This is a genomic window from Rhodoferax sp., assembly GCF_014859475.1.
Taxonomy (GTDB): Bacteria; Pseudomonadota; Gammaproteobacteria; order Burkholderiales; family Burkholderiaceae_C; genus Rhodoferax.
Genome location: NZ_JACUUE010000001.1, coordinates 1 through 50,188 on the forward strand (window position 1 = coordinate 1; position 50,188 = coordinate 50,188).

Genomic DNA, 50,188 nt, shown 5'->3' on the forward strand with positions numbered 1-50,188 from the left:
CTTCCGGGGTCATGGATTGCGTCACTGCGTTCGCAATGACGGGGCTGGGGTTCGCGATGACGGAGCTGTTCATGGAAAGAAGCGTAGCGACGCGACAATCGCAGTGACGGCCTCCTTGTTCGAGGTCCGTGTGCGGTATCGGGCCGATGCGGCTGGCTCGCGATGACGGAAAAATGGCACTACGGGCGATGCGCTTGTTCATGAGGTTCTGGCTTCGCCGTTGGGCAACTGTTCGTTGCATTCAGTGAAAATGCGTGCCTTGCAGCTGCGGCAGACCTCTGGATCGAGCGTGGCATAGATCGGCTTGATCCAGTTCGACATGGCCGGGAAGAAGGCACCCACCCCGATGTCGTCGAGTTTATCGGCCTTGCGCAGGAACTGGTAGATACTTTTGTTGCACCGATAAAAATACAGGCCACCGCCGAGTTTGCGGCGACGCCTGGCCTCCTGTTCCAGCATTTCGGCACCTGCCACATCGACGAAATTGATGCCGCGCGCCAGGACCATCACCGTTTTCTGGCGCGGGTTGCCCTCGTCAATCTGCAGCAGGGCGTTGCGCACAAAGTCCACCGCACCAAAAAATATGGAGCCATTGATGCGCACGATGCGGAACTGCGGACATTCCGGGCGCCCCAATGCATTGACAAAGTGGTACGCGCCTTTATCAATGGCGGGGACATAAGGCACCACAGAGGGCCTTGACACGCGATACAGGTAAAGCGCCAACGAGAGCAGGATGCCAAAGAAGATGCCCTTTTCCAGATCAACCAGCGTCCCCAGCAGGGTGACCCACAGGATGACCGCCTCGGCACGGCTGATTTTGCTGATGGCGCCGATGTGGTGAAAATCAATCAGGCCCCATGCCACCAAAAACAGGATGCCAGCCATCGCCGCCGTGGGCAAATACGACGCCAGGGGCGCAACCAGCAACAAAACGAGCAGCAGAAAAAACGAGGCAAACACCGTGGCGAGCGGGGTTTGGGCGCCCGCTTCGAAGTTGACGCCGCTGCGGTTGAATGAGCCGCTGGAGGCATAACCGGAAAAGAAACTGCCGACCAGATTGGACAAGCCTTGCCCGATGAATTCCTGATTGCCGTCAATGTGCTGTTCGGATTTGACCGCGATGGCGCGCGAAATGGAAACTGCTTCGGTGAGTGCCAGCATGGTGACGATCAAGGCCGGAAACAGCACATTGTGCAGCGTCGCGTAAGAAAAATCAGGCATCGACAAGGGTGGCAGGCCAACCGACAGCGCACCCACGGTCTTGATCTGGGTGACTGATGAGCCGAATTCGGCGTTGATGAGATGGGCGGCCAAACTGCCAACGACCATGGCGACGATCATGTACGGCAGTTTTGGCACGAATTTCTTGGCAGCGATACCCACCGCCAGCGTGATCGCCCCGACCGCGCAGACATAGGGGTTGATGTTGCCCATTTGCAGAAAGAACTGCTCGATCACCACATGAAACGGCACGCCGCGCGCAATGTCCAGGCCAAAGAAATTCTTGACCTGGCTGGCGGCGATGAGCACTGCCGCACCGGCCGTGAACCCGATCACCACCGTGTGCGAAATGAAATTGACCAGCACGCCCATGCGCGCCAGGCCCAGAATCAACTGGAATAAACCCGCAAGGAACGTGAGCGTGAGCACCATGCTGATGAATTGCGGTGAGCCGGGCTCGGCCAGCGGGCTGATGGCGGCAAACACCGCGATCGAGATGGCGGTGGTGGGGCCCGACACCAGATGCCAACTCGAGCCGAACAGGGCGGCGACGATGGCTGGCAACATGGCCGCGTACAAACCGTACTCAGGCGGCATGCCGGCAATGGTGGCAAAGGCAACCCCCTGTGGCAACACGACCAGCGCGCCGGTAAGGCCGGCCATCAGGTCGGCACGGGTGGAATCGCGATTCACCAGATGCTTCCATTGCATGAACGGAAGCAGGTGGTAGAGCAGGTATTTGCGCGAGCGGTGAAGCATGCAGGTGTTGCCTCAGGCCGCCGTCTGGCAGCAGCCATTTTTGCAGCTGCCTGATCGGAAAGAAAGATTTTGCAAGGGGAAGGCCTGATTCAGGAAGAGCGTGCCTTACAAGCTCTTGCGAATCGTGATGGCACCGCGAATCTGGCCTACTGAATAGCCCACACCCAGATCAGCGGGGTACAGCGTTTTCAATTTCGAGATCACCGCCGGTTCGAGCTGGTCCGGTGCCCCATGACACGCCAGGCACATCTGTTGCACCGGCAAAGCCTTCATGTAGCGATATTCCTTGCGGCTGCCTTCGCTCACAAGCTCGCCCTTTTCCAGGCTTGCCGGGCTTTCCCCGGCAGCGGCGCGGCGGTCGAAGTCTTCCAGTGCGGCACGCTCCCAGGCATCGGGAACGGCTTTGGGGTTGCGGTTGCGCAGACTGACCCGCCGGATCGCCCAGCCGCTCTGCTCCGACGCCGCCTTGGCCATTTGCGGCGCTTTGTCGCGGCAGACCTCAATGGCGGACGCTGGTCCACCTTTGGCAATTTCCTCGCTGAGCACCTGGAGCAGCTTCGGCGGTACCGAACCGGCAACCTTGCGTGCTTCGGTCAGGGTCGCAGCATCGTCGGCGAGTGCATTCAGACTGGCGAGCAGGATGACAGACGGCAGGATTTTGTGTGAAAAAATCGACTTCAGGGCGGGCAACATTGGTAACCTTTACATTAATCAGTGTGTAAGAAACCTTAAAAAAGGTTGCGGTCCTGCCAGCTCTGCAGGACAACAACACAGTCTCAATTCCGTACCTGCATGGCTTTGTCAGTGGCCAAAGAGGGTTCGGCTCAAGAAGACCCGCATGCTGCGTTTGATTACAGAACATAACATCTGATCAAGCCATACTCCAAACGGATAGCCCGTGTGATAGTCCAAGTGGGTAGGTGACTTATGGTCTGGCATCGCTAACAATAAATCACATCACGCACCCTTCAATTGAAGGGTCTTTTTTTAAAAAAACGAGACCACCGTGGACATCACTGTTTCGGATTTCACAGGGCAAGAACTTGAGCTGGTGGCCGAGCTTTTGCAACAACGCTACAACAAGCAAATCACCCCCGAACTGGCCGATAGTGAGTTGAAACTTGACCCTGTCAGCGATGCTCTGACGGTTTGTCCAACGCTCTACTGGAGCGAACGCGGCGCCCATTTTGTCGTGTGCAAGATCGCCCAGGGACGTTACAAATGCCAGTTCTTTTATGCCGATGCTGACCAGTATGGCACCGGCCATGACGAGTACACCGACCTGCGGCGCTGTGTTCTGACCCTGTTGCGCGTCCAAGCGGACCATGAAAGCCAGAGTGTCGGCGTATCGAGTGGGGCCACGGCGATTGAACTGGCCAACCGTTCGGCGAATGATGACTACCACGGCCCGCTGGTGATATGACGACGCAAACACCATGAAAATTTGCATTGTCTCGGACAGCCATGATCGCGCCCCCATGCTGGCATCGGCGGTCATGTCTGCCAAAGAGTCCGGGGCCGAGGCAGTCATCCACTGCGGCGACCTGATCGGAGCCATGACCTTGTGTCCGCTCCTTGAAATCGGTTTGCCGGTCCACGTGGTGCATGGCAACAACCTGGGCGACCTGATGGCGTTATCGAAACTGTGCGCTGCGTCTAGCGGGCTGATCACCTACCACGGCGCCGATCTTGACATCCGGTTTGGCGCTCGCAAGTTGTTTGCGACGCATTACCCGCACTACGGGCGCGCCATGGCCTGCACCGGTGACTACGACATTGTTTGCTGTGGTCATTCGCATGTTGCCAGCGTGGCGCAGCAGCCAAACATCGCCGGGGGCAAGACCTGGCTGGTGAATCCGGGCAGCGTGGGCGGGCTCGGTGCGCCGGCAACCTGGCTGCTGGCTGACCTTGACCGTTTCGATTTCGAGGTCCGGAGCCTGCCATGACCTGCCCCGCCCCGCTGAATCGGCCAGTTCGCCAGGACTTTTTATTTTGTAACGGAGTGGAGATTTCATGACAGCACCTATCGCAACCAGTCAAACCATTCTTGTGGTTGGCGGTGGCATCAGCGGCATGACGGCGGCGCTCGAAGCGGCCGAATGCGGACGGGACGTCGTCCTGGTCGAACGCAGCCCTGCTTTGGGCGGACGTACCGCGCTGCTTTACCGCTATTTTCCCAAGATGTGCCACCCGACCTGCGGGCTCGAGATCAATCTGAGACGGCTCAAGGCCAACCGCCATGTGCGCGTGATGACGATGACCGAGGTGGTTCGCATTGACGGCAAACGCGGTGCCTACACCGCCACCCTGAAGATACGTCCACGCTACGTTAACGAGAACTGCACCGCCTGCGGCGAATGTGCCTCGGTGGTTGGTACCGAGATTCCCGATCCGTACAACTATGACCAGGGCAAAATCAAGGCGGCGTACCTGCCGTTTGCCCTGGCCCATCCGCAGCGCTATGTGCTCGATCCGGTGCTCATCGGCACCGAAGATGCCGACAAGGCAAAAGCGGCCTGCAAGGTCGACGCCATCGATCTGGCGATGCAGGAAGAAACCGTCGAGCTTGCGGTGGGCGCTGTGGTCTGGGCAACCGGCTGGAAACCCTACGATGCAGCAAAGATTCAACCCTATGGCTACGGGCGCTTTCCCAATGTCGTCACCAGCGTCGAGTTTGAGCGCATGGCTGACCCGGCCGGCCCGACCGCTGGCAAGCTGCTGCGCCCCTCAGACGGCCAGGAAGCCAAAAACATTGCCTTCATCCAGTGCGCCGGTTCGCGTGACGAAAACCATTTGCGGCATTGCTCGCGCATCTGTTGCATGGCCACGCTGAAGCAGACGCAGTATGTGCGCGAAGCCCAGGGCGATGCCGCCAAATCGACGGTGTACTACATCGATATTCGTGCGATAGACCGCTTTGAAGATTTTTATCAAATGGTCCAAAAAGATCCATCGGTTGCTTTTGTCAAATCCAAAGTGGCCAGCATCGATCAGGCCAAAAATCAGGACCTGGTGCTGCACGGCGTCGATACCGAGGGTTATCACCGCTATGCCAGCACACATGACCTGGTGGTGCTGGCGATCGGCATGGAGCCGGAATCCAACGGACTCACCTTGCCGGAAGATCTGGTCACGGATTCATCAGGATTCATCGAGGGCACGGCCGATGGCGGCATGGTCGGTGCCGGCGCCGCTGCCAGTCCGCTTGATGTGAATCGTTCAGTGCAAAGCGCCACCGGCGCGGCGCTGCGCGCCATCAAGGTTATTCATCAGACCGTTGGGGAGGAAGCTTAAAGTGGCTGACAACAAATTTGCCGCGTACCTGTGCGCTGGCTGTGGCTTGGGTGACGTGCTCGATATCGACGGGCTGGAGAAAATTGCCAAGAAGGAAGGCAAGATGCAGGTGGTCAAGCACCACGACTTTCTTTGCAGCGCCGCTGGCGTGCAAATGATCCGCGACGATATTGCCAACGAGGGCATCAGCCATCTCATGATCGGTGCCTGCTCGCGTCGGGCCAAGACCGAGGCTTTCAATTTTCCCGACGTTTCAGTGGCTCGTGCCAATTTGCGCGAGGGCGTGATCTGGATCGTCGCCGAAGGCGCGACCCATGATGAAGTGCGCCAGGAAATGGCCGATGATTACGTGCGCATGGGCTGCGCCGAACTGAAAAAAATGCTGCTGCCCGCTGGCAGCACGGGGCGCGGCACCAACAAGCGCATTCTCGTCGTGGGTGGCGGTGTGTCGGGCCTGACGGCGGCCATCGAAGCCGCAGAAACCGGCTATGAAGTGGTGCTGGTTGAAAAAGCGCCGGCGCTGGGGGGTTGGGCGGCCAGCTTGTGGAAGCGGGTGCCGTATCAGGACCCCTATGCCGAGCCACAAGCCACCGGCATCGAGGAACTCATTGCCAGGGTGAGCTTGCATCCGGGCATCACCGTTCACCTCGGTGCCACGCTGGCCGAAACCGCCGGTGCACCGGGCCGTTTTGCGGTCAAAATTGCGCAGGAGAGCGGCGCCGTGGTGCAGGAGATGGTTGGCGCGATCATTCAGGCCAGCGGTTTTTCGACCTATGACATGGCACGCCTGCCTGAACTCGGCGCCGGCTTGCCCGGCGTGGTCGATCAGGCCGGGCTCGAAGCACTCGCGCAGGCCGCCCGTGGCGGAGCCATCGAGCGCGCCGATGGCCAGGTGGTGCAAAGCGTGGTGTTTGTCCAGTGCGCGGGGCAGCGCGATGCCACCGGAACGCACTTGCCGTATTGCTCCGGCCATTGCTGTGCCACCAGTGTCAAGCAGGCCATGTACTTCAAGGATGCCAATCCTGACATCGACACCGTGGTGCTCTATACCGACTTGCGTTTGCCCGGCATGAGTGAGGATTTTTACCGCAGTGCGCAGCGCAAGGGCGTGACCTTCACCAAGGGCAAGGTGAGCCAGGTCAAGGCACAAGGTGCTGGCTGCACGGTGAGCTTCCGCGATCTGATTCTTGACGAAGACGCAACCGTTGACGCTGATCTGGTCGTGCTCGCCACCGGCCAGGTGCCCAACTCCGGGGTCAACATCGACATTCCTGAAGATCAACAGCCCGAGGTCAAGCCGGTTTCGATCCTGAATCTGACCTATCGCCAGGGCAAGGATTTGCCGCAACTCAAAGCCGGGTTGACTGATTCGCACTTTATTTGCTTTCCGTATGAAACACGCCGTACCGGCATCTATGCGGCCGGCCCGGTGCGGCGTCCCATGGACATGCAGCAAGCCACCGATGACGCCACCGGCGCCGCACTCAAAGCCATTCAGGCGGTGGAAAACGCGATGCTGGGTCGGGCCGCGCATCCACGCTCGGGCGACTTGTCGTACCCGATTGTCCGGCTCGAGGGTTGTACCCAGTGCAAGCGCTGCACGGTCGAATGCCCGTTTGGTGCCATCGACGAGGACGAGCGGCGCTTTCCGGTGTTCAATGAATCGCGTTGCCGGCGCTGCGGCACCTGCATGGGCGCCTGTCCGGTGCGGGTGATCTCGTTCGAGAACTATTCGACGGACACGGTGGGCAGTCAGATCAAGTCGCTTGACATGCCCGACGAGTTTTCCGAGCGGCCACGCATTTTGTTGCTGGCTTGTGAGAACGACGCCTACCCGGCGCTCGACATGGCGGGTCTGTCGCGCACTGTTTACTCCGCTTTTGTGCGCGCCATTCCGGTGCGCTGCCTCGGCTCGGTCAACACGATCTGGATCACCGATGCGCTCAACAGCGGCTGGGACGGTGTGATGATGATGGGTTGCAAGAAGGGTGATGACTACCAGTGTCACTTTGTCAAGGGCTCCGAACTGGCCCATTACCGCATGAGCAAGATCGACGACACGCTCAAGGGCATGGGGCTGGAGCCCGAGCGCGTGGCCAGCTACGAGGTTGCCATTACCGACCATCAACGTGTGGCGGCATTGATCAACGACTATGCGGAAAAAATCAAGGAATTGGGAATGTCGCCCATGAAGGGGTTCAACTAATGGAAAAGCTGCAAACAACCACCATGTCAACGGCCACTGGCAACACGGCAGTCAGCGCGCGCTATCACAACAACTTTCTCAAGGAAGTCGAGGCCAACGTCGAAGACGGCGAATGGGTCAAGATGTGCATGCAGTGCGGCGTTTGTGCGGGCTCCTGTCCGCTCGGACCGCACTGGGAACACACGCCGCAAAAATTGTTCATGATGATCCGTGCCGGCAAGCGCGAGGAAGTGCTCAAGTCTGACTCGATGTGGATGTGCACCTCATGCTACAACTGCATGGCGCGCTGCCCACGCAAGCTCCCGATCACGCACATCGTGCACGGGCTGGCCGCCTACGCACACCAGGTCGGGCTGGCACGCAAGAAGCAGTCAACCCGGTTTTTTTCTGTCCTGTTCTGGAACAACTGCGTCAAGACCGGCCGCCTCAACGAGCTGAAACTGACCATGGGCCTGTACTTCAAGGACGGTTTTATGGCAGGACTCAAACAAGCCTGGATCATGCGCGATTCCGGTCGCCAGTTGATGATGGCCAAGCGGCTCAACCCGTTTGAACTGTTCGGCGGGCACCGTTGCAAGGATGCGAAGGGCATCACAGCGATGCTCAAAACCGCCCGCCAGATTGAAGAGCAGCAACAATCGTGAAATCTTGCTCACCTGATTAGGAACCATCATGTCCAAAAAAGAATACGCGTTCTACCCTGGCTGTTCATCACAGAAAAAAGCCTCCGCTGCCAACTACATCGTCTCGGTCGATTCAATGTGCAAGTCGCTCGATATCGAGCTGACGCCGATCCCCGACTGGAACTGTTGCAGCGCGTCCATCAGTTATGCCGGTGGCAGAGTGCTTGAACGCATGGCCTTGAATGCACGCAACCTGGTGCTGGCCGAACAACACCTGCCGGGCAAGGACATCGTCGCCACTTGCGCCGGTTGCTGGCTGAATGCGCGCGAGTGCAAGGAAAAAATCGACGGTAATGAGCAACTGCGCACTGACACCAACAGGGCGTTAAAAGAGGCCGGGCTCAACTACAAGGGCAGTGCGCCGGTGCGCCACATGGTTGAAGTCCTGATTGAAGACCTTGGCTACGATACCCTGAAGAAGCCGGTCGTCAAATCGCTTGAGGGGCTCAAGTTTGCCGGCTACGTCGGTTGTCAGACCAATCGCCCGTTCGGCATTGCCGGTGAGTCGTTCGAAAACCCCCTGTACCTGGACAAACTGATCGAGTCAGTCGGTGGTGAACCGATCGAGAAATGGGAACACAAAGTGAGTTGCTGTGGTGGGGCGCTGGCCTTTCCGGAGCCTGAAAAGAGTCAGAAGCTCATTCGTGAGATTGTCGAATCAGCCTACGACAACGGGGCCGACATGATCGTCACGCCCTGCCCCTTGTGCCAGGCCAATGTCGAGGTCTATCAGTCCGAGATCAACCGCACCCAGGGCACCAAACTCAACATGCCGGTGATGTACTACTCGCAAGTCATGAGCGTGGCGTACGGCAGTTCGGTGAAAGAGGCGGGGCTGGACGGTCACATCATCAAACCGACCAAACTGCAAGAGATTGCCAGCAAGGCAGGGGCCGGGAAAAAGTAAGTTTTCCCGGGCTAACACGCGGCCAACGCGCAACTAGAGGAACGTCACGATGCAATTTGGTCCGCGTGAAATCTATACGCCATTCCGGCCGATCCCGCTCGAAGTTCCGCAGGGGATGGTGCACAACGAGTTTTTCAACAGCACGGAAAACCTCAATGACCTGATGAACAACAACGGGTTGCTGACCAATTCAGAAAACCTTCTGCTTTACCGCAAGGCGCTGGGTCACAGCAACGAGTTTGATTGTTCGATCATTTACAACACCTCCAAGACCATCCTCAACCCGCTGGGGCGGCCGGTGCGGCGCACGCAGGTGAGCGACGATGTCAAGCATGTGTGGAACCGGATGAATCAAATCATCATCGACTACATGCTGGAGCAATATCCCGATCCGGATGAAGCGCTGATTCTGGCGGGCGAAGCCAGTCTGGATGCCACCTGGCCTTTGACCTCGCCAGGGGTCCCCAGCATCCGCATGCTGCATAACCACTTTATCGTTTTTCCCAAGGACGAGCTGCGCCGAGCCAAACTGGCCGATGACAAAAATCCGAACTTGACCGACGGTGGCCAAAACAGCCTGTTCCAGGCCTACATGCGCGAGGTTTATCGCGAGTTTTTCGACCAGGCGCTGCATTTGAAATTGCTCAAACCGGCCCCCGAGAGCGCCGCCCGCATCGAGCTTACCGGTTATCCCCAGGGCTTGCCAAGCTGGGAAATACAGGGCGGAGCAGCGGCCCTCAAGGACGTTCATTTCTGGCGGGAATACGATGAACTCCTGAAAGGTTTTATCGACTTTTACCGCACCTTCTTCTCCCAGGTTTCTTCGCGCAATGCGCCCATGCTGAAAGACGTCTATTTTCCGGATGAGGTGGAAAGCGTGCTGCTGTTCAACAATGATTTCATGAAAACAGCCAAGAAAGTCCGCGACCACTGCATCGTCGATGCCAAATATGCCAACGCGATCCGCTGGCAACCCGCCTTCAAACAGCTGATCTACCGCAATGATGCAGGCCAGCTGATTGTCACGATCAGCCAGAATTCCATTGGCAATGCGATCACCGAGTTGCTCGGCGTGGTGGTCAATCGCATTCCCGATGCACAGGCTTACGCCGACCGCGAAGGCGCGCTGGTCGGGCACCTGCTTGAAGTACGGCGGCGCCTGATCGAGTCCGATCTGGGCGAACCAATCGCCACGCCCTACTGGAGCGCGTAGGATTTTCCTGCCAGCGCAGGTCGGCCAGGCGCTGGCAAGACCGCTGGCACACGGAATATGGTTATGACAAAGATGTCTTTTGTGGCCCTGTTTTATTGCGGCACAATCGGCCCAAGGAGACATTCATGGAACATATTCATCCCAAACAGGCAGTTGAAATCCTCAGTGCCAACCCCGATACGCTGTTTATCGATTGCCGTACCGAGGCCGAGTTTTATTACGTGGGCCACCCCACAGATGCCGTCAACATCGAGTGGAATACCGAACCTGATTTCGAGCTCAATCCGCATTTTTGCGATGCTGTCTTGTCCATCGCCGGGCGCAAGGAACGGCCTGTCATTTTGATTTGCCGCAGTGGCAATCGATCAGTCGATGCCGGGCTGGCACTTGAAAAATTCGGCTTCACGAACGTCAGCAACGTGCTCGAAGGTTTTGAGGGGCCGCTGGACCCGGAACACCACCGAGGCACCAAAGGGGGTTGGCGCTTTCATGGTTTGTCCTGGCGCCAGCTCTGACCCCTGATTCACTCTTCCGGATCGCCGTACATTTCATCCTGCTCCTGCGCGCGCTTCGCGGCAGCTTCGGTCTCAAGGCGCAAGCGCCTCTCCTGTTGTCGTAGTCGGCGCTCATCCGCTGCTTCCTTGCGCAGCGGGATCGACTCCTCGCCAAACAGGACCTGGCGCAGAAAGCGAAAGCCGAACTGCATCAGTTCAAGATCGTCGCAAAGAATGTTTTTCAGCTCTTGCGCCGGTAAATCGTAGATGTCGCCAAACCCTTCGCTGGCCACAAACTGGCTGAAGCGATCAATGTCATAGCAGACCATGAAAAAGAGCTCCAGGCTGCGTTTGGATGGTTTACCAATACTCGGTCCGGATGATTTTTTCTTCAGGATCAGTTGGCGCCAGCCACGTGCCTGATCGTCGTATTCCTCCAGGCCCTGCTCCTTGCGGTAGTCGCCGACGCTGATTGAGCGCGGCTCCTGGTGACCCAGGCAATGTGGTTCTTCGACCAGGGCGTAGGAAGTGTGGTCGGTGCTTTCATCCTGGCGTCGCAGCGACAGCAGCGCAACAGGGTAGTAGCGGCACGCGGTCGGGCGATCTTCATAGACGCTGCAACCCTCGGGTGTCATGAACTGGCACGCTGTGCCATTCGCAACCGGGCGCAGCTTGACGCCAGCGATGCTGTTTTGTTCGAATTCAAAGGGGACGGTATATTTTTTCAGGAACTCGCCGGAACTGATCTCGAAACGGCGTTTGAGTCGCAGGATGTCATAAGGTGTCAGTGAAATGTCGATGTTGCTGCAGCAGGCGTTCCAGCAGGAAATGCCTTTGCGGCATTGAAACTGGATCACCTTGTTGGCATCAAAGGTCCGCGGCAACACCGGACTGGTGGGAAAGGGCATATCTTGTGTTTTGTGGTCTTCCATCGTTGCTACCTTGTGTTCCTAAAAAATAGGCCGAACACCCTGCGGTGCCCGGCCTTCGCTATCTTACACGGCTCAAAGTGAGCCAAGCATCAGTGAGGTGCAGCGGTCTTGAACAACTTGGACTTGTCCACCAGATCAATGTGCTTGCGTTTGAAGCAAGTCCACTGCTTGGTGTTTTTGTCATAGATTGAGTTCACGAAGCAGTGCCAGTTTTCCTCATCGACAAAGTTCTTGTCGGTGCGATAGTAGAAACCGGGGTAACGGCTTTCTTCGCGGAACTGGATGTGCTTCATGTGCGCTTCAGCGGTGATGATGCGGTGATAATTTTCCCAGGCACGCAGCAACTCATGCAGATCCTTGGCGCGCATTTTCAGCGAGTCTTCCTTGAGCAATGCCAGCTTCTCTTCGGCCACTGCCAGCATTTTGTCGTTGGTGTTGTAGTAAGTGCTGCAACCGGCGACATACTCGTCCATGATTTTCTGCAAACGGAACTGCAGCATCCTGGGCGTGATGTAGTTCGGGTTGATATCAATGGCCGTACTGAAATCCTTGAACTCCAGGAAAGTACGCACGGGCTGGTAAATTTCCGCTGCCAGTTGCTCAACCGAGGTATCGAGCTCAACCGTCCAGGCCTTGTTGTCCACGGCATACTTGACCATGGCCTTGGCGGCAATGCGCCCTTCGGCATGCGAGCCTGAAGAGAATTTGTGGCCCGACGCGCCCACGCCGTCGCCAGCAGTGAACAGCCCCTTGACCGTGGTCATGGAGCGATAGCCCCAGTTCCAGCCCTTGGGCAGGTGTGCAGGGACGCCGTCGTACTCTTCGGTCGCCGGTGCGCCCAGATCTTCCGGACCTGACACCCAGATGCCGCAGCAGCCTGAATGCGAACCGAGCAGGTAGGGCTCGGTGGGCATGAGTTCGGACATTTTTTTCTCGGGCTCGATGTTCTCGCCGACCCAGATGCCGCACTGGCCGATGCACATGTCAAGAAAGTCTTCCCAGGCTTCGGCTTCGAGGTGCTTGACTTCCTTGGGCGAGAGTGCCTCGCGCAGTTTGGCCAGCGCCGTGACGGTGTCCATGTAGATCGGGCCGTGGCCGTCCTTCATTTCCTTGAGCATCAGGTGGTTACGCAGGCAGGAGGCGGGAACAGCGGCCTGGCCATAAGGCGGATAGTCGTTGAGCATTTCCTTGTTCTTGACCATGTAGTCTTCGCCGTAGGCATTGACCGCCTTGGCCTTGAACAACAGGAACCAAGCGCCGACCGGGCCATAGCCGTCTTTAAAACGGGTCGGTACGAAGCGGTTTTCCATCATGGTCATTTCGGCGCCGGCTTCAGCCGCCATCGCGTAGGTGCTGCCCGCATTCCAGACCGGATACCAGGCACGGCCCTGACCTTCGCCCACCGAACGCGGACGAAACAGGTTGACACAACCACCGGCAGCCAGCAGGACTGACTTGGCCTTGTAGATATGGATTGAGTTGTCACGCACCGAGAAGCCCACGGCACCGGCAATGCGCGAAGGATCGTTCTTGTCATTGATCAGCTTGACAATGAAGATACGTTCTTCGACACGCGCCAGACCAAGCGCTTTTTTGGCTGCTTCGGCCACGATCCATTTGTAGGACTCGCCGTTGATCATGATCTGCCACTTGCCCGAACGCACCGGTTTGCCACCGTCCTTGAGCGGAGGTATGCCTTCTTTCTGTGCCTCGGCACCGTCGTGACGGACACCCTCGGCATCGGTTTTCCAGATCGGCAGGCCCCACTCTTCGAACAAATGCACGGAGTCATCGACGATACGGCCCATGTCATAGGTCAGGTCGTCACGGGTGATGCCCATCAGGTCGTTGGAGACCATGCGGGCGTAGTCGGCCGGGTCAAGGTCGGGGCCGATGTAGGTGTTGATCGCCGACAGACCCTGCGCGACAGCGCCGGAGCGATCCATGGCGGCTTTGTCCACCAGTTTGATTTTGAGCTCGGTGCCGGTTTCGGCCTTGACGGCGTCAGCCCAGCGCATCACTTCATAGGCAGCACCGCAGCTTGCCATGCCGCCGCCGATGATCAGGATGTCCAGGTCTTCCTGGACGATTTTGGGATTTTCAAAGCTAGCTTGAGACATTCGATTCACCTTTTGAATGAGTTGGTTTATTTGACACGGATCAGTTCTGCCGCCTGGCCAGTGCGGTAGCCGCCCATCGTGTTCTGGGTAAACATGGCTGGCGTGCCGAGGTCTGCCATGGTTGGTATCGGCTTGTTGCCGTAGGGATCAATCGAGCCTTCGGCGGTGGTGCGAATCGGAAACTTGAAGCGTTTGAGCGTGCCGTTGCGGAACTTGATGGTCCACATGATGGAATCGGAGCCGCGCATCGGCTGCACCGAACCACCCAAAGGCACGATGTCGGCGTAGTGCCGTACTTCGATCGCGTTCTGCGGGCAAATCTTGACACAGGAATAGCATTCCCAGCACTGGTCAGGCTCCTGGTTCCATGCCTTCATCGGATGGCCGGTTTGCGAGCCGTCCTTGTCCAGCGCCATCAGATCGTGGGGGCAGATGTACATGCAGGCAGTCTTGTCCTGCCCTTTGCATCCATCACACTTTTCGGTTCTCACATAGGTAGGCATTTCACTTCTCCTTCTTGGGGTTGAGGTTGGGGTTAACGGGAATCATTGGCCAGCCAGGTCGGCGTAGTACTCGCGCAGGATGGCAAGGACCTCGGGACGGCTGAATTCGGGCGGTACATCCGAGCCTTCGGACAGCGACTTGCGTAACTGGGTGCCCGAGACCTGCAGACGGTCGGCATCGGTGTGCGGGCAGGTTCGCCCTGAGGCCATGCCACCGCATTTGTAGCACCAGAAGGCGATATCGATTTTGAGTGGCTTGGTCTGCAGCGCATCTTCAGGAATGGTATCAAAGATGTGATGCGCGTCGAACGGGCCGTAATAACTGCCGACGCCAGCGTGATCGCGTCCGACAATCTGGTGCGAGCAACCATAGTTTTGCCGGAACAGCGCGTGCAGCAAAGCTTCGCGTGGGCCGGCATAGCGCATGTCCAGCGGATAGCCGGCCTGGATGACGGTTTTCTTGACGAAGTAATTTTCGGTCAGCGTGCCAATCGCCTTGGCCCGCACTTCCGCCGGAATATCGCCCGGTTTGAGATGGCCAAGCAGCGAGTGAATCAGCACACCATCGCAGGTTTCGATGGCAATCTTGGCCAGATATTCATGCGACCGGTGCATTGGATTGCGGGTCTGAAAGGCCGCCACCCTGCTCCATCCGAGCGCCTCGAACTGCTCGCGCGTCTGTCTGGGCGACAAGAAAAGATCACCGTATTTTTCCGGAAAATCCCCCCGGGACAACACTTTGATCGGCCCCGCCAGGTTGATGTCGCCCTGCTCCATGACGAGTTTGACGCCGGGGTGCTTGGCATCGGTGGTCTTGAACACGGTGGCACATTCGTGCGCCTTGTCGATCGCGTATTTTTCTGTCACGCGCATGGTCGCGAGAAATTCACCATTGTCCGGGTCGGTCAGAGCGATATCACCACCGATCTTGATGGTCTCGGCAGTCGCCGGGTCAGTCGACAGGGTGATGGGAATGGGCCAGAACAGGCCATTGGCCAATTTCATGCCGTCACAGATGCCGATCCAGTCGGCGTGCGACATGAATCCCTCCAACGGTGTGAAACCACCGATGCCCAACATGATGATGTCGCCCTTTTCGCGCGAACTGACGCGCACCTTGGGCAGGCTGGCAGCGCGTGCCAGCTCGGCGGCAAGCGCATCGCCTTCAAGCAGTAATTCCAGCAGGCCGTGCCCGCCGTGGGGTTCAACTAAAGACATCGTGGTAGCTCCTCTTGGTTTGGGTATATCAGGGCGTGTGATTGATGACAATCGCGTCGAAGATATGCGGGTTGAGTAAATTGGAATGCATGACCATATTCAACTGATCGCCTCGTAATAGAGGTTCTGCGGATGGTTCACCTGGGCAAAAAAGAACCACCGTTCGGCCAGCAAGCCCAGATACTGGACGGCGAAAGCCAATGCCAGCGCGCCGGGGAAATCCATCCAGAGACCGGCCATCAAAAGCAGCACCGGCGCCAAAAACACGGTTCCGAGAAACACCCACTTGACCGAGCGCAAGGTCGACAGTGAGCTGCCGTGGAAGAACTCCCTGGTATTGAACGAGCCGCCCAGAAACCCTGCCGATCTTTGCACGATGCGCGGATGCTTGATGCCAATGGCGGTTTGCAGCGTCGACTTTGGACGCAGGCGACTGTTGCGAATCAGCGAGGCGCCGCGACTGGCAAAAGCAAGCAGCGTGATGATCAGGGCCCAACCCGCGAAAAATCCGGCCAGTTCAGGTGCCTGACTCGTGGCAAAGGCGGCTGCCAGCGTGAACCCCGATGCGCCGCCCAACATGATGTAGTTGATGACCGTCAGCGGGCTGTGCCATTCCTGCATGAAACGCATGCAGGAATAGACCATGCCGGTGGCGATAAACAGCGCAAATGCGAGCACGGTCCCGATAACCCCTAGAACCACGCTGACATCGATCTCAACGCCATCCGGCAATGTCACTAAAACCGGGCTCCAGCCGGTGTAATGCGCCAGACCGTAGAGCAGCATCACACCCATGAAGACCGGCAGCACGATCACCTCGCGCGACAACCAGGAGGTGCGCCACATGGCGGCTGATCGCCAGGCGCGCTCGGGACGCCCGAGGTGCAAGAAAGAACTTGCCAGCCCGAGGGCGCTGATGATGAACACCAGCAACGTGCCCAAGGCGTAGAAAGACCGGCTGTCCTGGTTCGGCAGCAGACCGAACAACGCATAAGATTGCGCCGTGAACAAGGCAAGAAAAAGGCCTTGCGCAGCGCCGATCAGGGTGGTCAAGAAAATAACGGAGAAAGCGGGTTTCATGTTGGTGCTTACCAGGACATCACATCGTCGAGTGAGGGTTCAGACATGTCCGGCTTGGGCAGGAGGCCGTCGATCTTCAATGGGTTATCGGCACGAATGAGTTCATCCTTGTGCAGGTTCAGTTCGTTTTTGCGCCTTGGCAAGTAGTGGTTCGACGGATAGGTGCCCCATTCGGGCATCAGCGTGTAACCCGCCTTCTCGCGAATCGCCAGCGACACCGCCGACTCCGAATCGTGGATGTCGCCAAACAGGCGCGCACTGGTCGGGCAGGCCAGCACACAGGCGGGTTTGCGTTCGCGCTCAGGCAGGGCGGTGTCGTAAATGCGATCCACGCAAAGCGTGCACTTGGTCATGACCTTGCGGCTTTCATCGAGCTCGCGCGCGCCGTAGGGACAGGCCCAGGAGCAGTACTTGCAGCCAATGCATTTGTCGGAATCAACGAGGACGATACCGTCTTCGGCGCGCTTGTAACTGGCCCCCGTGGGGCACACCGGCACGCACGGCGGGTCTTCACAATGCAGGCAGGATTTGGGGAAGTGCACCGTTTGCGTGTTCGGGAACTCACCGACCTCGAAGGTCTGCACCCGGTTGAAAAAGGTACCCGTGGGCTCGGCGCCGTAGGGATTGAAGTCAGCCAGCGGGCCGGCCGTGCCCGAGGTGTTCCACTGCTTGCAACTGGTCACGCAGGCCTGGCAACCCACACACACATTCAGATCGATCACCAGCGCGAGCTGCGTCATTTGCGCGCTCCCTTGCCGGCAAAATAGGCTTGCCAGCCCGGATTGGCGCCCCCGGTACCGGGCGCCGCGGGCACCGCCTTGAATTGCGGCCAACTGCTCGCCGGCTCTTCGGGTCCGGCCTTGTAGATGCGCACCTGAACGTCAAACCACGCGGCCTGCCCGGTGATCGGGTCGGAATTGGAGATCGTTGTGCCGGATGAGGCCCCCGGCAACTCGTCGGAAATCAGGTGGTTGAGCAAAAAGCCGCGCTGCGACTCGTTGGCATCGGGCTCAAGATGCCATGCGCCGGCCGCCTTGCCGATGGCGTTCCAGGTCCAGACCGTGCCAGGCTCGACCGCTTCGGAGTACTTGGCCAGGCAGCGCACCTTACCCCACTGCGACTCGGCCCACATCCAGCCGCCATCTTCAATGCCCTGCGCGCGCGCTGTTTGCGGGTTGACGTACAGGTGGTTGTGCGCATGAATCTGGCGCAGCCAAGCGTTTTGCGAATCCCACGAGTGGTACATCGCCATGGGGCGCTGCGTGATCGCACTGAGCGGATATTTGGTGCGGTCAGTTTTTTGCGCTTCAAGCGGCTCGTAGTAGAAAGGCAGCGGGTCGAAGTATTCCGCAATGTTCTTCTTGAGATGCTCCGGCGGCTTGCGCGATATGCCCTTGCCCTGCGCCGCCAAGCGGAATTTTTGCAACACTTCCGAATAGATGTGAATCAGGATGGGCTCGGCGTAACGCGTGATCCGGGTACGTTGCGACCACTCCAGATAACCCTTGTTCCAGTTGCGCATGTACTGGTACGAAGGCGGCAGTTTGTGGTGATAAACGCAGTTGTTCTGCGCGTACATTTCCAACTGGCGTGAATTGGGTTCACCACGCATGAATTTTTCTCCGCCCTTGCCGCGCCAACCGGCCAGAAAACCGATACCGGAGCCGGGTTCGGTTTCGTAGTTGACAATGAAATCAGGGTAGTCGCGGAATTTCCGTGTGCCGTCGGGTCGCACGAAGGCCGGAAACTTCAGGCGGCTGGCCAGTTCGATCAGCACTTCCTGAAATGGCTTGCACTGGCCTTTGGGCGGCAGCACCGGAATGCGCACCGAATCGACCGGACCGTCGAACTCCGAAATGGGCCGGTCCAGCATCGACATCACATCGTGGCGCTCAAGGTAGCTGGTGTCGGGCAGCACCAGGTCGGCAAACGCGGTGGTCTCGGACTGGAAAGCGTCGCAGACGACCAGGAACGGAATCTTGTATTCGCCGTCCTCGCGCTTGTCATTGAGCATCTTGCGCACTTGCGCCGTGTTCATGGTCGAGTTCCAGGCCATATTCGCCATGAACAGCATCAGCGTGTCGATTGGGTACGGGTCGCCGCGCCAGGCATTGGTGATGACGTTGTGCATCATGCCATGCACCGACAGCGGGTACTCCCACGAGAACGCCTTGTCGATGCGCACCGGCTTGCCGTCGTCGTCCACGAACAGGTCATCGGGTTCGGAGGGCCAGCCCAGCCCGAGGCCGTCGAGCGGCGTGTTGGGCTTGACGGCAAGCGGCGTGTTCGGCGTCTTGGCGCAGGGCGGAATCGGACGCGGGAAAGGCGCCTTGTGGCGGAATCCGCCCGGGCGATCAATGGTGCCGAGCAGCGACATCAAAATGGCCAGCGACCGCACGGTGTGAAAGCCGTTGGAGTGCGCGGCCAGCCCGCGCATGGCGTGAAAAGCAACCGGATTGCCGGTCACCGTGTCGTGTTCCTTGCCCCAGGAGTCGGTCCAGGAGATCGGCAGTTCAATTTTCTGGTCGCGGGCGGTCACACCCATCTCGTGGGCGAGGCGACGAATCACCTCGACCGAAATACCCGTGATGCCGGCCGCCCACTCGGGGGTGTAGGCCGCAACGCGCTCCTTGAGGAGCTGGAACGCGGGCTTGACCGCGGTGCCATCCGACAGCTTGAACTCGCCAAACAAAAACGGGTCGCAGCCCTCGGTGTGCGTCACGACGGCACGGTTGCTCACACGATCCCACCAGAGCTTGTTTTGCGGGTCAAAGCAGCCTTCTTCTTCGGGCACCTCAGTGCGCACGAACATGCCGAACTCGTCGTTGGCGCTGTCTATGTTGATCAACTGGCCCGAATTGGTGCAGCGCACCAGGAATTCCCGGTCGTATAGGCCCATTTCAATGAGTTCGTGGATCAGCGCCAGCAGCAGCGCACCATCGGTGCCGGGCTTGATCGGCACCCACTCGTCAGCAATGGCCGAGTAACCGGTGCGCACCGGATTGATCGAAATAAAACGCCCGCCATCGCGCTTGAATTTCGAGATCGCGATTTTCATCGGATTGGAGTGGTGGTCTTCGGCGGTGCCCATCATCACAAACAGCTTGGCACGATCGAGGTCGGGGCCACCGAATTCCCAGAATGAACCGCCAATGGTGTAAATCATGCCGGCGGCCATGTTGACCGAGCAAAAACCGCCGTGCGCGGCGTAGTTGGGCGTGCCGAACTGGCGTGCAAACAGGCCGGTGAGCGCCTGCATCTGGTCGCGTCCGGTAAACAGGGCAAATAGCTTGGGGTCAGTGGCGCGCAGCTTTTTAAGCCGCTCCTCCAACATTGAAAACGCTGCGTCCCATTCGATCTCTTCGAACTGGCCATCGCCGCGCTCGCTGCCCGGCTTGCGCAGCAACGGCTTGGTCAACCGCGCTGGCGAATACTGTTTCATAATGCCCGAAGACCCTTTGGCGCAGATCACGCCTTGGTTCAAGGGGTGGTCGGGATTACCCTCGATGTAGCGCACCTCACCATTGCGCAGATGCACCCGAATACCGCACCGGCATGCACACATATAACAAGTGGTGTTGCGCGTCTCGGTGGTGGCACCGGGCAAAGGCGGGCTGAGAGGGTTGTGAAGCGGTGGACCAGACATGCGAAGGACGCGTTTTTTTCACTGAAAATTCAACAAACGAGGCTTGCAAACTGTGGCGACCCCATGGACATCCAGAACAATGCAAAGTGACCCTATTAAAAACAAGGTCACCCAGCACGTCTATCACCGACAAGGGTGGTTGGAAGTAACCCAAATGGGTAGCATAAAAACAATTCTTATAAGGCTATGGTTTTCCTCAATACATAAGTTGTCAATAATGCCCTACGATCCAGCAACATCATTCGCGTCATGACGGCAACTACGATCCCTATCATCCAACCCGCTGCAGCGGATTCGGCAAGCTTTGCCAATTTGTTGACGACCGATGCAAGCAAGCCCGAAGACCTGGAGATTTTGCTGGAGCGTTTTTTGAGCGCCATCATTGCTTTGGCTGGCGCGCAGGCGGGTGCGATGCGGGTCTTGACCGATGATGATAAATTCTTGCGATTGGTGGCACATCAGGGTTTGCCGCCAGACGTGGTGCAGAACGAGCGACTGGTTGACCGCCAATGCGGCGTGTGCGGCAGGGCCTCCAGTGCCGATGTGCTGATTTGGGTGGACGACCTGACGGCCTGCGACAAGCAGGGTCTCAAGCTGTATTTTGGTTCCCGCTGCAAAAGCATGCTGGCCATCTCGCTGCTGCACAATCAGCAGATTCTCGGCATTTACAACCTGTTCTTCGAGAGCTCCTGCAGGATCGATGCCTCGGTGCAAACACTGCTGCGCCTGCTGGGTCAACTGCTGGGATTGACCCTGCACAACGCGCGCATCGAGCGTGAGCGTCTGCGGCTCACCGTAATGAAAGAGCGCCAGGACATGGTCAATGAAGTGCATGACGCGCTGGCGCAAACCCTGGCCTACGCCCGCATGCGGCTGCCGCTGCTGAACGATGCCATCGTGGCGCATGATGAGACGCAGGCGCTGAAATATTTTTCGAATTTAAAAACAGCGGTCACCGAAGTGCATGACAACCTGCGTGAGGTCATGACCTACTTCAGAACCCGCATGGACCCGCTCGGGCTCATGCACGCGCTCACCACCATTGCCGACAGCTTTTACCTGCGCAACGCCATCACGCTGGAAATACGCAACACCGTGCCCAACCTGAACCTCAATGACCATCAGGAAGTACAGGTGTTCTACATCATCCAGGAGGCACTGGCCAATATTGCCAAACATTCCATGGCCCGCCATGCGCAAGTGCGGATCAGTCAAACGTCCGAATACCTTGAATTTTTGATTGAGGACGACGGACTGGGCATGGATGAGCCCAACGTTTCAACCATCATCACATCGGCCCGCCCCCTGGTGCCATCGACGCATTTTGGCATGGACATCATGCAAAGCCGAGCCAAACGGCTGGGTGGCCGACTCGAGGTCGGCAACATGGATGGCATCGGCACCCGGGTTCGGCTGTCAATTCCGATCGAGACCGAAAGGAGGAGCAAAGCATCATGACAGACAAAATTCGCCTTATGCTGGTGGATGACCATTCGCTCTGTCGCAGCGGCCTGAAGGAACTGCTGGAGCACCGCGGCGGCATGTCGGTGGTATGCGCCACGGGGGATCCGGATCAGGTGGTTCCCCTGCTGCAAGAGCATCAACCCGATATGCTGATACTCGATTTGCGTCTGGCGCAAACCGATGGCTTGAGTGTGCTGCGCATGATTCGTGCCGAAGGTTTCGACGTGCCGACGGTCATTCTCACGATGAGCGACAGCGAAGACGACATGTCAGCGGCGCTGCGTGCCGGCGTCAAGGGCTATCTGCTCAAGGACATGGACCCGGAAGAGGTGATTGTTTCCATTGGCCGGGCCGCCCGCGGCGAGATGGTGGTGGCATCGGCCATGATGCTCAAATTTGCCCAAATACTGCAGACCGGCCCCAAGGGCTCGGCCATGGGCGACCTGGTGGCCACCCTGACTGAACGCGAACGCCAGGTACTTGACCACGTGGCCAGCGGCCAAAGCAACAAGGTGATTGCGCGAGCGCTCGACATCAGCCACAACACGGTCAAATTGCATGTGCGCCACATCATGGACAAGCTCAACTTGCGCTCACGCGTGGAGGCGGCGGTATTTTCATTCGAATACCACAACTCGCCCGATGGCACCAAGGCGGTGTCCGACGCCAGCACCAAACCCAGGGCACCGACGCACTGAACAAGCGCAGCCGGGCAACGACCGGACTGCCAGTCCGGATCGCGCCACTTGGAGTGGTCATCCGGTTTTGGGGCCGGCCAGCAGCGATGATTCCGCTACCATCGCCCCATGCCCTTGATTCACCCAACCCAAACCCCAGGCACGCCACCCACCACCCCGTCGCGGAGCCAGCCATGACACGCGCTCGCCGCTGGCTGTTGGCCCTGCTGTTGGTGACTGTCGCCGTGGTGCTGGTGTGGCTGGCGCGGCGCGCCCCGCAAGTCGAGGCCGTGGTGTTGCAGGCGGCGCCATTGGTACGCAGCATTCAGTTCTCAGCCCGGGTGGCCACGTTGACGCGAGTCGATGTGGGCAGCACACTCACCGCCCGGGTAGCGCAAGTGTTGGTGCGCGAAGGCGATGCGGTGCGTGCGGGAGACGTGCTGGTACAGCTCGAAACCGACGAACTGCGCGCCGCACTGGCGCAACAGCAAGCCAGCCTGGCGCAGGCGCAGGCGCGTCTGCAGGGCTTGCGTTCCACCGGTCGCAGCCAGGCGCAAGCCGCGCTGGCGCAGGCGCAGGCCACATTGCAGGCGACCCGCCTGGATGTCGAGCGCACCCGGCAGCTTGTCGCGCAGGGTTTCCTGAGCCCGGCGCGGCTCGACGACGCCGATCGCACGCTCGCCGTGGCACAGGCCGCGCAAGAGGCCGCTGCCGCCCAGGTGCGGGCCAATGCCGATCACGGCACCGATCTGGCGCAGGCGCAGGCGCAGTCGGACCTGGCACATGCGGCAGTGCAGGCGGCGCAAGCGCGGCTGGCGCAAACCGCCGTGCGCGCCCCGACCGATGCCAGGGTGCTCTCGCGCAGCGTCGAGCCGGGTCAGATCGTGCAGCCCGGACGCGCCCTGCTGGCGCTGGCGCTGGCCGGGCCGACGCAGCTCAAGGCGCAGGTGGACGAGCGCTTTCTGGCACAACTTGCACCCGGGCAGGTGGCCACCCTGGTGGCCGACGCGTATGCCGACCAGCGCCTGGCGGCCAAGGTTCTGACAATTTCCCCCGCGATCGACCCCCAGCGCGGCGCCGTCGAAGTCACGCTGGCGCTGGACCAGACCGCCCCGACTTTCCTGCGTGAAGACATGACGTTGTCGGTGGAGGTGGAAACCGCACGGCGCGCCAACGCGTTGGCATTGCCGCTGGCGGCGTTACGCGGTGCGACCGCAACCACCACGGGCAGCAATTCGGCGGCCACCAGCGCCGCCAACGACGACAGCGCCGAGGTGCTGGTGGCGGTGGACGGGTACGCGCAAGCGCGGCGCATTCGCCTTGGCGTGCGCAATTTGCAGTCCGCCGAGGTGCTGCAAGGCTTGCGGGCGGGCGACGTGGTGCTGCTGGGCACCAACGTGCAGCCGGGCCAGCGCGTGCGCCCGCGCGGAGTTGCCTCCGCAAGTGTTGGAAAGACCAGTTCAGGCAATCAGGCCGGTTCCGCCGCTGCGGCGCTTGGCAACGCCATGGGTCGCTGAGCGGGGCGCTGTCATGGGCAAGACGCTGGGGTTTGAATGGCTGGTGGCGCTGCGCTTCTTGCGCGAAGGGCGCATGCAGACATTACTCATCATCGTCGGCGTGGCCGCTGGTGTGGCCGTGGTGGCTTACATCTCGGCTTTGATCACCGGCTTGCAGGCCAGCACACTGGAAAAAACACTTGGCGCGCAGGGCCACATCACGTTGCGATCACCACAAGATGTGGTGCTCAGCGCGCGCCTGCCTGCCACAGGTGAGGTGGTTCTGAGCGAGGCGCAACCGCGTGCACAAGGCCTGCGCTCGGTGGTCAACTGGCAAAGCCTGGTGCCGGTGTTGGAGGCCATGCCCGAGGTGTCGAGCGTGTCGCCGATGGTCTCGGGCTCCGGGCTGGCGCTGCGCGGGCAGGCGCAGCAATCCATCGCCCTGCTGGGCGTGGAGCTTGACCGCTATGACCGCATCGTCGGCCTGCGCGCCAAGGTAGTGGCGGGCACGGCGCGGCTGGCACCGGGCGAGGCCATCATCGGCCGCGAGCTGGCCGACGACCTGGGTGTGCGCGTGGGCGACCGCCTGACGCTACAGACCGCCACCGCTGACGGTGTGATCAACGAGTCGGTGCGCGCCACTGCCCTGGTGGACCTGGGCGTGCGCGACCTCAACCGGCGCACCGTCATCGTGCCGCTACGCGCCGCGCAAAGCCTGCTCGGGCTGCCCGGCGGTGCCACCAACATCGACCTCAAACTGCATGACGTGTGGTCGGCGCAGCAGCTCGCGCAAGACCTGCGCGCGCGCTACCCCTACAAGATCGAGAGCTGGCAAGAGAACAACGCGCAACTGGTGTCGGCGCTGAACGCGCAGTCGGTCAGCACCAGCATCATCCGCAGCGTGGTGATGATCGTGGTGGTGCTGGGCATTGCCAGTGTGCTGGTGGTGTCGGTGGTGCAAAAGCAGCGCGAGATCGGCATCCTGCGCGCCATGGGCACCACGCGCGCACAGATTTTGCGCGTGTTTTTGCTGCAAGGCGCGGTGGTGGGCGTGCTGGGCTCGGCGCTGGGCATCGTGATTGCCGTGGGGCTGATCTGGGCCTTTACCCATTTCGTCAAAGGCTCGGACGGACTGCCGCTGTTCAACATCACGCTGCCCTGGCGCGTGGGGCTGAACGTGGCGCTCATGGCCAGCGTCTGCGGCGTGCTCGCCGCCATTGCCCCGGCGCGGCGTGCGGCCGCCATGGACCCGGCGCAAGCCATCCGTCTGTAAGGCGTTCAGGCGTTATTCGTGATGAATCAAGAACCAACCGCCGTGCCATTGATCGCGTTGCGAGGCGTTCATAAAAGCTACAACCTGGATTTGCCGAGCCAGACCGAGGTGCTGCACGGTATCGACTTGCAGGTCGGGCGCGGCGAGTTTGTCGCGCTGATGGGGCCGTCGGGCTCGGGCAAGAGCACACTGCTCAACATTCTGGGGCTGCTGGAGCGCATGACGGCGGGCTCGTACCTGCTGCAAGGCCAGGAGGTCAGCGGCTTGGACGACGCTGGCCTGACACTGCGTCGGCGCCAGACGCTGGGTTTCGTGTTCCAGTTTCACCACCTGTTGCCGGCCTTCACCGCGCTGGAAAACGTGACACTGCCACTGATGATGATCCACGGCAGCGTCAGCACCGCGCAGCGCCGGCACGCGCTGGACCTGCTGGCGCAGGTGGGCCTGACGGGTGCCGAACACAAGCGTCCGGCCGAGCTGTCGGGAGGCATGCAGCAGCGCGTGGCCATTGCCCGCGCCGTGGTGCTGGACCCGCCGCTGGTGCTGGCCGACGAGCCCACCGGCAATTTAGACCAGGCATCCTCCAACGAAGTGTTTGCGCTGCTGCGGCGCCTGCACGCTCAGCAGGGCACGTCGATCGTGGTGGTCACGCACGACGCACACCTGGCGCAGCGCTGCGACCGCCTGCTGGAGTTGGTGGACGGCCAGATTGACCGCGACGAGCGCGTCGCAGCCCTGCCCCAAGTCTGAAGGCAGTGCGCCAGGCGGACTGTGCGGTGACTACCCCGCCGTGGTGCGTACAGAGCCATCCATGATGGCTGAATCCACCGGGTCGACTCCGGTCGCAGCGCCCCATGAAATCGTCGCCACATTGCCGACCGTCCATGGCATATCTGAACAGCCGGTTTCGAGTGATTAACGTGAAAGAATATCGTCATTGCGAACGCAGTGAATATCCATGACCCCAAAGTACACGGATTGCCACGTCGCTGCGCGACTCGCAATGACAACTGTGTTTCATCATTTGGGGCGGCTGAGTTGCCATGACAGTTAGACTGGCTAAACGTACTTCGCCCCCCGGGTCTTCTGAAGTCAGCCACTTTTCCCCGAAGCTGACTTTCAAATTGAGCGTCAGCAATAGAGAAAAACGTGAACCCGCAATGCAGCGAAATGTTGGTGCCTTAAGCGGCCTCGCACGGGCATGCAACCCGTGATATTCGCCACTACACGGTCAACTTACAGCCCCATTTTTGCCTACCCGGGCAACTGAGTGACCCAGACAGAAACAGAGAGTCAGACCGGCACCGTCCTCGTGGCCGGCTCGAACCAGGCCAGTTCCCGGTGCAGTTTGACCACCTCGCCGATGATCGTCAGGCACGGTGATTTGAGGCCGGCCTGCGCCACCCGCTCGGCCATATCGGCCAGCGTGCCAGTCACCACTTTTTGGGTCGGCTGGCTGCCGTCCTGTACCACCGCAATAGGCAATTCGGGCGATGATCCGTGCGCCACCATCTGCTTGCAGATTTCCGGCAAGCCGCCCAGGCCCATGTAGATGACCACGGTCTGGTTCAGGCGCACCAGGCTGGGCCAGTCGAGGTCGGCTGTGCCGTCCTTGAGGTGGCCGGTGACAAACAGGCAGCACTGTGCGTGGTCGCGGTGCGTCAGTGGAATGCCCGCATAGCTCGACACGCCTGAGGCCGCCGTCACCCCTGGCACCACCTCGAACGCCACACCCGAGGCCGCCAGCGCTTGCAGCTCTTCGCCGCCACGGCCGAAGATGAAGGGGTCGCCGCCTTTGAGGCGCACCACCTGTTTGCCCTGGCTGGCCAGCTTGACCAACAGCGTGTTGATCTGCTCCTGGCGCAGGGTGTGCTCGTTGCGCCGCTTGCCGGCGTAAATGCGTTCGGCACTCGGTGACACAAACGCCAGCACACCATCAGATACCAGGTTGTCATAGACGATCACGTCGGCTTGCTGCAGCAGGCGCACGGCGCGCAGCGTCAGCAGTTCGGGGTCACCCGGACCGGCACCGACCAGATAAACGCGTCCAGAATCAGGTTTGAAGTTTTTCACATCGGCTTTCAATGGGTGGCTCCCTTGCTGCCACAGCCGCCACAGCCGCCACTACCGCAGCCACCGGTGGTTACCGAGCCGCCGCCGCAGGATGGGTGGCTGGTGGGGATGAAGATGAAGTTGAATTCACCCGGGTTGAGCTCGACAAAGTCGAGCACGGTATCAAACAACAACTCCTGGGATTCGCCGTTGATGACCACCGCAACGCCTTCAAGCTCAAGCTTCATGTCCTCGTCTTTCGGGTCGTCAAAGCCCATGCCGTACTGCATTTCACCGTCGGCGTCTCTTTTGGCGGCAACCCGCAAGGCCAGCTCCAAAGCACCGCTGGCCTGCGCGGCTTGCTGGATTTGCTGGGCGGCGGCAGGGGTCAAGTTAAACATGCGTTGTGCTCCTATTGAAAAATTAATGTTCGCCTTTGGTCTTTAACAAACCGGCCAATCGGTTACCTTGCTTCTGTGGCCCGCCGATCGGAAAAAGTTCATGCAAATGGTGATTGTTGCCCAACTCCGGGCCCCATACTTTGGCAAAGTGCTTGATCATGACGCGCACTTGGGCCTGCACCCGGTGTTCCTCAAAATAAGCGCGCAAATAGTGAATCACCTGCCAATGGGCATCGGTCAGTTCCAGCTGCTCTGACTCGGCCTGGGCGCGGGCAAAGTCTTCCGACCATTCGCCCAGATTCTTCAAATAGCCTTCCACGTCGGTCGTTACCAGCTGGCCTTTGACCAACAGGGTGCGAGCGGCGCCGGGCAATTGCGTTTCATTTGCTATTTTTCTCCTCCGCACAAAGTTGACAAACTGGTGTGCCCAGTCCGAGCCGGCACCCGTGCGCAGGTGCGCATAAGAGGCCAGCACGTTGCGATGGACCAAGCCGTCGCGTTCACCGTCAATGCCATGACCGCGCAACACCCGGTAGGCGAACTTGAGGTCCGACGGCATATTTTCAAGGCTGGAATAATGAAATTCGTGGCCACGCAGGGTTTGCCCGGCGGGCTCGGTTGCCGTCAGCCACGGCGCATCGGCGGTGGTCTGCAAAGTGACATAGCCGCGGCCCACCGGGCGCTCGTGCATCAGCACATCCACCGGCAGCGCGCCCACCATGTCCACCTGTGTGTCTTTCCAGCGCAGTGTGCGGGCCAGGTACATCAGGCCGCCGCATTCGGCATAAACCGGCAGACCGGCCTCGATGGCGCTGCGGATGCTGCTACGCAAAGCGGCGTTGGCCTGCAGTTCAGGCATGAAGACCTCGGGGAATCCGCCACCAATGAACAAGCCATCCAGGGGCGGCAACACGCTGTCCTGCAAGGCGTTCACCGGCACCAGTTCGGCACCCGCTGCTTGCAATGCCAGCAGGTCGTCGGGGTAATAAAAGCCAAACGCCTTGTCGCGCATAATGCCCAAACGCAGGGGCTGGTCGGGTTTTGCGGCCACCGCCTCGGCGGCCACTGATGTACTGACTGGTGACGCGCGCAAAGCCGATGCGCTTTTGGCCAAGTCGATGATCTGGCCCAGATCGACCTGCTCGGCAATGCGCTGACCAATGGTCTGCACATGCTGCGTGGCATCGTCGCATTCCTGATTCGGCATCAGCCCCAGATGGCGCTCGACCAGTGCCAGTTGCGGGTCATGGGCGATGGCGCCCAACACGGTGACGTCGGTGTAATGCTCGATCACGGCGCGCAATTTGGCCTCGTGACGGCTGCCACCGAGTTGGTTCAGGATGACACCGGCAATGCGGATATTGGCATCAAAAGCCTGGTAACCCAGAATCAGCGGCGCAATACCGCGCGTCATGCCGCGCACGTCCAGCACCAGCACCACCGGCAGGCCCAGCAGATGTGCCAGCGCAGCATTGCTGTTGCTGCCATCCAGCGCCAGGCCGTCGTACAAGCCCTTATTGCCTTCGACGATACTGATGTCGGCGCCAGCCGCTTGGTGCGTGAAACAGCCGATGATCTGGTCAGGCGTCATCAGGTACGGATCAAGGTTGAAGCAATCGTGCCCGCTGGCCTGGCTCAGCCACATCGGGTCAATGTAGTCCGGACCTTTCTTGAATGGCTGCACCTTCAGGCCCCGCGCAGACAGGGCGGCGCACAGGCCGATCGTGACGGTGGTCTTGCCGGACGATTTATGCGCCGCCGAAACCAGTAAACGAGACATGCACTGCACTGCTTCAGGTCGTCACAGCAACTGGCTTGGCCAGACTCAGCTCGATCGCAGCATCATCGAGTCGATTCGGCAGGAAGCCGAGCAATTTGAGCCCAATCATCACGATCAGCCCGGCAATGGCCAAGCCACCAAAGCCAAGCAGCCACTCCAGCAGGGAGGGAGTGTAGGGGTTGATCACGCCGTCGTAAAAAGTACTGGTCACTTGCCGTCCGGGGAACAGCACCAATGGGAAAGCCTGAGCCCCGATGATGGTGACATACAGCTGCGCAAAAGCGCCAACGATGACCAGCGACGTCGCTGCGACGATACGTTGACGCATTTGACCGATCTTCGGGTGCAGCAGCAACAGCAACGGCACGATGCCGCCAAGCAGAACCGCACCCAACCAGAACAAGAGAGGGTAAACGCCACCATTGAACAAAATGAAATCTTCGAAAGCGTGGTGTCTGGTGAAGTAACGATTGGTCAGGTGATACACCAGCACAAAGTACAGCCCGACACCGATAAAGATCGCTTGAAGACGCGCCAGGCGAGTCATCATGGCGTCCCCTATCTGGCAATCATTACTGCGGCAGGCCTGCATCAACACCAGCACGAACACAGCCAGCCCGTAGCTCAGCGACAACGCTATGAACATGGGCGCCACCAAGGCCGAGTCGAAGGCCTGACGGGCAACCTGAAAACCATAAATGGAACCGGTTCCAGTCGTCAAGCCAATGCGCCAGACAAAGGCAAGGGTAATCGCCAGCAGGGTGAAGCGCTGCATGCCACGCGCCATCAGGGTCCATAGATAGAAGGCGGTAAAACCCGCAAAACCCGAATAGAGAAAAAGGTTCCAGGCCAAAACGGACTTGAAGTTGAAATTCATCATGGCCAGATTTGCCCGGTCGGGTCGTCCCAGGTCAAACATGAGCATCAACACGCCCGCGAGCAGCATCGCGATGGCCAGCAACCCCGACAGCGGCGCCACAGGCCGGTACTCCGCTTTGCCAAAAAACGAAGTCAGCAATGCAATGCTGAGCGCCCCGGCGGCGGACAGCAGCAGAAACACGGCAAACACATCGGGCAGACCCCAGACAATCTGATTGTTCATACTCGTGACGATATGGCCATGGTGTTCTATGTACAACACAGTGGCCCCGAACAGCAGGATGATCGCCACCAAAAAAGCCAGCAACTGGTAATAGCCGCGCTTGGTGGCTTGTAATTCGCGCAAAACGATTTTCATGCGTCGTTCTTTCTTCAAATACCGAGGTAGCGCACACCGGTGTTCAGATTGAGGTTTTCACGAATCTGGCGGCTGGGGTAGCTGGCAACCCGCTTGGAGATTTCGCTCTCGGGATCATTGAGGTTGCCAAAGATGATCGCACCGTGCCCCGCGTCCGCGCAGGCGCTCACACAAGCAGGTTGCTCACCCCGGTCGACCTTGTGAACACACAAGGTGCAGGCTTCTGCCGTGCCCATGCCCCGGGGTACATCCGGTTTTTGCCGGGTCAAGGGTTCATGGACAAAAGAACGGGCTTTGTAGGGGCAGGCCATGATGCAATAGCGACAGCCAATGCAGATGTGCTTGTCCACCAGCACAATGCCATCGGCGCGTTTGAATGAGGCCCCCGTCGGGCAGACATCGACACAAGGCGGCTCGGCGCAATGCTGGCACATCATCGGCAGAGACTGCGTAGCTCCAGTGTGCGTGTCCTTGATTTCAAGCTTGCGGATCCATTGTGAATCGGTGGGAAGCGTGCCGCCAGACAGGCCGTTTTCAGTGTTGCAGGCGGTGACGCAATCGGTGCAGCCACTGGCGCATTTGCCGCTGTCGATCAGCATGCCCCAGCGAACCTTGCTGCTGGCGCCTGGGCTGGCGCTACCCGCGGCCGGTGCGGCTTGGGCCACTTCGAACAGGCGAACGCCAGGCGCCAGCAAGATACCGGCCATCCCGGCTGCGGCAACGCCCAGGAAGCCACGACGACTTGAAGGTGTTGTGGCAGGTTCAGGCAGCGGGATGTTGTGATCGTGCTTCATGGTTTGACCTGTTGCTGTGCCACGATGCCTGCGGGTTGGCTGGCATGACACTGAAAGCAGTCAATTTTGACCGCTACATAGTTGTGGCAACTCTGACAAAAATTGCCTGGTTCGTCATTGACGCTTTGGCTGGTCTGGCTGGCATGACAGGCAATGCACGCTTTCAGTGAGTACTTGCCAGTGCGTATGCCGCCGCGAAGCGTGTCATCGCGCTGATGGGTGAGAAGCTTCATGTGGTTGCGTCGCATGAAGGCGGGTTCTTCCACACATTGACCCCCTTGGGCTTTCTCAATCATGGGTTGCAAACTTTGGCTGGCGGCAGCTGTCGTTTGCGCTGCCGCAGGTAGAGAAGCGGCCAGTAGCAGACCTACAAAGAGTGCCAGCAGGCGAATAAGACCCTGGACACTCAGGACACCGCGTGGGGAGCCACCAAAGGCGACACAGGGGGCAACCATCATTCCCCCAGTCCCATCTGGATGTAACCCGTGGGGCAGACGTCGGCACAAATGTGGCAGCCAATGCACCTGCTGTAGTCGGTATCAACGTAACGGCCGATGGTGGCCTTGGCTTTGGGCACCTTGAACACCGCCACCTGCGGGCAATAGACCACGCAGTTGTCGCACTCAAAACACTGGCCACAGCTCATGCAACGCTTGGCCTCGGCCACCGCCTGCGCTTCCAGCAGCGGTTGCAGGCGTTCCTCGAAGTTGTCCAACGCTTCTTCGGCGGTGAGCGACACGATGCCCCGCTTGTTGCGCGGCGCAAAGCCGAAATGCCCCAGGAACAGCTCTTTGTGCGAGATCACATAGCGGTCCGAGCGGTTGTCAAAATTATGGATGGCCGCGGTGCTCTTGTCGGTACCACGGGTGGGTTCATGAACCTCGGTCAGGGACAGCCCCTTTTCGATCAGCTTGCGCGTCAAGTCAAAGGTGTGCACATCGATCTTGGGGCGTTTTTCCATCGCCTCGTTTTGCAGGAAGCGGTCAATACCATCGGCGGCAATGGCGCCATGGCCAATCGCTGTGGTCAGCAAGTGAGGGCGAACCACGTCGCCGCCGACAAAGAAACCGGGCTGACCCTGCACCTGGTAGTTCTTGTCGGAATTGATGGCACCCTTGCCGTTGTTGAATTCCTCCAGGCCAGTAAAGTCCACCGCCTGGCCGATCGCCGACACGATCAGATCGGCCGGGATGTCTTCTTCGGTGCCCTCGATGTTCTTGATGTCGAGCCGACCGCCGATGATCTTGGCTTCGCAGCGCATGATGCGCAGTGCCACGGCACGGCCGTCTTCGTCACGGATCACGGCCACTGGCGCCATGCCGCCGCGGATGGTGATGCCTTCGGACAAGGCGTGCTCAACCTCGTGTTTGGAGGCCTGCATTTTGTCGATGTCAAAAATGGTGGTCAGCGTGACCTCTGCACCGTGGCGCACCGATGCAGCGGCCACGTCGTGGGCCACATGGCCGGCAATGGCGCGCTCGGGACGGTCCGACTCATGGACCTTTTCGATGTGACCCAGGCGACGCGCCACCGTGGCAACGTCGATCGAGGTGTCGCCGCCGCCAATCACGACCACGCGCTTGCCCACATGGCGCAGGCGGCCGTCGTTGAAGGCCTTCAGGAACGAGGTGGCGGTGACACAGTTGGGCGCGTCCGCTCCCTCGACCGGCAAGGCACGGCCCGCCTGCGCACCCAAACCCAGGAACACGGCATCGAACTGCTCACGAATCTGCGTCATGGTGATGTCGGTGCCAATGCGGCAATTCATGCGCACGTTGATCCCCAGGTCAAGGATGCGCTGAATCTCGGCGTCAAGCACATCGCGCGGCGTGCGGAAACCCGGAATACCGTAACGCATCATGCCACCGAGCTCGGCGCGCTCGTCAAAAATGGTGACCGAATGGCCTTTGAGGGCGAGTTGGTAAGCGGTTGACAGACCGGCCGGGCCGCCGCCGATCACGGCAACCGTTTTGCCGGTGAGTTGCGCAGGCTTGTTGTAGGCCAGGTTGTTCTTGATGGCATAGTCGCCCAGAAAATGCTCGACCGAGTTGATTCCAACAAAATCCTCGAGCTGGTTGCGGTTGCAGCCTGACTCGCAGGGTGCCGGGCAAACCCGCCCCATCACAGAAGGAAACGGATTGGCTTCGGTCAAACGGCGAAACGCATACTCCTGCCAGACCATGCCGGCCGGCGGCTTCTCGATGCCGCGCACGATGTTGAGATAGCTTCGGATGTCTTCGCCAGCCGGGCAACTGCCTTGGCAGGGAGGCGTGCTCTGAATGTAGGTGGGGCATTTGTGCGAATGACCGGCATCAAAAATTTGCGTTTGCCAGCTCTTGACCTTGGCGTCGCCGTCCTTGAAGCGGCGGAAGCTCAACGTTTTGACTTCAATGGTTTCGGGGTTCGCAGACATGTCGGAGTCTCCTGGTTTTATGCTTGAAAGTGTGGATACAGAGTGTGGGACGGCAGCGTTATTTGTCACCCAGGCGAATCGCCTTGCTGACCAACTGGTGAACACCGCCGACCATACCCATGTTGAAGCCGTAATACGGCAACACCTTGGTGAATTGGGATTTGCAAATGGCGCAGATCATGACCATGAAATTGACGCCATGGTCATCCACCACCTGTTTAAGGGCTTCTGATCGGGGCAGCGCGCCCTTGACCCGAAGTTCCATCAGGTCATCGGTCAGCAAGCCGCCACCGCCACCACAACAGAAAGTGCTTTCCTGGATGGTCTCGGGCGCCATGTCGTAGAAGTTATTGGCGACCGAGGTGATGATGCGCCTGGGAATGATGAACTGGCCGCCCGGGATGTTGCCCATGCGGGAACCGCGCGCCACATTGCACGAGTCATGGAAGGTGATGATGCGGCTGTCATTGGCCTCTTTGTCGAACTGCAGCGCACCGCGCTGAATCAGGTCATCGGTGAACTCGCAAATGTGCTGTGGTACCGGATAGCGCGGATCGAGGTAGTCGAACGGCCCGATCAGGGTATTCCAGAAGCTGTAAGCGACGCGCCAGGCATGGCCGCACTCGCCCACCACAATGCGCTTGACGCCCAGTTCAAGGGCAGCCTCACGCACCCGCAGGGCAATGTTGCGCATCTGCTCGTAACTGCCAATGAACATACCAAAGTTGCCGGCTTCGGAGGCGTGCGAACTCAAGGTCCAGCTGATGCCTGCGGCATGGAATACCTTGGCGTAACCAATCATGCTTTCGATGTGAGGTTCGGCAAAAAAATCAGCTGAAGGCGTGATGAACAAAACCTCGGCCCCTTTGACATCCAGCGGGAACTTGATGTCCAGACCCGTCTCATCCTTGGTGTCTTCTTCCAACCCTTCCAGCGTATTTTTCAGTGCCGGCCCGGGCATGCCCAGGTTGTTGCCGATGGTGTGCACCTTGCCAATGATCTCGTTGGTGTATTTTTGCCCCAAGCCGATCGAGTCCATGATCTCGCGGGCAGCCATGGTCACTTCGGCGGTGTCGATGCCGTAGGGGCAAAACACCGAGCAACGACGGCACTCGGAACATTGGTAGTAATAGCTATACCACTCGTCGAGAACCTCGCGCGTCAGGTCCACCGCGCCAACCAGCTTGGGGAAATGCTTGCCGGCAAAGGTGAAGTAGCGGCGATAGACCTTGCGCATCAGATCCTGACGCGCCACCGGCATGTTTTTCGGATCGCCCGTGCCCAGAAAATAATGGCATTTGTCGGAGCATGCACCACAATGCACGCAGGCATCCATGTACACCTGCAACGAGCGGTACTTGCCAAGCATTTCGCCCATCTTGGCAATTGCCTTGTCTTGCCAGTCGTCCACCAAGGACTCGGGAAAACCAAGACCTTTCTGGATCGGACCGGCTGCAGGGAACGACTTGATGTGCGACATCGCCCCGACCTGCACCAGGGGAATGACCGGGTAGCTCTTGAGCTCGGGGGTTTCAAACTTAGCAGTGGCCATGGTGTGTGCTCAGGCTTTTTTGTCTAGCGCGGCTGCCCAAGCCGAAATATGGCGAACTTCGCGGGCGTTGTCAGCCTGGTTGCGCGTCGGGCTGAAAAACACCCCGGGTGCATGCAGCAGTTTGCTGATCGGGAAAATGATCATGAGCAGTGCCACCAGCGCCAGATGCACCAGCAGCACCGGGTCGGCCGGTAGCGGTTGCCAATTGAAACGCATCAGCCCCAGAATAAAAGCCTTGAGAGCAATGATGTCGGTGTGCGCCACAAAGCGCATGGTCAAACCGCTGAGCCCGATGGCCAGCAGCAGTAACAGCATCAGGTGGTCTGAAGGCGTGGAGATGTAACGCACCCGGTCCACCAGCCAGCGTCGCGCCCACAGACCACCCAGGGCCGCGACCATGGCAAAACCCGCCATGATGCCAAACGGCTGCACCAATTGCACCGGCAGCCAGACAGGCTCCTGAAAGTAGCGCAAATGGCGCAAGGTGACCAGCAGCAGCGTCACATGGAAAAGCCAGCCAAAGATCCAGGTCCACTTGCTGGACTTGAACAGACTCTCAAAAAAGACCACCTCACGCGCCATGCGCCAACGCACACCAGAAGCCGTGAGAGGTGCCGGTGTAGAGGGAATCTTCAGGGGAGCCGGGGATTTTGCATAGGTACGAATCTTGTTAGCGACACCCAGCACAAACACCGCAGTAGCGACATAAAACAGCAGTGCATAAATGACTGTCAAAGTGGACATGGGCGAGCCTGCAAGTTCGTTAAGTGGTCAAGTCAAGAATCAGATGCAACCTGTGGGCTTGGGCAGACCGGCAATCTTGCAAGCCTGTTTGGCCGGGCCGTAGGGGAACAGTTCGTACAGGTACTTGCTGTTGCCTTTTTCTTCGCCAAATTTTTTGCCGATGGCCTTGGTCAGCACACGCACAGCGGGCGCAATCTGGTACTCGTTGTAGTACTCGCGCAGAAAGTTGATCACTTCCCAGTGGTTCTCGGTAAGCGGTACTTTTTCTTCCTCGGCCAGATGCTCGGCGGCCTCGGTGGTCCATTCGGCCAGGTTCAGCAGGTAACCCTCTTCGTCGGTTTCGTAGGTTTGGCCGTTGATTTCAAAGCTCATAGTGTTCTCCAGTTAAAAATAATTGATTTGCCAGGATCGGCTCAAAGCCACGATTGCGAGGTGGGGTATTGCTCGACCAGATCGACAAAGCCGGTGTAGTCCACCGGCGTGATGCCGTCCTGCAGCTTGGCCGTCATGCCGCGGGCATCGAGGTCGGGCTGCAGCACAAACAGGCTGACTTTGGTGGCGGCTTGACGCATGCGCTCAGTCATGGCGCTGCCCTGCGTGGCGGCGTAAACGCCGTCTTCGATCAGCAGCACGGCATGACCGGCTTGCGCCATGCGCAGGCAGGTGTCGAGCGCGTTGGTGTCGAAAGGGGATTTGTTGATGATGTGCAGCATGGTTCTTGCCTTTTCTTAAAAACTCAGGATCACGTCCTGTTGCGCCATCAGTTCACCCATTTGCTGGTCATCGAGCACCTCGACCGGTACCAGCAGATCGGCCTCGGACAAGCCGCGTTGATCGAGCGATGCCTGATCAACGTACAGCTTCTCGATGTCATAGCCTTCGAGTGCGCGGTAGCTCGGTGAAAAGTTCTTGATGCCGATACCCTTGGTCTGCTGGCCCTTGACCAGTTCATAGACGCCATCGTCCATGAACACCAGACTCACGTCCTGGTCAAAGGTGGCGGTGATCAAGACCACCTCCAGGCTCTCCAGGGCGTAGATGGTGCCGTAGGGCGCTTTGCGGTTGACAAACATGAATTTCTTCACCTTGGGGCCGCTGACTGCCGTTGTTGCTTGTTCACTCATGGTGTATTTTTCTCTTTGCTGGATTAATCGCCAAACGTGACCAGGCGATCCGCCTTGATGCCACTGTCCACCAGTTGTCCCAGGCCCGAAATACGGAAGCCGGGGGCCAGCACTTCGTCCTTGATGCCGCGGCGCAAGGCAGCGGCGACGCACACCACCAAGTCGACCTTGTGCTCGGCCGCCAGCGCTGACCAGCGGTTCACAATGTGGCGGTCGTCCTGCGGCGGCTCGGTGAGCCGGGTCGCGTTGTTGACGCCATCATGGTAAAAAAATACACGCTGAATCGTGTGGCCCTTGGCCAAGGCAGCCACCACGAACTGGTAAGCGCTGTCGGACGCTTGGTGCGTGTAGGGGCCTTCGTTCACGAGGATGCCGAATTTCATTCTCTTTCCTCAACTGTTTAGAACCGGATATGGGTCGATGCGTTCAGGCTGGAACGCGAACCGCGCCAGTCGTCGATCAGGTACTTGGTGAACGGCAGGTCGCACTTTTCAAAAAATGCGGGCCAGCCGATGCGCTCGATCCAGTCCGACACCCGCTCCCAGGAGCGTGCGTCAGCCTTGTAGGTGTACAAAATCTTCTTGACCATGGCCGACACTTCGGGCCAGCGCGGCGGGTTGTTGGGCAGGCCCGAGGCCACCATCTTCATGAAGGTCGGTTTGCCGCGCGCATTGGAGTTCTTGCCGCCCACCCAGATCGCCAGCTTGCTGTGATCCGGGTCGTTGATCTGCATCGGTGGGCAGGGTGGGAAGCAGGCGCCGCAGCACATGCACTTGGACTCGTCAATTTCCAGCGAAGGCCGACCGTTGACCATGGCCGGTCGGATGGCCGCCACCGGGCAGCGCGCCACCACGGTGGGGCGTTCGCACATGTTGGCCACCAGGTCGTGGTTGATCTTGGGCGGCTTGGTGTGCTGCATGACGATGGCAATGTCGGCCTGGCCGCCGCAGTTGATCTCACAGCATGAGGTGGACAGGTGCACCCGGTTGGGCATCTCCTCTTTGATGAACTCGGCGTGCAATTCATCCATCAGGGCCTTGACGGCGCCCGAGGCGTCGGTGCCCGGAATGTCGCAGTGCAGCCAGCCCTGGGTGTGGGCAATGGAAGACACCGAGTTGCCGGTGCCGCCAACCGGGAAACCATTGTTGGTCAGCGCCTCCACCAGCGGCTCGACGCGCGCCGGGTCAGACACCATGTACTCGATGTTGGAGCGAATGGTAAAGCGCACATGGCCGTCGGCGTAAGTGTCGGCAATGTCGCACAGCTTGCGGATGGTGAACAAGTCCATTTGCCGCTGCGTGCCGGCACGAACCGTCCAGATCTGGTCGCCGCTGTGGGCCACATGGTGCAGCACGCCCGGACGCGGCCGGTCATGGTACTTCCAGTTGCCATAATTTTTGGCCATCAGGGGGTGCAGAAACGGCTTGTTATCCGGAACGCCGCTCTCAATGGGGGTGCGCATAGTTGCCATGGTGATCTTTCTTAATCAGTTGAGGACAAGTCGGCTTCAGGCCGCTTTGCGGGCATTGATCCTGGCCACTTCATCATCCCAGCCGTCGGTGCGGACGTAGGGGTTGGTGCGTGGCGTGGCGACCATGCTGGGGTCGATCTCGACGCCGATGCCTTCGAGGAAATTGATCAGGCCGATGCGCTCGATCATCTCGCCGGTGCGCTCGTGCTCCAGCGCGTTTTCGGCAAAGAAGTCAATCGACTTCTGACCCAACTCCACCAGCGCCTCGTAGTCTTCGTCGGTCTCCATGGGCATGAAGGGAATGACCACGGTGCCCATCAGGTCGCCGATCTTGAGGGTACGCTTGCCGCCCATCAGCACCGTGACGCCCTTGTCAACGCCGGTGGCCAGCGCGCCGGTCATGACGTTGATGCAATGCATGCAGCGCACGCAGTTGCCGTTGTCGATTTCCAGGCAATGGCTGTCGCTGACCTTGACGCTGGAAATCTTGTCACCGGTGGCAACATCCTTGATTTCCTTGAGCATGATGGCCTTGGTCGGGCAACGGCTGACCACGTCGTTAACGAGCTCGGTCATGCCGTGCTTGTCGAACCATTTGCGTGCCAGCGCCTCGTCGGTGCGGATGTTGTCGCGCCAGGTGCCGATAACGGCCATGTCGGCGCGCTGGATCGAGTTCATGCAGTCGTTGGGGCAGCCCGAGAACTTGAACTTGAACTTGTAAGGCAGCGCCGGGCGGTGCATGTCGTCAAGGAAAGTGTTGAGTACCTGGCGATGGGCACGCGCCTCGTCGAAGCAGGACTGCTCGCAGCGCGCCGCACCGACACACGACATGCTGGTGCGCACCGCCGGACCGGCGCCGCCGAGGTCGAAGCCGAGTTCATTGAGTTCGTCAAAAGCACCCTGCACGTTGGCCGTGCTGGTACCCTGGAACATGATGTCACCCGACTGGCCGTGAAAGGCGATCAGACCGGAGCCATGACGTTCCCAGATGTCGCACATATTTCGCAGCAAATCAGAGGTGTAGTGCATTCCCGCAGTCGGCATGATGCGCAGGGTGTGGAATTCCTTGGAAGCCGGAAACATTTCAGCGACTTCGGAAAAACGGGGAATAACGCCACCGCCGTAGCCAAACACGCCCACCGTGCCACCCTTCCAGTAGCCCTTGCGGGTTTTGTACGAGTGTTCCAGCTGACCCATCAGGTCGGTCATGTACTCGCTGTCCTTGGCCAGTCGTTTCAGACCGGTGACAAAGCTGGGCCATGGACCGCTTTCAAGCTGGTCAAGCATGGGGGTATCGTGTTGCTTAATGCTCATAGAGTGTCTCCTGTCAAGGGTGCGCAAGTCTTGCGCTGTATCGTCGAACCGGGTGTGTTACTCAGTGGCCTGCATGCCGGGCTACTACGTCAACCGTGAGGCAAATAGTACGATTGACGCTGCCCCCTCTGCTATCCCCCTCGTTGGGTATTTGGGGCTACCCATTTGGGCTATATCACCCCACCCGTCCCGGTAATAGACGACCGGGGTCCACTTTGCGCCCAATAGCGGTATGCGCGTTGTTTGGCGATGCGGGCCCATGGCCCCATGGCAACACCGCCTGCCAGTTTGTTTTTCAGTTTTCTTATTGAGCCACCACCCACACCATGACCACCCTGACACCGTTGGCTAAATTCACCATTCCCGTGAGTGCGCAGGTCATTGAGCTGCAACAACTGGACTATGAAGGTGGCAGCATGAGCCTGCTGCGCACCCGCATCCGTGAGAAAAGCCGCTTCACCGTGTTTGATATCGACCCCCAGTCGGCCCGGCAATGGGGCGAGGCCTTGCTGCGCTGGGCATCGGAACAGCCCGACAACCAAACCCCTTCGCAAGAACCTGTATGACCACCGCAGCCCCTGAACTCTGCTCCACGGTCGATCTGATTTTCCCCATCAGCGGGCGATTTCTGCCGCGCGACCATGCCCAGCCACTCAGAGACGCCTTGTGCAGCGCCTGGCCCTGGCTGGAAGGCGAGCCGCTGGCCGGTGTGCAGGGCATCAAGCTGGTGCCCGGCACCGAGCCGCAGGCCATGCTGTCGCGCCGGACCAAACTGTTGCTGCGCTTGTCACGCCCGCGCGCCAGCGAACTGCTGGACGGCCCCGGCCTTGACATCGACGTGGCGGGCCACGCCTTGCATCTGGACGCGCCGCATGTGCGTGAGCTGGTGCCGCACACCACGCTCTATGCCTACCACGTGGTGGCGGCCGACACCGACGAGGTGGCTTTCATGGCTGCCGTCACCCGGGAGCTGACTGAGCTGGGCATCGGCGGCGAGCGCGTGTGCGGCAAGCGCCAGCGCATGACGCTTGCCAGTGGTGTGGTGACCACCTTCAGCCTGATGCTGCACGGATTGGCCCCGGAGCCCTCGCTGCACCTGCAACAGCACGGCATCGGCCCGCACCGGCTGCTGGGCTGCGGCATTTTCATTCCGCACAAATCCGCCGCCGCGGTGTGACCAAATTCATTAACTGAAACAAGGAGAGATTCAATGAGCTACACCATCAATGGCACTGAATACGAAACCGACGAGCAAGGTTTTTTGTTGGAGCCACTGTATGAAGATGACGCGGTCCGCGTCATTGCCGCTGCGGAAAACATCAGCCTGACCGATGCGCATTGGGAAGTGATCAACTACCTGCGCGAGCAATACCGCGAGCACGGCCATACCCCCAACTTCCGCAACATGCTGAAAAGCTTTGCCGAAGTTCATCCGGGCGTTGACAGCAAGTACCTCTACGACCTGTTCCCCATTGGTCCCGCCAAGCAAGGCCCCAAAGTGGCGGCACTGCCGCAACCCCTGGGCAAGGGCGGTTACTGATATGCCCCTGCGTGCGCCACCTTGCAGGCACCCTTACTCAGCCCGGTGCGCCGTATGGCCAACATAAGAATCAAGAGCCAGTGGTTTCGCGATGGCGCCGCCAAGACGCCACAGCAAAATGCCAGCGCCATGGCCTTCATCACCTGGCGCGTGGCGCAAAACATGCTCAAGCAAATGCGCAGCGCGCGATTTGACATCGAGGTCGGGCCGCAGTATTTTGATTTCACCCGCGAGGTGCTGATATTTTTGACCCAGGTGCTCGACCGCATGGCGCATGCGCGCATGGAAGATGCCGAGCGCGGTGAGTTCATGACTGCGCTGGTGCAGCGCGTGGCGCAGATTTTGCAAGACAACGAAGACGGCCTGATGGGTGAGCCAGCCGCCGGACAAGTCAGCCACTACGAGCAGTTCATCGATCTGTTCAACGAATTGTCAGAGCACTATGCCGACTTTGGCTTTGATGCCAAGGGGCCGGACTTTGCCTTTGTACGCTACCTCGGGCACCGCATCGAAGCGCTGATGCCGCAAAAAGACCAGCGCTGGGTGGTTGACCAGATCATGGCCAGCGAAGTGCCAGATGCCCTCGACATGATCCAGCGCGGCATGGACGGCGTGTTGTCCACCGAGCCCCGGCCGGCGCGCGCGTCCCGCACTGCGAACACGGGTGATTGAGCTGCCATGAGTCATCCTTTTGACCTGACACAAGCCGGCGCCTACCAGCGCTGGCGCGACGCAAAATTGGCCAGTCAGCCGCGCCAGGCGGCCGACCTGATTGTCGATGTGGCCGATCCCCGGGCCTTGTCCGCCAGCGAGCGCGAGGCGCTGTTGCAGCGCTGCGCCGTGGCCAACATGGCCATCTACCGCAGCCCGGTCATCACGGAAGACAAGGCCATTCCGGTGCAACTGGCGCGCCAGCTTGGCCTGCACCAGCTCGACGGCAACTGGCTCGCTGACGAAGACGGCATTTCTCCGATTGCCGTGGCCGCGCCTACCGGCGACCGCCCAGCCTTCATCCCCTACACCAACCGCCCCATCAAGTGGCACACCGACGGTTACTACCAACCCGAGACCCGCCCCATCCGTGCCATGGTGCTGCATTGCGTGCGTCCGGCGCGCCAGGGCGGCGAGACGGCGCTGATGAATCACGAAATGGCTTACGTTGCCCTGCGCGAAGCCAACCCCGACTGGGTGCGCGCGCTGATGGCGCCGGATGCCATGACCATTCCAGAACGGATTGACGATGACGGCATAGCCCGCCCCGAGCAAGCCGGGCCGGTGTTCATGGTCGATACCACCAGCGGCCAATTGAACATGCGCTACACGGCGCGCACGCGCAGCATTGTCTGGAAGGACGATGCCGCCACGCGTGAGGCCGTGGCCTTCCTGGCTGATTTTTTGGCCAGCGACAGCCGCCATATTTTTCGCTTGACGCTTGAAGCGGGCATGGGGCTGGTGTGCAACAACGTGCTGCACGACCGCGCCGGTTTTGCAGACGACCCGCAGCAGCCCCGCTTGCTCTACCGGGCGCGTTATCTCGACCGGTTGGCCCGGTCCACTTCAGGAGCCGTCGCACCATGAGCCACCAGGTCAGCATTTGGCGTGCCGCCCAGTTGCTGGGCGTGGCACGCGGCGTGCTGCAGCAGCAAGTGCGTGACGGCACTCTGGTCTTGAACGACGGCTGGGTTTCGACCGACGTGTTGCTGCGGCTTTACCCGGATGCCAAGCTCGAAGAGTCGGGGCTGCTGGAGCGGGTCTCGCAAATTCGCGACGAGGCCTTTGGCAAACGGGTGCGTGAACGCATGTTGCCGAGCCAGGAGGTGCTGGCGCAACGCCTGTTCGCGCAAAGCCAGGAGCTTGCCGATGTGCGCAAACACCTGCAGCGCTACCACGAGCTGGTGGTGGCCCTGCAACAGGGAATCCGCCAGCAGCTGAACCAGCACCCCGGCGCCGCCAGCTGGCTGGCACTGGAACAGCAAATCACGCACGGGCTGGCCAAGGTGCTGGCCACCGAGTCGGTTGACCTTCTGGAAGTGATGGACGATATGCTCAAAGTGATGACCGCCGAGGTCACCGTGCGCCCCAGCGGACACCAGTTCGCCGTGGAAGGCCGCGCCAACCTGTTGCAGGCGGGTTTGCACGCCGGGCTCAAACTCAATTACGGCTGCGGCAACGGCAGTTGTGGCATGTGCAAGGTGCGCGTGATCGCGGGCGAAGTGGCCAAAATCCAGCACTTTGATTACCCCCTGTCAGAAGCCGAAAAAAACCAGGGCTACACGCTGATGTGCTGCCACACCGCCGCCAGCAGTGAGCTCACACTGGAGCTGCTCGAAACCAGTGACCCGCTTGATATTCCTGAGCAGTTGATTGCCAGCCAGGTGCGCGCCATCACACGGCTGGCGCCCAATACGCTGTTGCTGCACCTGCAAACGCCGCGCAGCCATCGCTTGCGCTTTCTCGCCGGCCAGTCGGTGCAGTTGGGTTGGACCCAGGTTGGCCATGAGGACGTATCAACCAGCTACCCGGTTGCCAGTTGCCCCTGTGATGAACGCAATTTGCTTTTTTTCATCACCCGCAACGAAGCCGACAGTTTTGCCCAGCGCCTGTTTGCCGGCGACATCAAGCAAGGCGCCACCGTCACGGTGCTGGGCCCGAGCGGCGAATTCGTGCTGTCAGAGGGCCATCGCCCGCTGGTCTTTGCCGCCTGCGATGCCGGCTTTGGCCCGGTCAAGAGCCTGATCGAGCACGCCATGTCGCTCGACGCCGCGCCATCGCTGACACTGTTCTGGCTGGCCACCCGGTCTGATGGCCATTTTTACAGCAACCAGTGCCGGGCCTGGTCGGAAGCACTCGATCAGTTCGAGTACGAGCTGATCACCCACCCCGATGCAGCCTTGGGGGCGTGGCAAATGGCCCAGGCCATGCGCGCCGATTTGTTTGACATCGACTGCGACTTTTACCTGGCGGGGCCGACCGAGTTCGTTATGACACTGCACGACGAACTGCGCGCCTCGGGTGTTGCCGAAGCCCAGATTTCATCGTTGGTGCTTTGATTTTTACAAGCCATTGGCTGATTTCAACATGCAAGCTCAGAATCATGAATCCACCGGAGCCAACCAAGCCGCAGCAAACCATACCGAGGCCGCGCAGGCGGCCTTCGACGCGGCTTTGCCCGATTGCGCCGGGGGTGAGTCTTTTGCACTGATGGTGCAAGGCCAGAGCATGTACCCCGAGTTTCAGGAGGGCGAAATCATCATCATCGAGCCCGAAGGCCTGGCCCGCGACGGCTCTTACGTGCTGGCCTGGCATCAGGCGCAGTGGACCTTCAGGCAACTGCTGCGCAGCGAAACTGGCTGGCTGCTGCATGCGCTGAATCCGGCCTTTGCCGATGACCCCATCGCAGATCTGTCGCCGGTTCGCGGCGTCATCATTCAAAAGGCGCTACCCGGCCGACGCCGCGCTTCCAAGCATTACATCTGACGTCGCGCTCAAGCTCACCCGATCCGCACCATGCCCTACTACATCTACCACATCAAACCTTTTGCCCAGCTTGAACAACTCAGCGTCTTCGAGAGTTTTGCCGAGGCATCCAAACAAGCCAAGGCGCTGCGGCTGTCGCTTGACTTGCCAGCCTCGGAAAAAGTCAAAGTGATTTTTGCCGACAACCCGCTGCAGGCCGAAGACCTGCTGTGCCAGGTACGCACGGCCGGCCCCAAGGGCGACGACTGAGGTGGCGCAGTGGTCGATGAAGCGGCCTTCCATGCCTCACGCGAGCAGCTCAATCCCAACCCATGCGTCTTTGCCAAAGCGATTCTGGCGGGTTGCGCCAGCTGCAGCCTGGCCCGGCACCAGGCGCTGGCCGAACGCGAGGTGGTGGCCTGCAGTCAGAAGGTCGCGCACATCAACTGCAGCACTTTGAAAGATCTTCTTTACGAGCGTGCCACTTTTGCCTTGCGGCTGCCGCGCCCGGCAAGCGAAATCCCCCACCTGAAAGCGATGAAGCTGGTCTGTGGCGGATTGCAGGGTCTGCAGGCCGCGCTGGCAGCCCCCAAGCCCGATGTGCACGCCATGGTGCAGTCGGCACAAAGCCGTCATGACAGTTTGCTCGACCTGCCCTGGCAGGCCATTGTGGTGCACATCGCCGCCTGGCAAATGCGCCGCCGGGCACCGGCGGACCAATGAAGCTAAACGCAGCCCGTGGGCTTGGGCAGACCGCCGTACTTGGTGATCGGTTTCATCGGGCCTGTCATCCACAGCTTGAAGACGCTGTTCTGGTCTTCATTGATGTACTTGGCAAATTTCCGGATCGGTGGCACGCTGCCGAACTCTTCGTAATAAGCGCGCGCCTTGAGGACGTGTGACCACTTGACATCGTCGAGCTCATAGCCGTCGGACTCGGCCATGGCACGGCCAATTTCTTCAGTCCAGTCACCCATATCGGTCAGGTAACCGTCGCCATCGCGTTCGGGCAAGTTCATGGTGTGTTCTCCATTTGGGGTGATTTGGCGTGGTATGCCAGCAATTGGTCAAGAAAGCGGCGCAGGAAACCTTCGGTCTGCATGCCATGAAAACGCTCGGTAACCAGGCCGTGGCTGTAGCCGATCACAGTCGGAAAGCCCTTGGCCTGGTGGCGTCCGGCGATGCGCATGTTTTCATCGGCATCCACACGTGTCAACACAAAGCGGCCAGCGTATTCCAGCGCCAAACGCTCCAGTAAAGGGGTCAGCACCCGACACGGGCCGCACCAGTCGGCGCCAATATCGAGCAACACCGGCACCTGGTGTGAACGCAGCACTACCGCGTCGTCGAAATCGGATTCGGTGACGTCGACAACGAAGGGGATGGGCTTCAAGCGCGCCAGTTCAGGTAGTGCATGGTGGCAGCGCCGCCGCCGATGATGCCGGCCAGCACGATGAAGGACCCGATCGCCAGCGTCGAGATGCCGCTCATGCCCTGGCCCACGGTGCAACCCAGGGCGGTGACGCCGCCAAAGCCCATCAGCACGGCACCCAGCAACTGAGTGCGCATGTCCTCCATCGAGGCAAAGCCTTCCCAGCGAAACTGGCGGCTGGCAAGGGCGTAGGCCAATGAACCCAGCACGACGCCGATAGCACTGGCAATGCCAAAGCTCACATGCAGGGATTGGTCAGTCCAGAGCATCAGCAATTCCAGACTGAGAGCTGTCGGCGCCGCGGAGCTGAACGACTCAAGCGTGCGGGTATTGGTGGCAAAGAAAACCATCTCCATGGTCTCCGGACTTTCGCCATACCCCAGGTGGCCGGTGAGGTACCAGCCGGCCACGATCAGCAAGCCCAGCACCACAGCCCCCAGCCATTGCACCGGGTTACCGCGAAAGCGCTTGTCCTTCAGGGCGAAGGCAGCCAGCCCCAGGCTCAACACCGCCACGCTCGCGAGCAAGGCAGGTTTGGCAGCCATGCCGGTCAGCTTGGCCAGAATCTGCGGCAGGGTTTGATCCGTCAGGCCCCACTGCGCCAGATCCAGAGCGATTGGGTCGAGGTAGCTGGCGCGCCAATGGCCAAACAAGCCCTTGAGGGTCATGTAGGCCGAGATCGCCACAAACACCAGCACCACCAGCGAGCGCAAGCTGCCCGCGCCCAGGCGCACCAGGTTTTTGTTGATGCAGCCAGCGGAAATCGTCATGCCAATACCAAACAACACACCGCCCAGCGCCATCGACAGCCAGGGCAGGCTGGGGCGCACATAAACCGACTTGGATAGGTCAATCAGCCCCAGATAAAACAACAAATTAGTGCCAAGCATGGCCACGGCGATGACCAGCAGCCACATGCGCATACGACCCCAGTGCGCCATGTTGACCACATCCGAGATCGCGCCCATGGTGCAAAAATTGGTCTTGTTGACCACGGCGCCAAAAATGAAGGCGAGCGCGAAGCCGCCCCACACCACTATGCCGCTCAAGTCGCTTGGCTCTGTCATCACGAACTCCTTGGCAGACTTTGGATTACTACTGAGGCGTGCTGGGCGTGGCCAGGCGTACCATGGTGGCCCGAATCGCCTCGGGGGCATTGATGATGGTCATGAACTGCCCCATGCCCAGGGCCGGCCAAGCCAACGCAATGCGGTAGCGGGCGTACAGGGCGTAAACCTTGTTGTCGACAATGAACAGTTCATAAGGCAGGGCCGCCGGAAAATCGGTGCCGATCTTGTTGACCCACCAGCCTTCGCCGTCGCTGGCGCTGTTCATGGCAACGCCGAACACGGCCATTTTTTGCTCCGGCATCACCACCTCGTAGACCCGTCGCGTGTCGCCCAGGCCTTTCGCCAGATTGCCTTGCACTGCTTTGAGCGCCTCTTCAAAACTGGCGTAGCTTGCGAGTTCGCTGTTGGCCGAGTCGAAGCGCTCCATGCCGAACATGTAGCGGTAGCCGGTCAATTTCTCCTGCGGCACATCGCCGCCAAAGCCAGTCCCTTCACCCAGCGCTTTCACCAGTCGTTGCTGCACCGACTTGACCGCCTCCTGTGCCCCGGCAAAGTTGCCGCGCAGGTAGGCCCGGTACCAGTAATCCGGATTCATGTAAGAGACGCTGCCATCGCTGCTGATGCCAACACGAATTCCCGCCGCCACAATGTCGCTGCTCGGGCCGCCCGCACGAATGGACGCCAGCATGGCCGGGTCGGAGATCACCAGGCTGGCACGCCCGGCAACGCCCTCGGGCAGGTGCTGGCCGAGCACGCTAAAGCCCTCGGCCTGGAGTTTTTTCTCGACCTGCGACAGCTGGGCTGACAGCTCTGCCGCCGGTAGTTTGCTGGCGTGGGTATAGGGTGACAGGGCCAGGCTAAGCTGGGCTGTGCACAACAGGGCAGCGCCCAGGAGCAGTCGTTTGATCATGTCTTGATTAAATGAACAGGCAGACGTCGGATTCGCCGGCAAATTTCATGAACGTGGCAGCGCCGCCGAATTCAATTTCCTTGATGAACTCGCTGGTCTCGAACTCAAACAGATCGACCGTCATTTGGCAGGCGACAAACTTGACATCAGATTCGATGCAGATGTCGCGCAGCTCCTGCAACGAAGCCACGCCCTTGGACTTCATCTTGTTTTTCATCATCATCGTTGCCATGGACTCCATGCCCGGCAGCATCTGCACCACCACCGGCATCGGCACGGGCATCGGCATCGCCGGATTGGCGAGTGGGCTGATCTTGACGTCATCGAGATTTTTGCGCAGCAACTGCAGGCCGTAAAAGGTGAAAAAAATCTGCACGTCCCAGCCCAGCGCTGCAGCGGTGGAAGCCAGAATGAACGGCGGGTAAGCCATGTCCAGGGTACCCTTGGTGGCAATCAGGGCCATTTTTTTAGCTGCCATGCGTGAGCTCCAAATAAAGTTGCGGGTAAGCCGGAAGATCAGGCCTTCTTGAGGAAAAACACGAACTTGCTGTTTTCGCTGCCCTGCTCCAGCAAGTCATTGCCGGTTTGCTCGGCAAAGGCAGCCATGTCGCAGACTGAACCTGGGTCGGTGGCGATCACCTTCAGGATTTGACCCGAAGTCATGTCTGCCAGCGCTTTTTTGGTTTTGACGATGGGCAGCGGGCAAGACAGGCCCGACGCGTCAAATTCTTTGTTGAATTCCATGGGATCTCTCCGTAAGTTGATGGCTTGCAGCCGAAAAATAGATCCAAACGCCATGCCCCTGAAGAGGCCAGCGAATTGCGATCTGTGCATTTTTGTTGACCGGGGCAGCACCGTCTATCACCGCAAAGGGTGAGGCCTAGTAGCCCATATGGGCTATGTGACCGAGAGATCAGTCAGGCTGACAGGCTGATCGCCTTGCTGTTGATGTCCTGGCACACCGCCTCGCAGATCGAGGCGATACGCTGGTCAATGAGGCGGTAAAAAATTTGCACGCCTTCGCGGCGTTTCCCCAAAATACCGGCTTGGTACAAGGTGTTGAGGTGCTGCGACATGTTGGGCTGGGTGGTCTTGACCTGCGTGAGCAGGTAGCTCACATTCTTTTCGCCATCGCACAGACAATTGATGATCTTGAGCCGCATCGGTGCCGACATGACACGAAACAAGTCAGCGGCCGACTCGAAGGTCTGATCGGTTTTGACCATTTTTGGCATGTCAGTGGTGAACGACTGAAGTGGCATGGAGGGAGTCCTTATCATTGCTGCGATGGGGGCAAATTGGTCGCGACGGATCAAATTGTAATTTGATGTTCAGCCATTGTGCGACCGGAGTGTGCGGCTGATCAGGATGACCGGGATCAGCCCTGCCAGCACCAAGGCTAACGAAGGCAGCGCTGCCTCGCCCAGTCGCTCGTCGCGCGCCAACTGGTAGGCCACCACCGCCAGCGTGTCGCTGTTGAAGGGCCGCAGCACCAAGGTGGCTGGCAACTCCTTCATCACATCGACAAACACCAGCAGCAGGGCCACGGCGGTGGAGCGCCTGAGCAGCGGCCAGTGCACCCGCTGCAATAAACCCCACTCGCCACTGCCAAGCATGCGCGCAGAATCATCAAAACTGGCCGGAATGCGCGCATAGCCGCTTTGCACCGACTGCAGCGCGACCGCGCAAAAACGCACCAGGTAGGCCCA

General features: G+C 59.6%; 54 protein-coding genes. 22 read left to right on the plus strand and 32 right to left on the minus strand.

The annotated features are described in order from the left end of the window. The 3 genes from IBX54_RS00005 to IBX54_RS00015 all read right to left on the minus strand — a co-directional run. On the minus strand, window positions 1-202 hold a 202-nt coding region (locus tag IBX54_RS00005; RefSeq protein ID WP_296540607.1), incomplete at its 3' end, for a hypothetical protein. Then, window positions 199-1,983, minus strand: a complete 1,785-nt coding sequence (locus tag IBX54_RS00010; protein WP_296540608.1) for a SulP family inorganic anion transporter — start codon at window positions 1,981-1,983, stop codon at window positions 199-201. The genes IBX54_RS00005 and IBX54_RS00010, both read right to left, overlap by 4 nt. A gap of 105 nt (window positions 1,984-2,088) precedes the next feature. Beyond that, the gene (locus IBX54_RS00015) at window positions 2,089-2,676 is read right to left on the minus strand and encodes a DUF3365 domain-containing protein (RefSeq protein ID WP_296540609.1); all 588 of its coding nucleotides are present in this window, start codon (window positions 2,674-2,676) and stop codon (window positions 2,089-2,091) included. Window positions 2,677-2,989: 313 nt separating this feature from the next. On the opposite strand from IBX54_RS00015, the gene IBX54_RS00020 reads away from it, so the two are divergent. The 8 genes from IBX54_RS00020 to IBX54_RS00055 all read left to right on the plus strand — a co-directional run bounded on the left by IBX54_RS00020 (window position 2,990) and on the right by IBX54_RS00055 (window position 10,801). Next, complete coding sequence (locus IBX54_RS00020) at window positions 2,990-3,406, plus strand: hypothetical protein (protein WP_296540610.1); 417 nt, start codon at window positions 2,990-2,992, stop codon at window positions 3,404-3,406. Between the two features lie 13 nt (window positions 3,407-3,419). Further along, entirely contained in the window at window positions 3,420-3,929 is a 510-nt protein-coding gene (locus IBX54_RS00025) for a metallophosphoesterase family protein (RefSeq protein ID WP_296540611.1), read from the plus strand. 67 nt (window positions 3,930-3,996) lie between these two features. Continuing rightward, window positions 3,997-5,277: an FAD-dependent oxidoreductase gene (locus IBX54_RS00030; RefSeq protein WP_296540612.1), complete on the plus strand. Its 1,281-nt coding sequence runs from the start codon at window positions 3,997-3,999 to the stop codon at window positions 5,275-5,277. Window position 5,278: 1 nt separating this feature from the next. Beyond that, complete coding sequence (locus IBX54_RS00035; RefSeq protein ID WP_296540613.1) at window positions 5,279-7,483, plus strand: FAD-dependent oxidoreductase; 2,205 nt, start codon at window positions 5,279-5,281, stop codon at window positions 7,481-7,483. Between the two features lie 23 nt (window positions 7,484-7,506). Then, window positions 7,507-8,127: a 4Fe-4S dicluster domain-containing protein gene (locus IBX54_RS00040; protein WP_296540614.1), complete on the plus strand. Its 621-nt coding sequence runs from the start codon at window positions 7,507-7,509 to the stop codon at window positions 8,125-8,127. Between the two features lie 28 nt (window positions 8,128-8,155). Beyond that, window positions 8,156-9,073 (plus strand): CoB--CoM heterodisulfide reductase iron-sulfur subunit B family protein, encoded by a 918-nt coding sequence (locus IBX54_RS00045; protein WP_296540615.1) that lies wholly within the window; start codon window positions 8,156-8,158, stop codon window positions 9,071-9,073. Window positions 9,074-9,122: 49 nt separating this feature from the next. Further along, window positions 9,123-10,286, plus strand: coding sequence for a hypothetical protein (locus IBX54_RS00050; protein WP_296540616.1), 1,164 nt, complete (start codon window positions 9,123-9,125; stop codon window positions 10,284-10,286). Between the two features lie 125 nt (window positions 10,287-10,411). Then, the gene (locus tag IBX54_RS00055; RefSeq protein ID WP_296540617.1) at window positions 10,412-10,801 is read left to right on the plus strand and encodes a rhodanese-like domain-containing protein; all 390 of its coding nucleotides are present in this window, start codon (window positions 10,412-10,414) and stop codon (window positions 10,799-10,801) included. An 8-nt stretch (window positions 10,802-10,809) separates the two neighbouring features. Here IBX54_RS00055 and IBX54_RS00060 read toward each other — a convergent pair whose 3' ends face one another. The 7 genes from IBX54_RS00060 to IBX54_RS00090 all read right to left on the minus strand — a co-directional run bounded on the left by IBX54_RS00060 (window position 10,810) and on the right by IBX54_RS00090 (window position 20,279). Further along, the gene (locus tag IBX54_RS00060) at window positions 10,810-11,688 is read right to left on the minus strand and encodes a YkgJ family cysteine cluster protein (protein ID WP_296540618.1); all 879 of its coding nucleotides are present in this window, start codon (window positions 11,686-11,688) and stop codon (window positions 10,810-10,812) included. A 113-nt stretch (window positions 11,689-11,801) separates the two neighbouring features. After that, window positions 11,802-13,832: an adenylyl-sulfate reductase subunit alpha gene (gene aprA, locus IBX54_RS00065; protein ID WP_296540619.1), complete on the minus strand. Its 2,031-nt coding sequence runs from the start codon at window positions 13,830-13,832 to the stop codon at window positions 11,802-11,804. Window positions 13,833-13,858: 26 nt separating this feature from the next. After that, window positions 13,859-14,335, minus strand: a complete 477-nt coding sequence (gene aprB / locus IBX54_RS00070) for an adenylyl-sulfate reductase subunit beta (protein WP_296540620.1) — start codon at window positions 14,333-14,335, stop codon at window positions 13,859-13,861. A 42-nt stretch (window positions 14,336-14,377) separates the two neighbouring features. Further along, window positions 14,378-15,553, minus strand: a complete 1,176-nt coding sequence (sat, locus tag IBX54_RS00075) for a sulfate adenylyltransferase (RefSeq protein ID WP_296540621.1) — start codon at window positions 15,551-15,553, stop codon at window positions 14,378-14,380. Window positions 15,554-15,652: 99 nt separating this feature from the next. Further along, a complete protein-coding gene (locus IBX54_RS00080; RefSeq protein ID WP_296540622.1) occupies window positions 15,653-16,633 on the minus strand; it encodes a DmsC/YnfH family molybdoenzyme membrane anchor subunit in 981 nt (326 codons plus the stop codon). A gap of 8 nt (window positions 16,634-16,641) precedes the next feature. Then, window positions 16,642-17,373 carry a 4Fe-4S dicluster domain-containing protein gene (locus IBX54_RS00085; protein WP_296540623.1) on the minus strand — a complete coding sequence of 244 codons (732 nt, stop codon included), beginning with the start codon at window positions 17,371-17,373 and terminating at the stop codon, window positions 16,642-16,644. Then, on the minus strand, window positions 17,370-20,279 hold the full coding sequence (locus IBX54_RS00090) for a molybdopterin oxidoreductase family protein (protein WP_296540624.1): 2,910 nt from the start codon (window positions 20,277-20,279) through the stop codon (window positions 17,370-17,372). Before IBX54_RS00090 ends, IBX54_RS00085 begins: the two co-directional genes overlap by 4 nt. Before the next feature lie 249 nt (window positions 20,280-20,528). On the opposite strand from IBX54_RS00090, the gene IBX54_RS00095 reads away from it, so the two are divergent. The 5 genes from IBX54_RS00095 (at window position 20,529) to IBX54_RS00115 (ending at window position 25,939) form a co-directional block, all read left to right on the plus strand. Then, window positions 20,529-21,737 carry an ATP-binding protein gene (locus IBX54_RS00095; protein WP_296540625.1) on the plus strand — a complete coding sequence of 403 codons (1,209 nt, stop codon included), beginning with the start codon at window positions 20,529-20,531 and terminating at the stop codon, window positions 21,735-21,737. Further along, complete coding sequence (locus IBX54_RS00100) at window positions 21,734-22,441, plus strand: response regulator (RefSeq protein ID WP_296540626.1); 708 nt, start codon at window positions 21,734-21,736, stop codon at window positions 22,439-22,441. The genes IBX54_RS00095 and IBX54_RS00100 overlap by 4 nt, the downstream gene beginning before the upstream one ends. A gap of 173 nt (window positions 22,442-22,614) precedes the next feature. Then, on the plus strand, window positions 22,615-23,937 hold the full coding sequence (locus tag IBX54_RS00105) for an HlyD family efflux transporter periplasmic adaptor subunit (protein ID WP_296540627.1): 1,323 nt from the start codon (window positions 22,615-22,617) through the stop codon (window positions 23,935-23,937). 13 nt (window positions 23,938-23,950) lie between these two features. Further along, entirely contained in the window at window positions 23,951-25,189 is a 1,239-nt protein-coding gene (locus IBX54_RS00110; RefSeq protein WP_296540628.1) for an FtsX-like permease family protein, read from the plus strand. A 21-nt stretch (window positions 25,190-25,210) separates the two neighbouring features. Next, a complete protein-coding gene (locus tag IBX54_RS00115; protein WP_296540629.1) occupies window positions 25,211-25,939 on the plus strand; it encodes an ABC transporter ATP-binding protein in 729 nt (242 codons plus the stop codon). A gap of 543 nt (window positions 25,940-26,482) precedes the next feature. Here IBX54_RS00115 and cobA read toward each other — a convergent pair. The 14 genes from cobA to dsrA all read right to left on the minus strand — a co-directional run bounded on the left by cobA (window position 26,483) and on the right by dsrA (window position 40,071). After that, entirely contained in the window at window positions 26,483-27,274 is a 792-nt protein-coding gene (gene cobA / locus IBX54_RS00120; protein WP_296540630.1) for a uroporphyrinogen-III C-methyltransferase, read from the minus strand. Next, entirely contained in the window at window positions 27,271-27,642 is a 372-nt protein-coding gene (locus tag IBX54_RS00125) for an iron-sulfur cluster biosynthesis family protein (RefSeq protein ID WP_296540631.1), read from the minus strand. The genes cobA and IBX54_RS00125 overlap by 4 nt, the downstream gene beginning before the upstream one ends. 22 nt (window positions 27,643-27,664) lie before the next feature. Beyond that, window positions 27,665-29,422, minus strand: a complete 1,758-nt coding sequence (locus IBX54_RS00130) for a cobyrinate a,c-diamide synthase (RefSeq protein ID WP_296540632.1) — start codon at window positions 29,420-29,422, stop codon at window positions 27,665-27,667. 13 nt (window positions 29,423-29,435) lie between these two features. Further along, entirely contained in the window at window positions 29,436-30,593 is a 1,158-nt protein-coding gene (nrfD, locus tag IBX54_RS00135) for an NrfD/PsrC family molybdoenzyme membrane anchor subunit (RefSeq protein ID WP_296540633.1), read from the minus strand. A gap of 80 nt (window positions 30,594-30,673) precedes the next feature. Beyond that, complete coding sequence (gene dsrO, locus IBX54_RS00140; RefSeq protein ID WP_296540634.1) at window positions 30,674-31,453, minus strand: sulfate reduction electron transfer complex DsrMKJOP subunit DsrO; 780 nt, start codon at window positions 31,451-31,453, stop codon at window positions 30,674-30,676. Window positions 31,454-31,907: 454 nt separating this feature from the next. Continuing rightward, window positions 31,908-33,866, minus strand: coding sequence for an NAD(P)-binding protein (locus tag IBX54_RS00145; protein WP_296540635.1), 1,959 nt, complete (start codon window positions 33,864-33,866; stop codon window positions 31,908-31,910). A gap of 58 nt (window positions 33,867-33,924) precedes the next feature. Then, the gene (gene dsrK / locus IBX54_RS00150) at window positions 33,925-35,418 is read right to left on the minus strand and encodes a sulfate reduction electron transfer complex DsrMKJOP subunit DsrK (RefSeq protein WP_296540636.1); all 1,494 of its coding nucleotides are present in this window, start codon (window positions 35,416-35,418) and stop codon (window positions 33,925-33,927) included. A 9-nt stretch (window positions 35,419-35,427) separates the two neighbouring features. Further along, complete coding sequence (locus IBX54_RS00155) at window positions 35,428-36,162, minus strand: respiratory nitrate reductase subunit gamma (RefSeq protein WP_296540637.1); 735 nt, start codon at window positions 36,160-36,162, stop codon at window positions 35,428-35,430. Window positions 36,163-36,201: 39 nt separating this feature from the next. Continuing rightward, window positions 36,202-36,534 carry a TusE/DsrC/DsvC family sulfur relay protein gene (locus IBX54_RS00160; RefSeq protein WP_296540638.1) on the minus strand — a complete coding sequence of 111 codons (333 nt, stop codon included), beginning with the start codon at window positions 36,532-36,534 and terminating at the stop codon, window positions 36,202-36,204. A 41-nt stretch (window positions 36,535-36,575) separates the two neighbouring features. After that, the gene (gene tusB, locus IBX54_RS00165) at window positions 36,576-36,875 is read right to left on the minus strand and encodes a sulfurtransferase complex subunit TusB (protein WP_296540639.1); all 300 of its coding nucleotides are present in this window, start codon (window positions 36,873-36,875) and stop codon (window positions 36,576-36,578) included. A 15-nt stretch (window positions 36,876-36,890) separates the two neighbouring features. Continuing rightward, window positions 36,891-37,286, minus strand: coding sequence for a sulfurtransferase complex subunit TusC (gene tusC, locus IBX54_RS00170; RefSeq protein ID WP_296540640.1), 396 nt, complete (start codon window positions 37,284-37,286; stop codon window positions 36,891-36,893). Between the two features lie 23 nt (window positions 37,287-37,309). Further along, window positions 37,310-37,669, minus strand: coding sequence for a sulfurtransferase complex subunit TusD (tusD, locus tag IBX54_RS00175; RefSeq protein WP_296540641.1), 360 nt, complete (start codon window positions 37,667-37,669; stop codon window positions 37,310-37,312). A gap of 17 nt (window positions 37,670-37,686) precedes the next feature. Continuing rightward, window positions 37,687-38,757, minus strand: a complete 1,071-nt coding sequence (gene dsrB / locus IBX54_RS00180) for a dissimilatory-type sulfite reductase subunit beta (RefSeq protein ID WP_296540642.1) — start codon at window positions 38,755-38,757, stop codon at window positions 37,687-37,689. A gap of 36 nt (window positions 38,758-38,793) precedes the next feature. Beyond that, window positions 38,794-40,071 carry a dissimilatory-type sulfite reductase subunit alpha gene (gene dsrA, locus IBX54_RS00185; RefSeq protein ID WP_296540643.1) on the minus strand — a complete coding sequence of 426 codons (1,278 nt, stop codon included), beginning with the start codon at window positions 40,069-40,071 and terminating at the stop codon, window positions 38,794-38,796. 326 nt (window positions 40,072-40,397) lie between these two features. Here dsrA and IBX54_RS00190 point away from each other — a divergent pair, with 326 nt between their 5' ends. The 9 genes from IBX54_RS00190 to IBX54_RS00230 are packed head-to-tail and all read left to right on the plus strand — an operon-like array spanning window position 40,398 to window position 45,790. Beyond that, window positions 40,398-40,637: a hypothetical protein gene (locus IBX54_RS00190; RefSeq protein WP_296540644.1), complete on the plus strand. Its 240-nt coding sequence runs from the start codon at window positions 40,398-40,400 to the stop codon at window positions 40,635-40,637. Then, window positions 40,634-41,248 carry a type I-MYXAN CRISPR-associated protein Cas6/Cmx6 gene (cas6, locus tag IBX54_RS00195; RefSeq protein ID WP_296540645.1) on the plus strand — a complete coding sequence of 205 codons (615 nt, stop codon included), beginning with the start codon at window positions 40,634-40,636 and terminating at the stop codon, window positions 41,246-41,248. Before IBX54_RS00190 ends, cas6 begins: the two co-directional genes overlap by 4 nt. Window positions 41,249-41,281: 33 nt before the next feature. Then, window positions 41,282-41,611: a TusE/DsrC/DsvC family sulfur relay protein gene (locus IBX54_RS00200; RefSeq protein WP_296540646.1), complete on the plus strand. Its 330-nt coding sequence runs from the start codon at window positions 41,282-41,284 to the stop codon at window positions 41,609-41,611. Window positions 41,612-41,632: 21 nt separating this feature from the next. After that, a complete protein-coding gene (locus IBX54_RS00205; RefSeq protein WP_296540647.1) occupies window positions 41,633-42,283 on the plus strand; it encodes a hypothetical protein in 651 nt (216 codons plus the stop codon). Window positions 42,284-42,289: 6 nt separating this feature from the next. Then, on the plus strand, window positions 42,290-43,189 hold the full coding sequence (locus IBX54_RS00210) for a TauD/TfdA family dioxygenase (protein WP_296540648.1): 900 nt from the start codon (window positions 42,290-42,292) through the stop codon (window positions 43,187-43,189). Next, a complete protein-coding gene (locus IBX54_RS00215) occupies window positions 43,186-44,661 on the plus strand; it encodes a 2Fe-2S iron-sulfur cluster-binding protein (protein ID WP_296540649.1) in 1,476 nt (491 codons plus the stop codon). The genes IBX54_RS00210 and IBX54_RS00215 overlap by 4 nt, the downstream gene beginning before the upstream one ends. A gap of 28 nt (window positions 44,662-44,689) precedes the next feature. Further along, complete coding sequence (locus tag IBX54_RS00220; protein WP_296540650.1) at window positions 44,690-45,088, plus strand: S24 family peptidase; 399 nt, start codon at window positions 44,690-44,692, stop codon at window positions 45,086-45,088. Between the two features lie 30 nt (window positions 45,089-45,118). Beyond that, window positions 45,119-45,337, plus strand: a complete 219-nt coding sequence (locus IBX54_RS00225) for a hypothetical protein (RefSeq protein WP_296540651.1) — start codon at window positions 45,119-45,121, stop codon at window positions 45,335-45,337. Between the two features lie 9 nt (window positions 45,338-45,346). Then, entirely contained in the window at window positions 45,347-45,790 is a 444-nt protein-coding gene (locus tag IBX54_RS00230) for a hypothetical protein (protein ID WP_296540652.1), read from the plus strand. Window positions 45,791-45,792: 2 nt separating this feature from the next. Here IBX54_RS00230 and IBX54_RS00235 read toward each other — a convergent pair whose 3' ends face one another. The 8 genes from IBX54_RS00235 to IBX54_RS00270 form a co-directional block, all read right to left on the minus strand. Continuing rightward, the gene (locus IBX54_RS00235) at window positions 45,793-46,086 is read right to left on the minus strand and encodes a TusE/DsrC/DsvC family sulfur relay protein (protein ID WP_296540653.1); all 294 of its coding nucleotides are present in this window, start codon (window positions 46,084-46,086) and stop codon (window positions 45,793-45,795) included. Beyond that, a complete protein-coding gene (locus IBX54_RS00240; protein WP_296540654.1) occupies window positions 46,083-46,460 on the minus strand; it encodes a thioredoxin domain-containing protein in 378 nt (125 codons plus the stop codon). Before IBX54_RS00240 ends, IBX54_RS00235 begins: the two co-directional genes overlap by 4 nt. Then, entirely contained in the window at window positions 46,457-47,566 is a 1,110-nt protein-coding gene (locus IBX54_RS00245; protein WP_296540655.1) for a YeeE/YedE family protein, read from the minus strand. The genes IBX54_RS00240 and IBX54_RS00245 overlap by 4 nt, the downstream gene beginning before the upstream one ends. A gap of 28 nt (window positions 47,567-47,594) precedes the next feature. Next, window positions 47,595-48,479, minus strand: a complete 885-nt coding sequence (locus IBX54_RS00250; RefSeq protein ID WP_296540656.1) for a hypothetical protein — start codon at window positions 48,477-48,479, stop codon at window positions 47,595-47,597. A gap of 7 nt (window positions 48,480-48,486) precedes the next feature. After that, a complete protein-coding gene (locus IBX54_RS00255; protein WP_296540657.1) occupies window positions 48,487-48,957 on the minus strand; it encodes a DsrE/DsrF/DrsH-like family protein in 471 nt (156 codons plus the stop codon). A gap of 38 nt (window positions 48,958-48,995) precedes the next feature. After that, window positions 48,996-49,223: a sulfurtransferase TusA family protein gene (locus IBX54_RS00260; protein ID WP_296540658.1), complete on the minus strand. Its 228-nt coding sequence runs from the start codon at window positions 49,221-49,223 to the stop codon at window positions 48,996-48,998. A 173-nt stretch (window positions 49,224-49,396) separates the two neighbouring features. Then, complete coding sequence (locus IBX54_RS00265) at window positions 49,397-49,741, minus strand: helix-turn-helix transcriptional regulator (protein WP_296540659.1); 345 nt, start codon at window positions 49,739-49,741, stop codon at window positions 49,397-49,399. 69 nt (window positions 49,742-49,810) lie between these two features. After that, a partial coding sequence (locus IBX54_RS00270) for an ABC transporter permease (protein ID WP_367141791.1) occupies window positions 49,811-50,188 on the minus strand: 378 nt, incomplete at its 5' end.

What these genes read in the sequence shown, in the direction of transcription:
- IBX54_RS00010 (WP_296540608.1), bottom strand. Translation starts at nt 1,983, where the DNA reads ATGCTTCACCGCTCGCGCAAATACCTGCTCTACCACCTGCTTCCGTTC.
- IBX54_RS00015 (WP_296540609.1), bottom strand. Translation starts at nt 2,676, where the DNA reads ATGTTGCCCGCCCTGAAGTCGATTTTTTCACACAAAATCCTGCCGTCT.
- IBX54_RS00025 (WP_296540611.1), top strand. Translation starts at nt 3,420, where the DNA reads ATGAAAATTTGCATTGTCTCGGACAGCCATGATCGCGCCCCCATGCTG.
- IBX54_RS00030 (WP_296540612.1), top strand. Translation starts at nt 3,997, where the DNA reads ATGACAGCACCTATCGCAACCAGTCAAACCATTCTTGTGGTTGGCGGT.
- IBX54_RS00040 (WP_296540614.1), top strand. Translation starts at nt 7,507, where the DNA reads ATGTCAACGGCCACTGGCAACACGGCAGTCAGCGCGCGCTATCACAAC.
- IBX54_RS00045 (WP_296540615.1), top strand. Translation starts at nt 8,156, where the DNA reads ATGTCCAAAAAAGAATACGCGTTCTACCCTGGCTGTTCATCACAGAAA.
- IBX54_RS00050 (WP_296540616.1), top strand. Translation starts at nt 9,123, where the DNA reads ATGCAATTTGGTCCGCGTGAAATCTATACGCCATTCCGGCCGATCCCG.
- IBX54_RS00055 (WP_296540617.1), top strand. Translation starts at nt 10,412, where the DNA reads ATGGAACATATTCATCCCAAACAGGCAGTTGAAATCCTCAGTGCCAAC.
- IBX54_RS00060 (WP_296540618.1), bottom strand. Translation starts at nt 11,688, where the DNA reads ATGCCCTTTCCCACCAGTCCGGTGTTGCCGCGGACCTTTGATGCCAAC.
- aprA (WP_296540619.1), bottom strand. Translation starts at nt 13,832, where the DNA reads ATGTCTCAAGCTAGCTTTGAAAATCCCAAAATCGTCCAGGAAGACCTG.
- aprB (WP_296540620.1), bottom strand. Translation starts at nt 14,335, where the DNA reads ATGCCTACCTATGTGAGAACCGAAAAGTGTGATGGATGCAAAGGGCAG.
- sat (WP_296540621.1), bottom strand. Translation starts at nt 15,553, where the DNA reads ATGTCTTTAGTTGAACCCCACGGCGGGCACGGCCTGCTGGAATTACTG.
- IBX54_RS00080 (WP_296540622.1), bottom strand. Translation starts at nt 16,633, where the DNA reads ATGAAACCCGCTTTCTCCGTTATTTTCTTGACCACCCTGATCGGCGCT.
- IBX54_RS00085 (WP_296540623.1), bottom strand. Translation starts at nt 17,373, where the DNA reads ATGACGCAGCTCGCGCTGGTGATCGATCTGAATGTGTGTGTGGGTTGC.
- IBX54_RS00090 (WP_296540624.1), bottom strand. Translation starts at nt 20,279, where the DNA reads ATGTCTGGTCCACCGCTTCACAACCCTCTCAGCCCGCCTTTGCCCGGT.
- IBX54_RS00095 (WP_296540625.1), top strand. Translation starts at nt 20,529, where the DNA reads ATGACGGCAACTACGATCCCTATCATCCAACCCGCTGCAGCGGATTCG.
- IBX54_RS00100 (WP_296540626.1), top strand. Translation starts at nt 21,734, where the DNA reads ATGACAGACAAAATTCGCCTTATGCTGGTGGATGACCATTCGCTCTGT.
- IBX54_RS00105 (WP_296540627.1), top strand. Translation starts at nt 22,615, where the DNA reads ATGACACGCGCTCGCCGCTGGCTGTTGGCCCTGCTGTTGGTGACTGTC.
- IBX54_RS00110 (WP_296540628.1), top strand. Translation starts at nt 23,951, where the DNA reads ATGGGCAAGACGCTGGGGTTTGAATGGCTGGTGGCGCTGCGCTTCTTG.
- IBX54_RS00115 (WP_296540629.1), top strand. Translation starts at nt 25,211, where the DNA reads ATGAATCAAGAACCAACCGCCGTGCCATTGATCGCGTTGCGAGGCGTT.
- IBX54_RS00125 (WP_296540631.1), bottom strand. Translation starts at nt 27,642, where the DNA reads ATGTTTAACTTGACCCCTGCCGCCGCCCAGCAAATCCAGCAAGCCGCG.
- IBX54_RS00130 (WP_296540632.1), bottom strand. Translation starts at nt 29,422, where the DNA reads ATGTCTCGTTTACTGGTTTCGGCGGCGCATAAATCGTCCGGCAAGACC.
- dsrO (WP_296540634.1), bottom strand. Translation starts at nt 31,453, where the DNA reads ATGAAGCACGATCACAACATCCCGCTGCCTGAACCTGCCACAACACCT.
- IBX54_RS00145 (WP_296540635.1), bottom strand. Translation starts at nt 33,866, where the DNA reads ATGTCTGCGAACCCCGAAACCATTGAAGTCAAAACGTTGAGCTTCCGC.
- dsrK (WP_296540636.1), bottom strand. Translation starts at nt 35,418, where the DNA reads ATGGCCACTGCTAAGTTTGAAACCCCCGAGCTCAAGAGCTACCCGGTC.
- IBX54_RS00155 (WP_296540637.1), bottom strand. Translation starts at nt 36,162, where the DNA reads ATGTCCACTTTGACAGTCATTTATGCACTGCTGTTTTATGTCGCTACT.
- IBX54_RS00160 (WP_296540638.1), bottom strand. Translation starts at nt 36,534, where the DNA reads ATGAGCTTTGAAATCAACGGCCAAACCTACGAAACCGACGAAGAGGGT.
- tusB (WP_296540639.1), bottom strand. Translation starts at nt 36,875, where the DNA reads ATGCTGCACATCATCAACAAATCCCCTTTCGACACCAACGCGCTCGAC.
- tusC (WP_296540640.1), bottom strand. Translation starts at nt 37,286, where the DNA reads ATGAGTGAACAAGCAACAACGGCAGTCAGCGGCCCCAAGGTGAAGAAA.
- tusD (WP_296540641.1), bottom strand. Translation starts at nt 37,669, where the DNA reads ATGAAATTCGGCATCCTCGTGAACGAAGGCCCCTACACGCACCAAGCG.
- dsrB (WP_296540642.1), bottom strand. Translation starts at nt 38,757, where the DNA reads ATGGCAACTATGCGCACCCCCATTGAGAGCGGCGTTCCGGATAACAAG.
- dsrA (WP_296540643.1), bottom strand. Translation starts at nt 40,071, where the DNA reads ATGAGCATTAAGCAACACGATACCCCCATGCTTGACCAGCTTGAAAGC.
- IBX54_RS00190 (WP_296540644.1), top strand. Translation starts at nt 40,398, where the DNA reads ATGACCACCCTGACACCGTTGGCTAAATTCACCATTCCCGTGAGTGCG.
- cas6 (WP_296540645.1), top strand. Translation starts at nt 40,634, where the DNA reads ATGACCACCGCAGCCCCTGAACTCTGCTCCACGGTCGATCTGATTTTC.
- IBX54_RS00200 (WP_296540646.1), top strand. Translation starts at nt 41,282, where the DNA reads ATGAGCTACACCATCAATGGCACTGAATACGAAACCGACGAGCAAGGT.
- IBX54_RS00210 (WP_296540648.1), top strand. Translation starts at nt 42,290, where the DNA reads ATGAGTCATCCTTTTGACCTGACACAAGCCGGCGCCTACCAGCGCTGG.
- IBX54_RS00215 (WP_296540649.1), top strand. Translation starts at nt 43,186, where the DNA reads ATGAGCCACCAGGTCAGCATTTGGCGTGCCGCCCAGTTGCTGGGCGTG.
- IBX54_RS00220 (WP_296540650.1), top strand. Translation starts at nt 44,690, where the DNA reads ATGCAAGCTCAGAATCATGAATCCACCGGAGCCAACCAAGCCGCAGCA.
- IBX54_RS00225 (WP_296540651.1), top strand. Translation starts at nt 45,119, where the DNA reads ATGCCCTACTACATCTACCACATCAAACCTTTTGCCCAGCTTGAACAA.
- IBX54_RS00235 (WP_296540653.1), bottom strand. Translation starts at nt 46,086, where the DNA reads ATGAACTTGCCCGAACGCGATGGCGACGGTTACCTGACCGATATGGGT.
- IBX54_RS00245 (WP_296540655.1), bottom strand. Translation starts at nt 47,566, where the DNA reads ATGACAGAGCCAAGCGACTTGAGCGGCATAGTGGTGTGGGGCGGCTTC.
- IBX54_RS00250 (WP_296540656.1), bottom strand. Translation starts at nt 48,479, where the DNA reads ATGATCAAACGACTGCTCCTGGGCGCTGCCCTGTTGTGCACAGCCCAG.
- IBX54_RS00255 (WP_296540657.1), bottom strand. Translation starts at nt 48,957, where the DNA reads ATGGCAGCTAAAAAAATGGCCCTGATTGCCACCAAGGGTACCCTGGAC.
- IBX54_RS00260 (WP_296540658.1), bottom strand. Translation starts at nt 49,223, where the DNA reads ATGGAATTCAACAAAGAATTTGACGCGTCGGGCCTGTCTTGCCCGCTG.
- IBX54_RS00265 (WP_296540659.1), bottom strand. Translation starts at nt 49,741, where the DNA reads ATGCCACTTCAGTCGTTCACCACTGACATGCCAAAAATGGTCAAAACC.